The following is a 57,671-nucleotide window of genomic DNA, read 5'->3' as shown; positions in this document are numbered from 1 at the left end:
TAATTCCCTTCTTAACCAGACTCCCAATCAGACTTCCAGCCAGAATCGTTCCTGTATTTACAATCGTTCCAATCATAACAAATTTATCCTCCTCATACAGACTCAAATATAAACCCTCCAGTAGATAGAGGGTCAAGTAATTTTGTATGGAATCTGCAATTCAGTTACAAATCTGGAGGAATCATTTGTCATCCCCGCATCAATCAGGGTTATTTCAACGGAATCTCCATCCGGTTCATACCCCTGCTGCTCCATATAAGACAGTAATTCAAGATAATATCTCTCCGCTGCCTGATGGGTTCCCTGAAAACGGATAGACAGATAATCCGCTTCTTTTAAAAACACGGTGTCGCCCCGGTATTCATCCTCTTGTTCCAGCAACACAAAAATCCCGGAAAACTTATCAAATCTGCGTTTCAGCAAATCTTCCCGGGATACAGAAACTCCTACCTTTCCAAGAAACATTACCGCATTTAATTTATTGTTACGCTCCAGTTCACGGATTGGATATTCCAGATCCTCACCTACCGGGATCTCTTTTCTGAGATATGCTGCTTTTCTTAACGGTATTCGCTTTTCCATTATCCGGTCATACACTGTTTCCACTGCATCCTGAATCTGAGTCAGCCTTCTCTTCAGCTTTTTCTCCACCAGATCCAATTCGCGTTTTCTGGATGCAATTTCATCCTGCTGCACTTTTAAGATATAAACCATCTGGTCAATATCCTTATTTCCAAAAAAATCTGCGATTTTCCCGATCGGCATATTGAGTGCCCTGAGATACTTTATGGTATTCAGCCGTTCAAACTGTCTGGTAGAATAGTACCGATATCCGGTAGCTGAATCTGTCAGCTCCGGTTTTAAAAGTCCAATCCCATCGTAATACCGCAAGGTACGTATATTAACATCAAATAATTTTGCAACTTCTCCAATTGTAAATAATTCTTTCATAAATGTTGTCTCTGCCTGTATAATTCTTTTAGGTCTTCTATTGCCATTCCCATATCCAATATATGAAAACCAAAATAAATTTCATTCATTATCTGTGCATCCGCCTGCTCAAAGATATCACGGCTCTTCTCTCCGGTCATAAAATGCCAGCACCGGTACAGATAACCGCTCCAATACATCACTTCATTGGTATATTTATTGCCAGCCCCTTTCAGTCCCCGGGCTTCCTGTGCCAGCAGTTCCAACAGGTAAGCTTCTCCCGCCCACTGCAGTCTGTCGTAATCCTCATCTAATCCTGCCGCTGCACTGCTATTCATAAAAACTTTTATAAAATCAGGGCTGTCATATCCCATTTTTAAAGAAAGTTCAAATAATCGCCCTTGTACATTACAGATCTGGTGTTCCATCAAACTTAACTTTCTCCTCATATACGGCTGCCCCCATTCAGTATTTCATCAAAATAGCGGCCTTCCCTGCGATATTTTCTGCAGATTTCCTCCGCCCTGGTGATTTCGCCGGCACGGTTTGCTTCGCACATTTTCCTGGAATAAGCTCTTTCCTTTTCACCAATAGGAAGATTTTCAATGATCCGAATCTGCTTACAGGCGCGTTCGCTGACGGCTGCATACTGCTTATCTGCCTTAAGCGCACTCAGACTGTTCATCAATGCCACATCTGTAATCTCGCAGGAGAAAAAACGTTCCAGAACAACAAACATTCTGTCACTCACAACGTATCCGCTTATCATATCACAATCTTTTGCAATATTTTTAAACTTTTCATAATAAGGAGTTCCCTTCATGTCCTCCATTCTTCCTCTGTTTAAAGCAATCAGCATGGCCCAGTCAATACTTACCTCTAAATTCAATATCTTTAACCCCGTAAGATCTACTTTTACGGTATACATCCTTGCCTCCGGAAAATTGCAGATGAGTGACATTGGCTGACTCTGATTTGTCCCCATATAAAAACCTTTGCCGAAATCACAAAACTCACTGCTGATTGGGCGTACGGCTCCCTGAATCCCTCTTTTTGAACCATGATATAACATCAGGCTTTTTTCCGAAGTAATCACCACTGCATCCTTTTGCAGTTCATCAAAATCAATAAGATTATCCCGGCAAATCATACGAAGGCTGTTAATCGCCACTGCTGTCGGCTCACAATGTCCATTTTCCCAGCGATTCACCGTGGCAAAGCTGACGCCCAGTACTTTTGCAAGCTGAGTCTGGCTAAGCCCGGCACGCTTACGAATTTCCTTTACCATCTCAGAACTTTTCATATCCGCCCTCCACCTTGGAACATGTCCTAAAATGATTATACCCGTCTAACCACTCCGCTGCGTATGCTGCAATCGTGCAATTTCAGGAATGCAGCACCGCTACGCTCCTGAAATTACACGGTTACATCCCACACACCGTTACAATCAGACAGGCACAAGCATTTTTTCACACACTCTGATAAATTTCATATTGATATCATACCATGGTCGATTTTTGATTACAAGTCGATGTATTCTTAACTTAGCAAAATTTTACAAAAAATATGTACATTTCAGGGATATTTTTTCTCAGAATGCAAAAACTAAATAGAAAACAAAGAAACAGGTTGAAAAATATAATAAGAAGGGAACTGCCAAAGCTACTCAACCTGTGAATCGGCAGAATCATTTTATGATATGGTGAACTAACATGATTAACAATGAAGAACTTCCTATCGGATTTACTATGGAAATGGCCATGCATTCCGAAGTTTTAAATCGTTTTGCAGGACTCCCCAAACAAGAACAGGAAAAGATTATTAACGGTGCAAGAAACATTAACAGCCATGATGCGATGCGCAGCTATGTAGAAAATATTTTTAATAATGGTATGCAGTAAAACAATAAAAAGTTCCGGTTAATAGCACCTCTGCTATTACCGGAACCAGTAGTTCATAAAGCTTCTGTTTCAATAATAATTCTAAAATCCAGTACTCCATCCAGCCAGAAACCCTACTGACAGTGCTGATTATTTTGTCAGTCTGCAAGGCGGAGGATGGAAGCGGAGTGGTTCCTCCGCTGACTGACGACAACGCGGCAGATGGCAAAATAGAGTGCTGTCAGTAGGGTTTCTAGCCGGATGGAGTACTAGCTTACACTTTCTTTCGGTTTTCCATCCGGATAAATCGTTTTCATTTTTTTCATTGTCATAAAATACGCTATTCCCAGTGGTATTGCAGCTCCTATCCAGGCAAGCGGATTTGACCAGCACGCTCCGGCAAACCCCATAATTCCTGACAAACAAATTGCAGCAAAACAGCGCATAACCAATTCCATTACACCTGCAAGTGTCGGCATAAAGCTTTTTCCAAGCCCCTGTAACGTAAACCGGAAAACAAACAGCAGTGCTAATACAAAATACAGGCTTCCGTTTATGCCCAGATATACCTGTGCCAGGTTAAGTACCTCCGGTTGTCCGGGGCCTACAAATATTCCCGCAAGCTGATAACCGGCAAAGATATTTACAAGTCCCATCACGATACTAAATCCTACAGAAATCAAAGCACATTGGAATACCCCCTTACGGATACGGTCTATTCTTCCTGCACCCATATTCTGCGCTGCATATGTACCCATGGTAGTTCCAAAGGAATTCATCGGCTGTGTGGCAATACTGTCAATCTTCTGTGCCGCCGTATATGCCGCAACAGACACAGCTCCCAGTCCATTCAGAGCATATTGCAGTATTACTGCACCAATTGCTATAATGGACATCTGAAATGCCATAGGAAGGGCTAATTTCAGATGCAGGGTAACCTCCCAGGATGTCACCTTCCAGTCATCTTTTTTGGGAATCAGGAAAGTAAGCCGCTTCTTCATATACCACAGACATAATAATCCGGATACCAGCTGTGCCAGAATCGTTGCCCATGCAGCTCCTGCCACACCCATCTTAAATACCAGAATCAAAACAAAGTCCAGAATAATATTCAGTATACATGCAATGATCAAAAACAGCAGAGGCGTCTTACTGTCGCCAACCGCCCTGATAATATTCGATAACATATTAAACAGCATACATGCCGCAGTTCCTGTAAATATAATTACCAGATAACTCCAGGCATCATCAATAATCTCTGCCGGTGTCTGCATCCACTCCAGGATTGGTCTGGTCAGAGGAACCGCAATCACGGTCAGCAATATTGTAACTGCCAGGCTGATTAATGCCCCAACTGCAATACTGCGGCGAACTCCATTCTCATCAGAAGCTCCAAACCGCTGCGCCGTTACGATAGACAACCCGGCGGTAAGCCCCATTGCAAATCCCAGTATCAAAAAGGTAATACTTCCCGTACACCCCACTGCTGCAAGCGCATGGACTCCAATTGTCCTGCCTACAATTAAGGTATCCGCCATGCTGTAGAACTGCTGAAATATATTTCCAATCAGCAGCGGAATTGTAAAAAACAGGATTAATTTCGCCGGTTGTCCGGATGTCATATTTTTTGTCATAGTTGCTTTCCCCCTTCATTATTTTAATGAAACACGGTCTATTATAGTATTTCGTCAAAAAAATAGAATGTAATTTCTTGTACAGTTCATGTAGTATTTTGCATTCTGCCTTGCATCCCATCCAAAACCGTGTATAATAAAATTATAAAAGACCCGGAGTGATGATACATGTGCAATCAAAACTATGATATTACATACGAAGATTTAAATCCTACATTTTTATACTTCTGTACTCTGAAGCGAAATGAGGAAGAGACCAATTACCACTGCCACGACTTTATCGAGTTCTCCATCATTCTGAAAGGAGAAGGTGCACACGTGATTGATGGCGAGATTTATCCTGTAAAAGAAGGGGATTTCGTCATTTACAATCCCGGTACCTATCACCGAAGCCTGGTTACCTCTTCGGATAACCAGGCCCTGGAGTGTTTCCTGTCCTTTTCCGATGTACATTTTCAGAATCTTCCAAAAGGACAAATGCCCTTGATCAACGGAGAAAACATTATTGCCATGGATGCAATTATTAAGCAGGAAATCTTCAAAATCTGTTCTGCAATGGAAAAAGAATACCAGACCTGGAAACCGGGACGATACTTTATGTTAAAATCTTATCTGATACAGATTATTCTTTTAATCATACGGGAACAGCAGGATTCTCAAAAGATTCCGGATGGCTGTATCTTTGAATCTACGAACCGTAAATATGTCGTCAAAAAAATTATTCAATATTTTAGCCAGCACTATTCCGATAAAATATCCCTGGATCAGATCGCCCAGAATATGTATCTGAGCACTTTCTATATTTCCCGTATTTTTAAAAGTGAAACCGGAGAATCTCCGATTAACTATCTCATTAACCTGAGGATGGAAAAAGCCCGGGAATTAATTGAAACAGATGAAGCGATCAGCGTGCAGAATGTTGCCGCCTGTGTTGGATATGATGATGTATACCACTTTAGTAAATTATTTAAAAAGCATTATGGGGTGGCGCCTTCCAAATATCGTGTCGGGAAAAGATTTGAGTAGATATTGGAATGAGGTGAATGAATGGCATATACGGAACTGATTAAAAATTTTGAGCGCATACGGGATTATATGAGAGAATTCTACGTCTATGGTTTTAAGTGCAGAGAGGAGTTCGAAAAGAAAAGCAGCCGCTCATACGATAATGAACGCCGCAGAATCGAAAGCTATCTTGGTGATTACATGGGCTTTCGCCAGACTCCCGGCGGAAAGAATGTCTTTCTTTCCATTGACAGCAGAACATGTGTGCACAATCCTCTCTATAAGGCATTAAAAGCAAAGAGCTTTACAAACGGCGATATCACTCTGCATTTTATATTATTCGATATCTTGTATAATCCGGGTATTTCTTATACTTTAAAAGAAATAACAGATAAAATTGATGCATCGTACCTTTCTTTTTTCCAATCCCCTATGCTTTTTGATGAATCTACTGTTCGGAAAAAACTAAAAGAGTACATCGAATCAGGCTTAGTAAAAGGTAAAAAACAAGGAAGACAGATTGTGTACAGCAGAACCGGCGCTGAAGACCTGTCATCCTGGTCCGATGCATTAAATTTCTTTTCTGAAGCAGGGCTTTGCGGGATAATTGGCAGCTTTTTACTGGATCAGACCGGTTACGAATCTGAATTTTATTCTTTCAAGCATCACTACATAGCACATGCTCTTGAAAGCGAAGTACTTTGCCAGCTTCTGTATGGGATTTCCCAAAAGCGTTTCGTAACTATCACGAACTATACAAACAGATCAGAAAATACAAACACATGGGACCTGATCCCTCTCAGGATATTCGTAAGTGTCCAAAATGGAAGACGCTATCTGATGGGCTATAGCACCAAATATCACAGGATCAATTCCTACCGTCTTGATTATATTACCGGTGTAAAACCTGGGGATATCTCAGAAAATTTTGATCAGCTGCGGGACAAACTGGCAAATATGCAAAAATACATGTGGGGCATTTCATGTAACCGGCGGAACGCATTGGAACATGTAGAATTTACCATATATATTGGTAACGGTGAAGAACACATTTTTCATCGGCTGGAACGTGAAAAACGATGTGGGACAATACAGCGGATTGATGCTAATACCTGCCGCTTTATTGCTGATGTATATGATACCGGCGAGATGATTCCCTGGATATGTACCTTTATATGCCGGATTACTTCCATGAGCTTTTCTAACAGAACAATCGAAAACCAGTTCAAACAGGATATCAGGGATATGTATGATTTATATCAATTAGAAGAATCAGGAGGGGATACGTAGTGCTTTTTCATGAAATCTACAGTTGTTACTATCATGCAGTAGCAAATATTTTATCAGCATCAGTAAAAGGAAACCTGACTAATACGGAAATGGAAAAGATCATAAATGAAACAGCCTTTGGTGAAAGTCATTTAACCATTATACCTGCATTGAAAAATGAAGAATGGCAATTAATGGATGACTCATTACATACACCGCTGACCCACGAACCTTCCATAGGGCTTACAACCCTGCAAAAACGCTGGTTAAAGGCAATCACCCTTGATCCCAGAATCAAACTATTTGAGATTGATTTTACGTTTTTAAAGGATGTGGAACCACTGTTTACACCCGCAGATTATGTTGTGTTCGACAAATATAATGACGGAGATGAATATGAAGACGAAAATTATATTAAGATTTTTCATAAACTCCGCAGCGCCATGCATGCCCGTAAAAAGGTAATCATCCGGTATAACAGTCAGAAAAACAACTACAGGGCCATCATCTGTACACCTTATCAGTTCGAATATTCAGAAAAGGATGATAAATTCCGTATTCGTATTTTAGGGTGCCGGTACGCCGATATGCTCAATGTGGGCCGCATCAAAGAATGTGAAATAACAGAGGCAGAAGGGACAGCCGGCAAGAAAATCAGGAACGTCACTTCAGAATTTCTGATAATGGAACTTTTAGACGAAAGAAATGCCTTGGAGCGTATTATGCTTCATTTTGCTCACTTTAAAAAAGAAGCCGAACGCCTTTCCGAACATAAATACAGAATAAAAATATATTATGAGCGGGAAGATGAGACAGAATTGCTGATCCGGGTTTTATCATTTGGACCTTTCGTCAAAGTAACGGAACCGGAACACTTTGTAGGATTGATAAAAAAAAGACTGTTAATGCAGAAAAGTTGTGACCTCAAATAAGAGTTCGCAACTTTTTTTCCGTGATAAATACATAATTTTCCATTAGAATATAGTTGCAGGGTTGCTTCAGTGTGTGTGTTCTGATCTCACCACGGTGCGCCAGGTCTGCCAAAGCGTATGCCAGAGCAATGCTGCCGACAATCGCAGGTTCGAATCCTGCCCGGGAATATTCACCGGCCAAGTGGTTTTGGTGTGCTTAAAAGGCACAATCTGCTGTGCTCATTACACAGAATTTAACATTACAACATACAGACATTCCCGCAGGTAAATGCTGGATCTGCACCGTTACGTGCAAAGGTCCCTTTGCCTGCAGTGTATCAAATGCCTTGCCTGAAAAGGATACCGTTTTGCTTAATCATCGGCCAGAGCTAATGCTTACGCCCGTGACAATGTTAAACTTAATTACTCAGCCGCATTTTTTACATTGGATGTCTGTCAATCAAAGAATAATCGGGAGGTATACATATGCGCATTATTATTCAGGAAAATCAAAGAGGCCTGCTCTTTAAAAACGGAAAGTTTGTGAAATTACTGGAAGCCGGAAGATATTTCATCTTTGGCACTCAAAACATGGAAATCGTCCAGCTGGATCAGCCGCTTACATCTGAGACCTGCTCACCGGAAGTTCTGCTTCGTAATGAAAAGGTTGCAAGACAGACAGCCACTGTAGATGTAGCGGATGAAGAACTGGCACTTCATTTTATAAACGGTAAATTTGAGGAAATACTAAGGCGCGGCAAATACGCATATTGGTCTGTTATTCATAAACATGAATTTACCAAAGTGTCTATTAAGGCACCGGAGGTACCAACCGATATACCGCAGTATATTTTTAGTAAAATCCCATCATATCTATATTCTAAAATTGAAGTGAAAGAATATCAGAAAGCACTGTTATACTATGACCAGAAGCTGGTAAAACTGCTTGATGCAGGAACCTACTACTACTGGAAATGCAGTACAAAGGTTGACTACAGCATTGTAGATACCCGTCTCACCCAGATGGATATAAACGGGCAGGAAATACTCTCTCAGGATAAAGTCGCACTACGAATCAATTTCGTATGTACTTATAGGATCACAGACTACGTCAAAATATTTACAGAAATAGATAATTATGAGGAACAAATGCATGTTGCGGCCCAATTTGCACTTCGGGATTATATCAGTAAATACCGCATTGATGAGATTCTTGAAAATAAAGAGCAGATTTCTGCCTATGTCTTCGAAAAGCTAAAAGAAAAATCAAGTGAACTCTACGTAGAAATTACTGATGCAGGCGTAAAAGACATCATACTCCCCGGCGAAATCCGGGATATTATGAATACCGTACTAATTGCCGAAAAACGCGCCCAGGCAAACGTGATTACCCGCCGGGAAGAAGTCGCTTCTACACGGTCACTGCTTAATACCGCCCGGCTTATGGATGAAAATACTACACTATATAAACTCAAAGAACTTGAGTATCTGGAAAAAATCTGCGAGAACGTGGGCAATATTTCTGTTAATGGCAGCAGTGGCCTGCTTACACAGCTGACTGCTATTCTGCATGGCGGATCAGCCTCCTGACACGCTCTAGTACTAATATGCCTGATTCAATAAACGCATCCCCTATGCATGAAAATTCCGGCAAATTATGTCACAAAGCCCTGGACAGCACAGCTTAGCCGGAAAACAAAAAATAAAAGCGTGTCTGAAAGATATCCTTCCCTTTTTTCAAACACGCTTTCACTAATTAGAGCTTTTATAATGATCCTCTAAATCATCTCATAAATCATGCGATTCAATTTGCACTTCATTAACCAAATCACGGATTTAATTCTGCTATCCTGGTAACACCCACATAAATCTCCTGAATCTTATACCAGGTTCTATAATCTACTATCCCCGTCTCCGGCAGCCCAAACACATCCTGGAATACCCGGACTGCATTCTGCGTACCCTCTCCATAAATCCCATCCACTGCAATTTTAGGTATCAGCGGATATGCATTGGAAATTGCATTTAACTGTTCCTGAATCTGTCTGACTTTATCCCCGCTGGAACCAATATCCAGACTGTAACCCGGCCAGGATGAAGGAATGCCCGCAATTTCCTCTGCACTATTAATATACATACTCTGACCATAATAATTACGCAGAATCTCAATCGGTGTGTACCCCTGATCCCCCAGTGTCTTTGATCCCCACTGCGTCATCCAGTTTGGACACTGGACTCTCTGTCCATCACAATACTGTGTCAGAATAGGCTGTTTAACATTCGGCCTGGACAGATAATTACTGAACAAATCATCTACTACTTCCGAAATGCTTTCAAATATATTGCGGCCATAGATCCATTTATGGTCAAATGCTGTAGATGAGGTGATCGTAAAATCAAATCCTTTATTCCGGTACCATTCCGTATAAACCCTGTTCAAAGTAAATGACATAATAGCCAGTACATTCGCTTCAATTGTAGCTCTTGGCCAGGTCGCATAGATCTCGCTTGACGCTACATTTTTGATATAATCCTTGTAACGAATGTAGTAGTCTGTCGCTGTTGTGTCCCTTGGAGAACCATCGTGTACCACGATAAATTCAGGGATAACGACACGGCTCAGAACAATTTCCCCGATCTGATTAACAGGCTTAATTTCCGCTTCCGCGATCTTCGGCGGATAAACCCCATAGAGCGTATGTGCCGGAATTACGATTACATCAATCCCTTCATTATCAACAAGGGGGCGCAGCCGCACTTCCTGCAAAGCTGTCTGATCCGCCAGAATCTCTGTACCACTAATCGTGATTGTCTCAAATCCTTCAGCAGTAATCCGAAGTGTATACTCCGAATAAGGCTGTGTCTCTGATGGAGCAAGACTGTATTCCAGAGGCGGCGTTGCCAATTCTATAGCTGCCGTCTGTCCTGTGCTGTCTGTTTTGATTTCTTCTACTGTACTTTCCGGGTCCCCTGAATAGGAGATATCTATCGTCGCGTCTGCAACCGGCATAGCACGCTGGTTCGACAGTACACGTATCTGTAAACGCCCCCGATCCGGGGTGTCCTGCTGCATGGCTTTGATTGTATTATTTGACATGCCTGACCTCGCAAATATCCTGTCATCTATAGTATATGCAGAAATTTAACATGTGTATACGATATTCGTTATCTGTCTGCAATGAGAGCATTTCCTGACAAAAAACCGCGTTTTTGAACTGTCTCTTAAAAATTCTTCTAAAATAGTTCCTTCACTTCTTTAATAAAAAAAGCTGCGAAATAAAGTTAATCTTCCTTTATTTCGCAGCTCTGACTTTTACACTTCTAAAATAAACAAAATACTCTGCTATAATGATCCTATATTTTTATAAACGGTGTACCAGCCTGATCACATTTACAGAATCTTCATAACATCATTAAACATAACGACTACCATCAGAACCATAAGTGCCATTAGCCCAACAAAATGTACCATTCCTTCTTTTTCCGGACTGATCCTCTTACCCCGTATAGCTTCCAGAATTAAAAATACCAGCCTGCCGCCATCTAAAGCCGGAAGCGGGAGCAGATTCATAACCCCAAGATTGGCAGTTAATAATATGGAAATGTTCAGCATATTCAGCCAAACCAGGAAACCGCCTCCCTCTCTGGCACTCTCTTCGTATGCATCTCCAATAATCGTTACAACACCAACCGGACCCGACATATCATTGATACCCACCTGACCTCTGACAAGCATCTTCAGGCTTCCAATCGTGGTATCGATCCAATATTTCACCTCATAGGCGCTATACTTAAGAGTACTTATAGGATTGCCTTTCACTCTGGTACCAGCAGGAGCAATGCCGAATACATATCTGCCGCTGTCCGTCTTCTCAGGTGTCATCTGAATAGTATGGCTTTCCCCATCCCGTTCAAAATCAAGCGTAACCGGTTTCCCCTGATTAAATGTAACATAATTATTGATTTCTCTGGAAACACGTATCTTCTTATTATTCATCTTCGTAATAACATCGCCTTCTTTTAGACCTGCTTCTGCCGCAGGATAACCTTTGGTAACGGCTCCTACTACAGGTGAATCATGGCCAATGCTACCAATAATAAACAATGCCAGAACAAATGCTAAAATAAAGTTAAATATCGGACCTGCGGCAATAACAGAAATTCTTGCCCAAACGGATTTACTGCCAAAGGAACCATCGTCACCGGCTGCTTCATCTTCACCAAGCATCATACAGGAACCGCCGAACGGAAGCAGTTTCAACGAATACCTGGTCTCACCTTTTGTAGTGCTTACCAGTCTTGGACCCATACCCACTGAAAACTCTGTAACGGTAATTCCATTTAATTTCGCCAGGATAAAATGTCCCAGCTCATGAATAATAATGATAATACTAAATATTAATATAGCAATAACGATTTTCAATCTACCACCTGCTTTCAATCAATTCATAAGTTGCCTGTTCCGTAGCCAGTATCTCTTCCACAGTTGGATTCTGGATGGTCTTATGTTCCTCCATACAGTACATAATGATATCATAAATATCCAGGAAACGGATTTCCTTATGTAAAAATTTACTGACTGCACGCTCATTGGCTGCATTGAATACCGTCGGCATAGATCCGCCTGCCTTCGATGCCTGAAATGCCAGCGGCAGTCCGAGGAAAGTATCCATATCCGGTTTTTCAAAGGTAATCTGTGACAATTTCCAAAAATCCAGCCGTTCTCCGCCCAGGTACTTACGATCCGGATAATAAAGCGCATATTGTATCGGCAGCTTCATATCCGGTGTTCCCAGTTCTGCCATAATCGCTCCATCTACATATTCCACCATAGAATGGATAATACTTTGCGGCTGTATCACTACTTGTATTTTATCCAAATCTACTCCAAACAACCACTTGGCTTCCATAACTTCCAAACCTTTATTTACCAATGTTGCCGAGTCTATGGTAATTTTCTGTCCCATTGCCCAGTTTGGATGCTTCAAAGCATCTTCCAACCTGACTTTTTCCAAAAATGATTTGGTTTTTCCTCTGAATGGACCGCCTGATGCCGTCAAAAGTATTTTACCAATTCTTTTTGGATTCTCTCCGTTTAAGGACTGGAAAATCGCGCTGTGTTCACTGTCCACAGGCAAAATACGGACACCGCATTCTTTAGCTAATGGCATAATAATATGTCCTGCCGTAACCAGTGTTTCCTTATTTGCCAGCGCAATATCCTTTTTCGCCTTGATTGCTTCAATTGTAGGCAGAATTCCAATCATCCCCACAATAGCAGTGACCAGAATCTCCACCTCCGGCAGCGTGGAGATCTCAATTAATCCCTCCATGCCGCTTACAACTTTTACATCCAGATCTTTAACGGATTCTTTTAATTCCGAAGCAGATTTCTCATCCCAGACCGCAACTGCCTTTGGCGCAAATTCCCGAATTTGTTTTTCCAAAAGCACGATATTACTGCCTGCCGCCAATGCCGCTACCTGTAAGTCATTATTTTCCCTTACTACTTCTAATGTCTGGGTTCCGATAGAACCTGTTGATCCTAACACTGCTATCGTCTTCATAAAAAATCCTCTCTTGTTCTTTCTTGGAGTGTACTTAAAATATCATTGCAGCAATCTGCCCGCACCATTAGCCAGGCACTTTTTCAAACACACTCTGATTCTTAATTAAAAAGTGTTGCTAAAAAGTAAATAACCGGAGCTGTAAATATAACACTGTCAAAACGGTCCAGTATCCCGCCATGCCCCGGTATCAGCTTGCCGTAATCCTTAATTTCGTGATTTCTCTTAATTGCAGAAGCTGCCAGGTCGCCTACCATGGAAATCAATGCACCAATTCCGCAAATAACCGCATAGACTGCAATCTGATTCTGTGCCTCCAGATATTTTCCAATTACAGCAGCATAAATTGCTCCCAGAAGTGCAGCGCCGACCACTCCGCCAACTGCCCCTTCTATGGATTTTTTCGGACTTAACTTCGGAGACATTTTATGTTTCCCAATTAATACACCCACACAGTACGCACAGGTATCGCATCCCCAGGAACACAGGAAAATCAGCCACACGATAAATGCACCGTCCTGTAGATTTCTCGTCTGGAAAATATAGGACAGCATCACAGATACATAGGCAACGCCAAAAAATCCTGCCATCACCTGTTCTGCCCGATACTTCGGGAATGTAAACACATAGACAAACATAAATGCTACCAGCAGAAAAATCAGCCCTATCATACTATATGCTTCAAATCCAAAAAGTAACATGAAATAGTAACCAACAGTTCCAATATAACCTACTATTGCCAGTCCATGGTTCTGCTCGGATTCTACTTTCATTGCTCTGTAAAGTTCGTTCAAGCCGATCAACGATATCAGAAGCAAGGTAGCAAATAATACATAGCCCCCTGAAATAATCGTCAACAGCGCAATCAGTACCAACACAATACCACTTATGAGCCTCGTCACAAACATGGTTAATCCTCCTTCACGCCCCCGAAACGCCGATCTCTGCCATTGAATTTATCAATCGCTTTCATCAGTTCATTCTTATTAAATGCCGGCCACGGCACATCTGTGAAATAAAATTCCGTATATGCCAGCTGCCACATCAAATAATTGGAAAGCCGAAGTTCCCCGCTGGTTCGAATCAGAAGATCCGGATCCGGTATCCCTTTCGTATCCAGATAATCGGAAAAAACATCCTCCGTAATATCCGATACCATTACTTTTCCATCCTTACAGTCCTGTGCCAGATTGCGGATAGCACGCACGATTTCATCACGGCTTCCATAATTAATGGCAATCTGAAAATTCAGTCCCGTATTATTCTTCGATGTCTCCTGCAAAGACCGCATACTAGCCTGTAAATCCGGATCCAATGCCGAGGGATCTCCCAACATACGCACCTTCATATTATTCTTCTGAGCCGTCTTAATACAGGTCTTCGTATAGCTACGAAACAGCTTCATAAGTGATGCCACCTCTTCGCTTGGACGGTTCCAGTTCTCTGTTGAGAACAAGTACACCGTCAAATATTTGATTCCCATATTATAAGCATCTTCACAAATAATCTCCAGATTTTTTGCTCCTCTGACATGCCCGTAATTTCTGGGCATTCCTTTACTCTTCGCCCATCTTCCATTTCCATCCAGTATAATTGCCACATGCTGTGGTATTGCCATCTTTATTCTCCCTCCTGCGCCTATCTCACAGGACAGCCAAAACACTGCCATTTCATAGACCTTTTTCCATCATATCACAAAAAAGGGGACTGTCAAGAAGCCCCCTTCTATTATTTATAAAATTATAATAATTTCTTAAACCGTTAAGATTTCTTTGGACTTTTCTTCTACTGCCTTGTCCACTTCCTTGATGTATTTGTCCGTCATTTTCTGAGTCTTATCTTCTAATTCTTTGATCTCATCCTCAGATACATCTTCTTTTGCCATTTTCTTAAAAGCATCGTTTGCATCACGACGAATGTTACGGATTGCAACCTTAGCAGCCTCGCCTTTTTTCTTCACATCTTTAACCAGTTCTTTTCTGCGTTCCTCTGTTAATTCCGGAAATACAAGGCGAATAATCTTACCATCGTTATTCGGGTTAATTCCAAGATCAGAAGTCATGATTGCTTTTTCAATCGCCTTAACGAGAGTTGCATCCCAAGGCTGAATCTGAATCATTCTGGCTTCCGGAACGGTAATATTACCAACCTGCTGAAGGGGTGTCGGGGTTCCGTAATAATCTACCTTAATCTTATCCAATACATGTGGATTCGCACGTCCGGCTCTGATCGCTCCAAACTCTGATAACAGGTTATCATAAGATTTTGTCATTTTTGTGTCGTATAACTTAATTCTTTCATCCATTTTTCATTCCTCCTGATTTTTATAGTTGAAATTATACGGTTACTTTTGTACCGTTAATCTTACCTTTTGCGGCATTGACAATGCTGTCCTTTTCGTTTAAGCCAAATACCAGCATCGGCATTTTATTCTCCATACAGAGTATGGATGCCGTCATGTCCACAACAGCCAGTTTCTGATCAATTACTTCCTGGATAGAAATCTCGTCGTATTTCTTAGCATCCGGGTTGTCCTTTGGATCGCTGTCATAAACCCCGTCAACAGCCTTTGCAAGCAGAATCATATCTGCTTCAATTTCAACGGCACGGAGTACAGTAGAAGTATCGGTTGAGAAATAAGGATGTCCGGTTCCTCCCGCAAAGAAAGAAACAACTCCTTTTTCAAAATATTTATTCACACGGTCCTTCGAGAACAGTTTTGTGAAAGAGCCACATGCAAATGGCGTTAAAATCTGTGTCATTATTCCAACGGAACGGAAAATTTCTGAAACATAAATACAATTCATAACAGTTGCCAGCATTCCAATCTGGTCTGCCTTCGTGCGGTCAATCGTCTCACTGGAACGTCCCCTCCAGAAATTACCACCGCCAATTACGATTCCAACTTCAATACCATCATCTACTAATTGCTTTACCTGATTCGCCACTTCCGTTACGGTAGGCTCATCAAACCCTGTCTTCTTACTTCCGGCTAACGCTTCGCCGCTGAGTTTCAGTAATACTCTCTTCATCTTTGCACCTCTGCTATATTTTTTCTTTCCAGCAGGTCATTGACCCGAGTAGAATCTTCGATGATAGTATAGCATACTTTGGGGGATATGTAACGTTGTTTTTTGGGAATTTTTTTGATGAAAATTCTAGTTATTTTAGCAAAGTCCTATATTAGTTATAGCCACTGCATTCCTGATGATCCATAATTGTAAAAACTTATTTCATGTCTTAGATGAGTTTGCCATAATAATCTTCAGCCAAATAACATTTAATGTTGTAACTTTTTTACAGCAAATACAGGGCTTTCATTAGAAGTGGTATGTACGAAAACATTAAATCAGGTTATATGAACTTAAAAAAAACACCATTACTTGTCAAAAATAAAGTCAATTTCTACACAAAATTAGAGCGAAACTCCATATATGATTACTCATATACTTTGCAACGCTCCACTAAACACTAATTAAATTTCTTATAATTATGATTCTGTTTTACCATTATTATAAGATATTGTAAAACTAACACTTCCTGTATACTCTCCAGCTACAGTTGCTGCTGTATCACTACCCTTAACTTTTACCGTTGTGGAATCTTTCTTGGTATTTGTAAAAGAAGCAATTTCACTTTGATCAACACTATCTGTTCCATTATCCTTTTTTAAACTAACTGTATACTTGACAGCATTATTATCTGTTAATAATAAATCCACCTCTGTTTTATCACTTTTTATTGTAACTTTCCCTTGATCATTTAAAATTAATACACTTGGGCTAAATATTAAATCATTATCCTCTGCTGTGCTATTAAATTTTAATGTTGTTGGTATTGAAACTGTATATGAAACAGGTACCTCATAATTTACATTTAATTCTTTACTTTGATTATCTTTTTCAGTCACATTAGTATTTTCCGCAAACACATTCATACTCATCCCCATCAACATAACCCCAGCTAACCCAAATGCCACTAATCTTTTTTTCATCATGATAAATTCCTCCTATATTTTACAATTATTTATTCATAGACTACATTAAATCTCAAACCACCACTATACTTCCCAGCCGGCACGATCTCTTTATCATCCATTGATACAATCCTAGCCTTCTGGCTATCCTTTGTCTGATCCAATTCTATGCGATTATCTCCCTTACGTATCAACTTTCCTTCTATATATAATTGATATTTACAGGATGTATCTTCATCGCCGTCCCGCATCAGAACAAAACAATCTGTTCCATCATCTGCCCAGTCCCCATCTATCTCAAGATATGCTTTTTTATCTCCCACATCTTTTATAAAAGAAGTCCCAATCTTAAAGTCCGTGCTTTCATTGATCATCACTTCCGAAGGAATTTTAATAGCATAGTATGGCGATAGAATATCATACGAGCCATCGCCCTTTTCCTTTTCTGTTTCGCTATCTGATTCCTGCGTTATGACTTTGTCTGTTTTGGGCTTTAAAGCTTTTGCTTCATTCCGTACTTCTGTCTCCTGTTGGGTGCTGTCTTTTTCAGGCACTTTACTTTTTTCTTTTGTACTACCAGCTTCCTGCACGTCACTTTCCGTACATTTTTCGGTCTCTAAACACTTTTCAGCTTCTGTTTCCTCTTCTGAATCCGTATTGGAATTCCCGTTGGTCTCTTCTATGGTTTTCCTCTCATCCTCAGTCACCTCTTCCACATCATTAAGAACCTGCTCTGTCGAAAGTTCCGACATATTTTCTGTATCTTCTTCTGTCATTTCTTCCGGCTGGATTACTGTTTCTTCCATATAAAACCCACAATATTCATCATGTACATGCATACATGGTTTTCCTTCAACTGCAGGCATATAAGAACATCCCTGGCAATGTTTAATCATGCCATCACCATCTGTATCTTTGCAATCCATATCACAGGGAACCTCAGATAACGCTTCTGCATACCCGCAAGTTCCATCGTGTTGATGGCTGCATACCGAATTTTCTGTCCCGACATTCATGAGACAGCAGGTGCATCCTTCTCCACACCGGACACAACCTTGATTTAATTCCGCTTCATTACAAGCACATATTTCATTACCCTCTGTAAGATCGTCACTTATTATTTCTTCTTTTTCCTCATTATCGCAGCTGCACTGTTCACAGGAACAGATACAACTGCCTGCCTCTTCGGCTCTAACCACTTTCATGGGAAACGTTTGTGTTATCAGGGCTGCGATCAGAATTAGAGGAAAACCTTTCTTCCAGGATCTGTGTCTAAATACCACCCTCCTATACGCCTCCTTACTTCACTTCCAGCGTTGTCTCCACATTTGCACCATTCATACCGGACTGGGTTACGATATGGAATGTGGATATTTTTAATACTGCCGGATATTCTCCCGCATCCAGCGCACGGTTTAAAGTAATATGAGTAATTGCCTCACCCGGCGGAACCTGTTTTGAAGTATACAGTACTTCATCCGTATCTTTTAATACAAGTTCAAAGGTAAAATAACAGGGGTTTCCTTCCGGATTTGAAAATGCCACATCTACTTCAGTCTTACCAGCCGGTAAATAGATCTGAGGATATCCCGGGATCGCTATGGAATCTGCATTTGGATCACCTTTAGGTGCCTGGGGTACTGTCCCGTCCCACTCTCCTGCATTTGGATCAACATCTGCAGATGCCGGCTGCTGCTTTTCTGTAGATACATCTGCTATCGACTCTGTCATCTGAGAGGAAGCTGGTTTGTTACCAAACCATCCCATATTATAACCAATTGCTGCTCCTGCACCGCCCAGAGCAATTACGCCTGCCAGGCTTCCGATAATAATCTTTTGCCTGATAAGTGCTTTCGCCAGTTCTTCTGCTGTCTTTCCGGCTGCTTTTCCCGCCGACTTTGCAGCTGTCTCGCCCGCCGCTCTCTTGGCCGCTTCGGTTGATAATTGTTCCTCTTCGTTAGGTAATTTCTTCTCTTCCGCCATATTTGCCACTCCTATGTCTTTATTTAATGCTGCTATGGCTCTCTGACTTGGATATTTCTTACTATCTGCCTAGATTATACCGCCATATCCAAAATCATGCCAATACTTAATCCGGATAACCTTGTGATGCTTTTTAGGTATCGCGGGTATCTGATTTATCCCCATAGTATTCCCGGAATAGTTGCAGGAATTTTCGACCATTCCCTGAGATCACTTCTTTTTTTCGTTTTATCCAGATAAGCAGCATCTCACCGGTAACATCTTCTATTTCCCTGCTGACAATTCTGCCTTTTGCAAGTTCTTCCATCTGCCATTTGTTCCCGAAAATAAAGGCGTCTGCGTGCTTTAACATTCGTATGATCGCATGATAATTATTCATGGTTATCGTTTTCCTAAAATCTGAAAAACGGACACCTCCCATATCTAATCCAAAATTTATATTAGCATAATAATCATATGGAAGGTGAATGTAACTATAATCCAGCAAATCCCTTGCATATATTTTTTCCTGTTTTAACAGTGGACTTTCTTCGCTCACCTGTATATAGATTGGACCCCTGTCCAGAACTTCGTATTCCATTTCTTTTAATTCCAGCGATCTGCGAAAGATAGGAAACTGGAAGGTATTGATTGCAACAATGCCTATTTCTGACTGTATTGTAGCCACACTGTTAATCACCTCTTCTACTGTGGTTTCAAATAAATTAATCGTTGTATGGTTTGACTTTACCGTCTCGTAGAAGCGCAGCATTAAATCATCCGCAAAAATAATCCTGGCAACGGCAACATTTAATTTACTCTGCACCGTTTCCTGACTCAGCATCTTTAAACCTGATACAGCATCTAACTGGGTTAGGATAGACTTGGCATAATAATATAAACTTTCACCTATAGGTGTCAATTCTACCCCCTGATTAGATCTTATCAGCAATTCCGCCCCTACTTCTTCTTCCAGGCTGTGCATTGCCCTGGTCAGATTAGGCTGAGAGTTAAACAAGACCTCAGCCGCTTTATGCAAACTCTTCTGTTCTGCAATAACGATAAAATATTCCAGATATTTTAGTTTCATTCTCTATTCCTTTGCTTCGTAGTTTCATTTTTATAACGGAAGATCCACAGCATCCGCTGGAAGCGATTCTACGGCTTCCAGATATTCCGTCATATTTTCATCATCCTGCATTGGATACAAAAAGCCCAATTGTGCTCCAACACTTTTTGCCAGTTCCCGAAAAAGGCTGCAGGCTGCCCATATTCCCAGCCAAATATTTTCATAAACTGCATCCGTATAGGTCTGCCTGTAGAGTCTCCAGTATTCTTCGGTAAGATAGCGTTTAAAATATTTCCCCATCTTCCCGGATGATACCTCAAAATTATTTTGACATCCGATCCACCAGCCGACCATGAGATCCAACTTCGGCCGGATTACTGTCTCCAGCATGTTTTTTGCATAGGGTAATTCATCTCTCCAGATTCCCTTTGCAGCATTTGCCATACACCACCAGAAATCGTTGCAGCATGCAGTATAATCCCCTTCCTGGGGGCATTTTACCAGATAGCTGTACCTTTTGATATCATTGATTTTACTTAAACAGCCATCCTTCTCCCAGAGAATCACTGTAGAATCCTTAAAATACTCTTCCGTTTCAACGGCTTCCAGAATCTGTATATGCAAATCGATGCGGTTTCCATCCTGAAACAGCATAAGATATCCATATGAGCTGGTAAAATCCACCTGCCTCCCCAGCATTTTATCCAGCTTATCCGGTTCCTGTACCATACGGAGTTCTCCGAATACCTTAATCCACTCCCTGTCTTCTAAAAAAGATGCGGTTTCTGTTACCACATACACAATGTCATAATCCTGAAATAAGTCCCTTGGCGCATCAGATTTCGCTCTGGACCCATTTAAATAAACCCCCAGAATTCTGTCATCATTTTTCGCAACTCCTACTATCAGTTCGTACATCTCCTGCTCACTTCTCATATAAAACTCCCTTTCTGATCTCATTAACCCTAATCTTGATTGCTGTCACTTCGATTGCTGTTACTTCTGTCGCCGTTACTTTGGTTGCTGCCATTTCGATCACCGTTACTTTGGTTTCTGCCATTTCGATCGCCGTTACTTCGATTTCCGTTACTTCGATCGCCGTTACTTCGATCGCCGTTACTTCGGTCACCGTTACTTCGATTGCCGCCATTTCGATCGCCGTTACTTCGATCGCCGTCACTCTAATTGCCGTCGCTTCGGTCACCGCCACTTCGATTACCTCCACGTCATATATTTAGACAAAACCTGCTCTTTACGGATAACTTCATGAAATTCTATAACCGCTTTCCATTCACTTTCAACCACCGCTGCCACACTTTATAATCCGGCATGATCTCTGCTACCACCGCATAAAACCGTGCTGAATGATTCATCTCTCTCCGGTGGGCAAGTTCGTGTATCACCACATAATCCACTACTTCTTCCGGCGCCAGCAAAAGTTTCCAGTTAAAATTCAGATTCCCTGCTGAGCTGCAGCTTCCCCATCTGGTCTTCTGTTCCCGAATAGTAATTCTTCCATATGAAACACCCATTATTCTGGCAAAGTACGCCGTCTTTGCACCAAACACTTCTTTTGCCAGATTGATCATCTTAAGCCTCTGGGCATCCGTTAACTGTCTGCTTTTCCTATTTTCAGAAGCTTCCCGGATTTCCTGCTGTTTTGTCAGTATCCAGTCTTCTTTTTCTTTCAGAAACTTCTCTATTGCATGCTTTCCGGCTCTTTTAGGTGCCCGCACCACTACATTGCCATCCTCCATAAGCTGAATGGCAAGGGTTTTTCTGGTACTGTAAATCAGTTCATATTCCATCCTGTTCACCACCGCATTTTATCTGAGAAAGATAGCAGTTCACTTCCTTCGTTGATTTCTTCTGCTTCTTCCGTCAGATAGACGCTGAAAAATGCTACCCGGTTATCCTTGCACCAGTATTCCAAACCGCAGTTCTCTGCCATTTTCTGTGCATTGATACAGTAAGCCGACAAACAGGATGCAATCTTCCTGGGGAACCTGCAGGGCATACCTTCCTGAATCCCACAATTTGCGCAAAGAGAACAGGGTCCCGCCATAATAATAAGTCCCTGCTTTCTGTCCTCTTCCATTCTGGCAACAAATTCCCGTGTCTTCTGGTTGTGGCGCTTTTTAACAGCTTTTGTCTCCTGGCTGTCCATAATATCCTCAACCTGGGTTATCGTCTGCAAAACCAGTGCCTTTTTATATTTTCTTACTCTTTCTTCCATGTCAACCGCAGTCCCGCAATCCGGTGGACAGGCATAGTTCTTTCCATAATTTCCACAGAGATTCTCTTCACAGTATTTACGAAGGGCAGCATCGAAAATCAATTCTTTGCTGTCTATCCATACCGCGTGGTGAAAACCGCTGTTTACCGCTATCTTAACTGCTTGTTCCATTTCTTCTTCTTGGTTTCTATCGATGTCTTCTGCCATATCATCGTCTCCTTTTCACAGATATTACCTGATCCAAACTTTTCTATGTAATAACAGGTCATTTTCCATCCAGTTCACTGCATCCTGCCAATCCTCAAACTGATATCCCTTCATTCTGCGTTTTATCTGGGAGAAGAAAGTGCTGATCACAGCGTTTCCGCCCCGTTCTCCGGGAGATGTCATGGACGGTGTAAGCGCCCGGGCTTCTATCTCCTGATGATAATCTTTTGTTCGATAAATGGGGTTTTGACTGCTATGAAGAATAGGTGCATTTGATTTTTTCGATTCCAGAATCATATCCATTGCCGCTCCGGCAAGCTCTGCAGAACGATAGCCGCCCAGCATGACACCGGCGGCACTTTTATCATACATATCTATAATGCCTGCAAGGTATATGGTCCCATCCATTTTCGTAGTGTATACGCCAATGCCAATACTATACTTTTCGCCCCGGGTCAAGGGGCGGAAGTCTCTGTGTATGAGATTTTCATAAATACCCCCATTGCCTTTTCGTTTTTCTGCTGTCTGCTCTTTACCCTTGTCCTGCATGTTCCCATGCAGCAGCTGAGAATTCTGTTCCCGGAAATTTACCCGCTCCCAGGTTAGGTATCGATCCGTCTGAATCCCCAGTATCCTGCAGACTGCATGTGGCTCTTCACCGGAACAGATATCTTCATCATCTTTTCTTTCCAATAATGGATTTGTAATTTCACGGTATTCATACAGATAACGGTATTTTTTAGCCGTGCAGAACCGGATCCATTGAAACAGTGTTTCTTCATCCGGACTAAGTTCTCCGCTTCCTATTTTTAAGGCAGTCTCATACAGGCTTTGCCGCAGATAGGGATTTCGAATTTCACTTGTCAAAAATTCCTACCCCTCCTGCAATTCCTGGTTTAGCTCTATTTTTTCAACCATATATCTGCCGTCATGGATTTCCATAACCGCCATGGTAATCTGCTGATCAAACCGGCGTTTGCCACAGCTGCCGGGATTGAGCCACAGGACTCCATCTTTTTCTTCACAAAAATACTTATGGGAATGTCCAATTATTACAGCGCCCACATGCGTAAGATTTTCCGGAATGGATTTTTTATTATGAACCATATAGAATTTCATATCTGAGATTTCAAAATATAGTTCCTCCGGCAATTCTTCCGCCCACTGCGCTTTGTCATTATTTCCGCGGACTGCGTATACCGGAGCAATCCGTTTTAACTCCTCTAATACTTCAGCCTTATTAATATCGCCTGCATGTATGATATAATCACACATTTCCAGAACTTCTAAAACTTCCGGTCTCAATAATCCATGGGTATCTGCAATAATTCCAATTCTGCATTTCTTCATAATCATTCCTCCTCTGTGAATCCAAAACACCTACACTGCGCCATTTTTCCAATTCAGATCCTTTCATCCCGCACTTTTCAGTGTGGGATAATCCTGCCATCTGACATGTAAGGTCATTATAACACACTTCGCGGTTTACGACACAGAATGTCTGTTTTTTTATAACAATTTTAGAATTATTCCAGTTAATTCCTTTTCGTCATTCCCATGTATAAAAGGCGTTCTTTTCCACATAAAAAACTGCACATTATTCTGTGCAGTTTCCTTCATCAAACGGTATATGTACGGTAACCTTTGACCCATCTCCTTTTTTAGAAAAAATATGGATTCCGTATTTCTCACCATAAGTGAGCTGTATGATATGATGGGCATTATTTAGTCCCACATGATTGTGTCCTTTTTCTTTCACTTCTTTGTTAATTGGAAGGCTTACCTGCCCTTCCTGATCAAATCCCACACCGTCATCACTTATTTCAATATAGATACTGCGGTCCTTTTCAAACATGACGATTTCTACAAAACCCGGTTCCAGTTTAGGCTCAATCCCATGTACTACCGCATTTTCTACAATCAGCTGAAGACACAGCTTAGGAATAAACATATCCAATACTTCTTCATCTTCCACAATAATATTATAATTAAGTCTGTCTCCATAACGGTAGCTCTGCAGATACAGGTAATATTCCACATACTCCAGTTCCTGCCGTATCTGTACCTTCTCCGTATCTTTTCGATATATTTTCGCCTGTATCAGCTGGGAAAATGAGGTTATCATCTTATAGGTCTCATCGTTATGATCCATCCTTGCCTGCAGTGCAATCGTATTTAATACGTTAAACATAAAATGGGGATTAACCTGGGTTTGTAAAAATTTCAATTCCATTTCTTTAATCGATAGCTGTTTCTCATAAACCTGTTTAATCAGATAATTTACATATTCGGTCATTTCATTGAATACCAGGCTGATCTCATGGAATTCTTCTGTACTGTAATCCGGAAGTTTTGTTTCAAAATCCCCTTCTTTTACAGACTGCAGTTTTTCTGTAAATTCTTTCAGTGGTTTTGTCAGATGATAGACAATCGTTACAAATGCGGCAAATACTCCAACACAGATTACAGCCAGTATAAAAATATAAATTTTAACGGAATCATAAAGTAAGTAGGTAGTTTGTCCCTCCGGAATTCCTATGGTAGCCCTCAGATACATGCTCATATCTTCTGTATACAGGCGAAACCCCGTGTTATCAATTACGTCCTCATATGGTACCGTCTGAAATGACTGATTGATCTCACCTAACTTCTCACCAGCCATATTATAATTCTCACCACTGATTATATTGCCCCTCCGGTCATATAACATCCAGAAAGCTCCCTTATAATTCTCCACCTGGTTCATAATACCTTCCAAAACATCCAGGCGGATCTCAAAGATAACACTGCCCTGATCCTTCATATTCCGGTCATACAGGGTAAATGCAAGGTACTCCCTGCCTTCCTGACCCGGATAATAACAGTAATCTGCGCTGCCTCCCGGTTTTTCCTGTTGTTTCCTGAAATTATTATATACCCCGATTGCTTCTTCCCTGCTTTTTTGTACTTCTGACTCCACCATCGCATAGTAACCGGTAAATAAAAAGTCATCCTGACTGTCAAATAAATACACTTTTTCCACAATCGGTTCATTACCATTGCCCAGGTTTTTCTGACTGCTGATATTTACCGTACGGGTATAAATATTTTGCAGCCTCTCCTGTTCCTTATCGTCCAGATCCGCCCTGCCTGCTTTATCCAGATATGCCATAAGTTCTTCGGAACCCCGGATTTCATAAATAATATTTTCCAGATATTCTGTTTTCGTATTGAGATTATTATTTGTTTCGGTCAGGAAAAAATCCAGATCATGTTCTATATACTTTCCCACGATCAGCCAAACCGAACAGATGAATACCACCCCGCAGAAAATAAGGGACAGCAGCGTAACGCTGAGATTTAATGCCATCATTTTCTCTCTTAGGGAATGACGTTTCGTTTTTCTATCCTTCATCGTTTCCTCCGCCTATATTCTCTGTTATTGATTTAGATAATTGACCACTGTCTCCGGTCCTATTTTGCCTTGTGCTTCCTCATATAAACGCTGGGACAGATCATCTACCGCATCATTTCCCCAGGACAGGCTGATTGCCTTAATGTGTATGTCTGCATCATTAGCAAGTTCCAACGCTTCTCCCAAAAGTGGATAGCCTTCTTTGATTTCATTTCCGCTTACATTAGGATTAGACGGTGCCTGTCCGGTTTCCATTGCCATTTTTTTCTGAACTTCTTCACTCAGCATATATTTAAGGAATCGGATACAGGCCTCCTGCTTTTTCGGATCCTCATTTTTATAAATCACGTAACCGGAAGAAGGTGAGATATAAGCAACACTTCTGCCATCTTTCGTAGGGTAATTGGCATATGCCACATCTTCCTTTATGGAACTGCTTCCAAGCAGCTCACTATCCCAAACTCCGTTAAAGTATACCGCACTCTTTCCATCCAGAAAATACTGCCTTGCATTGTCAATGCTGGACACAAAGTTAGACTCCTTACCCAGCTTACGGATATCCTTTAGAGATTGAAAAATTATCTTACTGCTGAAATTCTCCGGCAGTTTAGACGCCAGCTCTACGCCCTCTTCTCCTTCACCCGCAACTCTTGCCAGAAAAATATCTTCCGACAGCTGTACACTGTCTAGTGCTGCCGCGGCAAAATCAGGATTCTGCTGTTTTCCCCACGCATTTAAAATTTTACAGTCAGCCAGGAATTCCTCCCAGGTGTCCGGCGTTTTCGCTGCTCCATACTCATCCACAATTCCCGCTTCCACAAAAAATTTCTTATTATACCAGTACCCTGCTATTTCCAGCGCATCCGGAATAGAATACAGCGCCCCGTCTTCCGTGGTCCAGCCAGCCAGAACTGCGGGATGAATACTCTCTTTCAGCTCCGGGTCTTCTTCTATAAATGGCATTAAATCAAGCGCCATCCCCCTTTTTACCGCATTAAAAACATAATATGACAAACCATTCGTACTGACAATATCCGGCATCTTTCCGACAGCCAGCATATCATTTGCTTTTTCCACCGCAATACTGCTGTCTGATGATGGGTAGGTGGTCAGGTTAATATCCGGATTTAGTTCGGAGAATTCCTGATAGATTTCCTGCATTGTGGCATGGGTGGGAAGTGTTCCGCCCCATCCGTGCATAAGAATGATATCCGTAACCTGAACATCCTCTTTTTCTGAACACCCGCCCAGGAGGCATGCTGCCGCTACAAACAACAAAAGCATTGTTTTTTTCTTCAACATCCGATCCTCCCCGCTATTTAAAGTCTTTTGGTGAAACCCCAGTATATTTTTTAAAGAAATATGAAAAATAAGTGGTATTTTCAAAGCCCAGTGCATCTGCAATCTCATATATTTTCATGTCTGTATTTTTCAGATAATCCTTGGCTTTCTCTATCCGCATCTGATTTAACCGGTTCAGAATTTTTTCCCCTGTTGCTTCTTTATAAATTCGGCTCAGGTAACTGATACTGGTACCAACGTGTTCGGCAATATCCGTTACCGTTATTCCTTTATGGAAATTTTCTTCTATGTAACGCTCACATTCATTAACAATAGTATTCTTATGACTGGATGCGTTTGAGACATAAGAGGAGGTACCCTGCAGAATTTCCAGCATGACTTTTTCATACTCATCTGCATAAAAACACCGGTGAATCTTCTCCGTAATGCTTCCGCGATAGCCGGTGATCTGATAAATATCTGTACCAAAGGAATCTAAGATTTTTCTGCATCTCTGCTGTATAATAATTCCGGAATTTTTAATTGTATTTGCTGCGCACAACTCCAATTTCTGCGTTTTTAAGATTTCTTTGAATTTTAGCTGAACCTCTTCCGTATTGCCCTGGCTTACCTGAAAGCAGAGCTGTTCAATCAATTCATCCACCTTTGCACTATATTTTTCCGGATTCACTCCGTCCCTTTCATAAAAGCTAATCTTACTGTCTCCGCTGATAAAGCTGTTTCCAAGAACGCTCTCCGCCTGATCATAGGCTTTTTTCATATAAATAACTTCCTGCTGCCTGGAACTGACTCCGATATTGACATACAGCCCCATAAAGTTATCCATCATATCTGTAATCTGCTGTCCCTTCATTAATATGGTATCCATATAATTTTCCGGCACATTTTGTACTACGATGGCATACATATCCCGCTGAACCGGAATCCCTCTTAACATCTGTTCCCCAAACACCATGGAAAAGAAGTTTAAAAGGCTCTTATACGTCCTGCTTTTCTTCTCCGTAGTCATGTCTTCATTGAGGCGGAAATGCAGGAGCAGTACCAGATAATTTTCCGGTTTCATGCCTAGTTCTGACATCTTTGATCGTATCTCTTCTTCATCATAAATTGACCCGTCAAATACCGATTTCAGGAAATATTCCAACACCGTTTCTTTATCTTCCCTGGATATGCTGGTCTGCTCTTTTTTAATCAGATCTTTAGCCTTATTGATCGCCATGATCAGACCATCAAAAGCACCTGTTTTCGTCACATAGTCCACTACATTATATTTAACTGCCGACTGGGCATAGGAAAAATCAGCATACGCGGTCAGTAAAATAATTTTTATAGGCAATTTTTCTTCCCAGATATATTTGGCGATTTCAATCCCGTCTTTTCCAGGCATTTTAATATCTGTAATTAAAATATCCGGCTTGATCTCCTTAAGATTTTCCATTACCTGTTGTCCATTTTCAGCAGTATATACTACCTCGCATCCTAACTCATGCCAATTTGTCAAAGAAACCATGGCCTTTCTCATTAAAGGTTCATCATCAGCTACCATTACACGATACATTTCGTCTTCTTCCTCCCGTCCCGCAGACAGTTCCCTAATCTGCATACCCAATACTTTCCTTCACGATTAACATCATATCATAATCATTTTCTAAAAGAAATCTCTTTTTCCGCCCGTTATACGCAGTCCTTTCATGTTAATTATAATTTACCATTCTGAAAGTGGATTTTGAATAAACAGAATCTTCATAAAGAATCGTTTTTTTGACCTGGGTTTTGACTCTAAAATAAAAAATACGTTTTTTTGACTGTCATCCGCTGTTTACGCCGAATCCAGTTAAAAAAACGTATTTTTATATACTGCTGTCCTGAAGCTGAATAATTCCTCATATCAAACTCTATAAAACTTTAGAATACGTGACTTTTCTCACATTTATCTTCCATTAATTTCTCCACCGTACCAAACTTAATACAAAACCCTATCCCCGCTGCAACAAGAGAAGCACCTAAGCCGGTATAAAACATCCGTATACAATGTCCCGGCCAAACATCTGCACGCCGCAGCAGAATGCCAAACGTCATCATAAATGCCATAATACAATAAGATTTTAAATCAAAAAATCGAAGGATATGCATCCGTTCCCCTTCGTAACGAAGGATGCGCGCCGTATGCTTTCCAATTAACCGTCGAAAAATAAAACCATAAAACACGCCAAATACCAGTAAAGCAGAAAATACCGCCCAAATGCTCCAGGGCCTGCCGGAAGCCAGTATTCCAATTCTTATAATATTGAATCCTGCTGCAAACCAGACAATTCCAGCTGCCAGCAGCAGATACTTCTTCGGTATATGAAAAAATTTATTTTTCATTTTTAGCCGCACACTCCTTTAAACATAAAAATAGTAAAACGATACCCACGCCTGTCAGGATATGTCCAATTCCGGCAATACCCGAAATCGATGCATCCAGTGCTGCTGACCCTTTGATCCCAAGCACCTGTATCACACCTCTTATCAGAAGCATCAATGCTGTTAAAGGTACGCCGATATTATAAATCACCATAAATGCTTTCCATTTTCTGGACCTGCATAAATCCTCTAATTTTCCCACAAACAATGCGGTCACCAGGAACATTACCATTCCAAGTAAAAATAAATGGGTATGTACGAATGCCAGGGATGTGCGACCCTCAAAACCGTTAAACTTCGTAAATTCCCGATAGAAGACGCCTCCTGCCATTGCTGCAATCGCATAACCAAAGGCAATATTTATCATTTTCTTCATGTACATTTCTCCTCTCGTGTAAAAATTTTGAACACGTCTTTACTGAACGATGTTCATTTTTCTTTTAAGAAAATCCACTCTTTCAAGTGTCAAAAAGTGGATCAGATAATATATAAAATCCTGTTTAAGACTTCTTTAAAATAACTGCAGTCTCTTTCTTCATCCGTAAGCATAGAGAACATATTGGTAAAAAGAAATGCTACGAATTTCTCTTTTGTAAATGTATCTGTCCATACAGCATCCGATATTTTTTTATCCTGCCCAAGAGCAATCAAAAACCCGTTTTGTACGTGTTCCAGATACTTCTGTTCCACCATCCTGCCTTTTTCTTTTTCCGAACTCTTCATTGCTTCAAACTGGCTCATGAAAATCGAACGGAAATCTTGGAGATTGGCACAAAGCCTGAGATAAACAGTTTCAAAAAATTCTACAAACGAAATATCACCCTGCATTTTACATACATCCTGATGAAATACCGTTTTCCAGAATTCTTCCACTACTGCAAATATCAGTTCTGACTTAGATGGAAAATAATTATAAACGGAACCCGTGGCTATGCCGCATTTTTTAGCCAGATACCTTATATTTAATTTATCGGCACCTTCTTCAAAAACAATTGCCTTCGCAGCTTTTATCAGCTCTTCTCTCGAAGTTACAACACGGTTCACACGCTCACCTCCATCTTGAACAACGTTCATTATATCAGTATTCCAGACTTATGTCAATCTCCTTTTTTCAAAGTTTCTTGATACTGCTCTACTGCAGGATCCCTGAAATCATAGATTCTGTGATATTCCTTTGTCTCCAGATTCTTTTCCGTAAGACTCCTGTTCTGATAGAGAAACCTTGTCAGCTGATAACAGTCAACCCATATTTCTCCGTTTCCTTCTTTTTGGGATTCATCAAATATCAGCTGCAGTCCCCAGTGAAGATGGGAGGTATCAATATTATTCACATTTTCATTAGCACTGTACCCTGTACGTCCAAGATAACCGATTACATCTCCTGCCTGCACTACACTTCCCACCTCCAACTGCTTGTTATAAGGGAAATTCTTTCTCAGATGTGCATAATAGTAATATCTCTTTTTATCAAAACTTCGGATTCCCAGACGCCATCCGCCATACTGGTTCCACCCGATTGCTTCTACGCAGCCCGACTCTACCGCAATAATCGGTGTACCCACCTGCCCCATCATGTCATGCCCCAGATGAGGACGGCTGTATCCATAGGATCTCGAAGTTCCAAAATCATCATAATCGGAATATTCATACCCTTTCGCTATAGGCAGGTATGCTTTCAATCCGTATTTCTTTTCCCATACCACTGCATTGTCTTTTTCTACCTGAATCTCATATTCTCCAACCCAGCCATCCAGAACAGCTCCATATGCTTCCCGGTAATAAGGATAATATTTTAGATCTTTTGTCAAATCCTCCATAGTCTGTCCCTGAGTGGTCAGCTTTTCTTTTAACTCCTGCAGATCTTTCTCTTTATATCGTGTGAAATCACCACCATATCTTGTTCCCAGATAAGCCAGCAGGTCTACCCAGTCCAGATGTATCTCCTGTCCGTAACTCTCTGTATCAAGCTGGTAAGCTGCCCGCATAGCCTCATTTGTCACATGAAAATCAACCCATTTTATGAATTTCTTTTCTGTTTCCGTTTCTGCTGCGGAAGATTCCTCTTTCTCACTAACCCGGGTCGTTTGCCCTGTTTCCTGCTCGCCCGTATCTTCAGTACTCTTTAAATTTTCCGCTGCAGCGTGGTTCGACAATGAACTATGTACCCCTCTGTAAACGGCAAAAATTGTTAGCAGTATCAATATAATAAGTTCTATTTGTATAATACGTTTTTCACGTTTCTTGTCCATGGCAGACTCCGGATATTAAGTCACTTTCATTTTATTCCGAAGATCCGATAATATGCAGATAAATTCTCTGTTAATCATAAAGCCCGGTATTTACCGTTTTACGATAAAGTGCGATTGTCAGGATTCCTGTTATAATCGTTGCGGCAATTAAAACAATTTCTATATATTGGTTAAAAATTACTGCTGCTATGATGGGCACAAATGCAGACAACGCTCCCACACCCATGGTAATTCCCATTGACATAGACTGTTTTACAACTTCAACTTCATTATTCCAATCGTATTTTGGATATCTTAAATTAATAGCAAGCCCTAATACCGAAATGTAAAAAGCATACACTGCAGGAACTGTGAAAATCAAGATCCCATTCAGTAACCCCGGTTTAAAGGCTATGGTAAATAAAATTCCCGTTACAATGATTGCCGGTAGCAGCACAGTAAGGTTTAACGCAATTTTACTATTGTAAATTAAACTGTTTTTAACCGGCATTGTACAGTTGATCCACCTGCTTTTTCCTTCCAGCGATATGGTTGAAGATGTGGTACAGCACAGTGAGGAAATTAATATCATAACAAAAGGTGCATACTTTTGTAAGTTTGAAAATAACCCCGGCATTTCCATCATTTTATCTATCTGATCCGGTTTGATAAATAACAGGGTTATTCCCATTACAACCATCAGTATTGCTGTAATAGAAGTATTCATGATATAAATACTGCATGATGTATACTTTGTAAGTTCTCTTTTATATGCTGCCATAAATGGAGAACGCACACTCAGAGCACCTATTTTATAATTACTTTTTGTATGATGATTTAATATGGCTGTATTTATTTTCTTATAAAACTTAGCAAGCAGGGCTACAAATAAAGCAGCCGGAATTACCGATAGCGCTAAAAACAGAACAAAATCCATCCAGCTTCCCTGGACCAGTGCGTTAGAAAACATGCGGGCTGGCGGATAAAAACGGTTTATCGCATCGGATAACATTGTCCCGATCTCCACCAACTGGACGGTTCCTCCCTGCAGGCTGAATGAACTGGCAATAACAGCTATCGTAGCAGCTATACTCAGGATAATCACTACCATATTCTTGTATTTGAACCGGGATGCAATGGCTGTAATCAGTGCTCCCACTGCCAAAGCAAGTGTCATTGGAAGTAACGGTGCAAAAAATATACCGATTAGCATCATTAGCCAGACATCAACACTGCTGTGCATTGTCACACCAAATACTATAATAGAAGGCAGAAGCGCAATACAGCCTACCAGAAGATTCAATATGTATACCCCAAGCAGCCTGCTTAATATAATAGATGCACTGCTTACCGGCAGTGACATCACCATGTCATAGTCCTTCATGCCAAATAATACGCCTGTACTTCCGGTAAAGGTAAGCACAATTGTCACCATTGCACCTGCCATCAGCATCATCCCCGGCAGCATCTCAGTCAGCCCCAGTACCCGGTATCCGATTGCCAGCCCCGTACTGTATCCAAACATCAGTAAAATCAGAATAACTGCCACAATCACAACTTTGACAGCTCTGCTTTTTTCCTTTTTATCTCTGGCATGCAGAAGCTTATTCACTCCAAACGTTCCTAATATCTGCACTCTCAATAGCCCCATAAATTTAGTCATGTGCTGCCACCTCCAAAAATACTTCTTCTAAGCTGCTGTTGCCCCGGACATCTTCTGTCCTACCGCTGGCAATTAGTTTACCTGCTTTAATAATTGCAATTTTATTACAGAGTTTTTCTGCCACCTCCAGAACATGGGTAGAAAAGAAAATCGCACCTCCGTTATCGCATAATTCATGCATCATTTTCTTCAGGTTAAAAGCTGCTTCAGGATCCAGACCCACAAAAGGCTCATCCAGCACCAACAATCGTGGCTGATGTATAAAAGCCGATATGATTGCCAGCTTCTGTTTCATACCATGAGAATAAGAAGAAATCAAATCTCCCAGATTCTTCGTAATTCCTAACAGATCTCCATATTTTCTGATTCTCTTCTCACGATCCCCTCCCTGCACCTGAAACATGTCACCGATATAATTCAGATATTGTATCCCTGTCAGGTATTCATACAGATCCGGATTATCAGGAATATAAGCTGTCATCTCTTTACACCGTATAGGCTCCTCTTTCACAGAATGCCCACCTATCCATATTTCTCCGCTGTTAAACTCCATCACTCCCACAACAGAACGGATGGTAGTGGTTTTTCCAGCTCCATTGTGGCCGATAAATCCATAAATATCCCCCGCCTCTACTTCCAGATTCAAGTGGTCAACTGCTTTCTTTGTATCACCGTACATCTTCGTTAAATCCTGTATTTTTAAAACCGCTGCTGCCTGATTATTCTTTACCATAATTTTCCCTTACCTTTCTTAACCTAAAGCGTTTCATTTGTTATCCGTATTGTATATGTTTCAACAACAATTAGCAAGCGAAGCGCCGTTAACTTTATGTGGCAAAGTAAACCAACACGATACTTTTTCTACAATTATTTTCCAGAATTCTTCTCTAGATGAATTTATTTTTATTTTTTTCATAATTTTTCTTAAAAGTGGTATATTTCATAAATATTTTACATATACTTTACGGAGGTATCATGCTGTGTTGACAGAATCTTAGTAAGATAATGAAAAGAACACAGCTGACAGACACAAAAACACTCACATTTTAGAAAGGAAGGGCGCTATGGTTAACTACACCATTAAACTGAAATCTTTTGAAGACATCTACGAATTTGTAAAAAAATGCAACCAACTGGACTGTGATGCAGACTTAATCTGCGGACGGGCAACGGTTGATGCAAAATCTTTGTTGGGGGTATTCAGCCTGGATATCAACCGGTCTCTCAAGCTCGCTATTAATACAAACAATCCTTTTTTAGCAGAACGGATCATGGAGCCTTATATCGCAGCATAATTTACATACAAATCCATCCGTTCACAAATCATTTTGTGCAAAACAAAATGGACCGGGAAAGATTTCAATTCTTTTTCTCCTGGTCCATTTTATTTGTTGTATTATATTTTTCTGATCCTCTTATGCAACAAGATCCGTTTCTTTTTCCGTATCCGGATCCGCTTCTTTTTCAACTGCTGAATTTATTACTTCATCCGGTACTGTTATTTTTTCAACTTCTCCAAAAGATCCAAACTTTAAATCAAACGTACATTTATCACATTTAAATTCTACATCCACTTCGCCGGTATCCGACCCTTTCATAGACTCAAGCATCATGGATTTCATATCCAGACTCATTTTAACCGGTTTTTTCTCTTTTTTGGAAATATAGATTTCAACCGGAAGTTCCATTTTCGTCCAATCAGCTTCTCCCATTAACTTCGTGGAATCATCCATGATACTAAGAGCTGCTTTAATCATTGTTTCTAATGCTTCTCCGTCTAAGGTTCCTTTTAATGCATAACATTCTACTCCGTCAACGTCTTGTGTATTCTCTTCCAGTTCCAGATCTCCCGCTAATTTCTGAACTTCTCCGAAATCATAAGATTTGATCATTTCATCAATATCTCCACTGATTTCTTTCTGCCATTCACCTTCATCTAATTTCGAGTAGGAAACGGTATTATCCCCATCTTTGGCAGTATACATTTGCATATTCATTTCCTGATTCATCCCCAGCATATCTAACGTTATAGCCCCTTCACCATAAATCACCTGGGGATTGGTATTTACTTTCATGCCCATATCCATATTCATTTTAATATCCAGGGTGATTCCCTGAACACTGCCGCCCGCCTGCAGATCCATTATCATATCCAGCTTATAATTTTCTTCTTTAGACATATTCTCTGACATGGATTTTAAAAGCGTCTCTGAAGTTACCTTGCCGCATCCTGCCATACTAAAAGCCAGAATTCCTCCTCCCAGTACAACACATCCCCGTTTCCACAATTTCTTCTTCATACTTTTGCCTCCTTTTCAACAACGATTTTGACTTGCTCCCTCATTTATCCATATATACTCAATGATTAACGTATATAGATTATATTAATGGAATAACGAAAAAATCGCAATACTTTTTTATAAATCAACATAAAACGCAAAAAAACCGCTGCTCCGGCATGTACTAATCTGCCAAAGCAACGGTAAATTTATTATCTTAGTGATGGAAGAAACGAATACCTGTCATTGCCATCGCAATGCCATATTTATCACAGGTGTCAATTACATTGTCATCTCTTACAGAACCACCGGCCTGCGCTACAAACTTAACACCGCTCTTATGTGCTCTCTCAATATTATCACCAAATGGGAAAAATGCATCAGACCCCAGTGCTACATTGTCCATTGTCTTCAGCCATTCCACTTTTTCTTCTTTTGTCAAAGGTTCCGGTTTCACAGAAAATACTGCTTCCCACATGCCATCACGCAATACATCATCGTAATCGTCTGATACATAAACATCAATAGCGTTGTCTCTGTCAGCTCTTCTTACACCTTCTTTAAATGGAAGGTTCAGTACTTTTGCGTGCTGTCTTAAATACCATACATCTGCTTTATTGCCTGCTAGTCTGGTACAGTGTACTCTGGACTGCTGTCCGGCACCTACGCCAATTGCCTGTCCGTCTTTTACATAGCAAACAGAATTGGACTGTGTATATTTTAAAGTAATCAGTGATATCAATAAATCTCTTTTTGCTGCTGCCGGCATATCTTTTACCTGAGTCGGAATGTTCTGAAGCATTTCTTCATTCAACGCAATATTATTTCTTCCCTGCTCAAATGTGATTCCAAAAATATCTTTTGTTTCCTGTACAGCCGGTACGTAGTTAGGATCCATCTGGATAACCACATAATTTCCGCCCTTTTTCGCTTTCAGGATTTCTAAAGCTTTTTCAGAGTAAGAAGGTGCAATAATACCATCGGATACTTCTCGTTTAATATATAATGCGGTTGCTTCATCACATTCATCTGACAGTGCTGCAAAATCTCCATAAGAAGACATTCTGTCTGCGCCTCTTGCACGGATATATGCAGTAGAAGCTTCTGTTAACGGACAGCCTTCCACAAAATAGATTTTTTTCATCGTTTCATCAAGGGGTTCTGCAACGGCTGCTCCTGCCGGGCTGACATGCTTGAAAGAAGCTGCTGCTACCATTCCTGTTGCAGCTTTTAATTCCTTTACTAACTGCCAGCTGTTAAAAGCATCCATAAGATTTATGTACCCTGGTCTGCCGTTTAAAATCTTGATCGGGAGTTCTCCCTCTTTCATAAAAATCTTAGCTGGTTTCTGATTTGGGTTACAACCGTACTTTAATTCGAATTCTTTCATCACTGTTACACTCCTTTTCATGCTAGAGCGTGCTTATAAATTGCTCTATGGTTAATATTTGATAAAAAAGAGCCTACTACCCGGGCTCTCTGCCCAGACGGTCGGCTCATTATCATTATACTTCATGTGGTTAATTCCACTTCCGTCAGTCGTATAACTAAAATCAACATAACATTTTTTACTGTAGATGTCAAGAGCTTTTTCGGTATTTTCAGGTTCTTTCCCACTGTTGCAGATCTATGAATATTATTTCCCCTGGATTAATGCCTCTAGCTGTTCATCAGACAGACCCGTCTCTTTCAGAATATATTCTCTTGGTTTTTGTTCCAGCAACATTCGCATGGCTTTTAAATCCTTGTTTTTTTGTTCGGTAATTTTGTCTATTTCCAACTCTTTCTCTTTAATTTCCGTTTCCAGTTCTTTCCTTAAACTCTCCATCTTTTTTTCATGTTCATATTCAATAATATCAATATCTAATACCAGTGCCTCTTCTACCATCTCTGACACACCCCTTTCCTCCAGTTCTTCATATCGGTCGTAGATATGATGGTATAACTGCAGTGTAAGACGTTTTAATCGTCTTGCATCATCTTTGGTTATATTACCCAACTTTTCATTCTCTATGATACTTTCGATTATATCAGTTTTTATTAACTTTTTCAACGCTTCAATATTTTCATCACTACGCTCTTTTTTTAATGCTTTTCGAAGTCTCAGCAGTTGAAAGGGGATTAAGATTATCATTTTATTGCGATTGATCTCTTCTATTTGTTCCGATAAATATTTAATAGTGGGAACCTTGTACGAAAAGCTCCCCTGGCCTTTAAATTCTATATTCAGAAGATAATAGTCCGGAATTTTATCATAATTATCCGCCAGGTATATTATTACGGGCTCTGGAAATATAATCGTATCCTGAAATTGCCTGGTCTTCATGGAATGGTGGTAACCATATTCAAACATTCGCAGGACAATCTGTTCATCCTGATACATTTGGGCTTCCAGATGATAACTGTCTGTATGATTAATAGTAATAATTGTATCTGCGATCGTTTTTCTTAAGTCTTTGTCCACATGTTCCGTCCAATTATATTCTACTTCACTGTCTTGAGGATAACTCTGTTGAAATAAACCATTAATCAAATGAATGACTGCTTTCTTGGACAAGGTTAATATTCTTTTAAATATCTTATCATAAATATGATACGTATTGTTTTCTCCCCGGATTTTTTCAGCTTCAGAATTAGAATCTGAAAATGTATTTTCTCCATTTATCATCGTTTTCTTTATTTACCTTTCTTCAATTTTATATTTGTTTTGGGAATTTTTTTATATTAGATCGAAAAGAATTGTTTTTATAGAGATCCTATTTGATTATATATAGTATCATATTAATTATTAAGTTTCAATTATTTTTTATCAAATATCTTATTATATTTTATGTATAATAAAATTGTTTATTATTCTTATTTTACACAAAAAAAACCTTGAATCCAACACGCACTAATACGTATCTATCGATTCAAGGTCTTTCTCAATCTGTACCTCATTAATTATATTAATTCTAAGATCCCACGGATATCCTTAATCACACAGTCTGCACCGGCTTCTTTATAGATTTTACTCACTCTGTCCAGTTCTGCCTGTTTTTCTTCTTTGGAAAGAGCCTCATATTCCTCCTGGGTAAGTGCCATCTCGGAACTGCCTTCCAGTATGCCAACGGTATATACACCGGCATTTTTTCCTTCTTTTATATCAGATACGGTATCTCCCACCTTTATGACGCTTTGTACGGAAGATATTTTAAGGGTCTCCATGTTCTTGAAAATCATGAAAGGATATGGGCGTCCCATGCTGCCCACAGCATCCGGACTAAACCATGCATCCGGCTCATATCCGGCTTCTTTTGCCTTCTGCGTTACGATATCCATCATAATATCTGTATAACCGGTTGTTGACCCGATTTTTATGCCTTTTTCTCTCAACTGTTCAACTGTTTCCAGCACATAAGGCTTTGGCTGTGCAAATTCGTCCAGTATACTCAGTAATTTGCTTTCGAATAACTCATAGAGCTTTTCCACATCGCTTTCCTGCGATGGACCCTGATATTTTTCAACCCATAATTTCTGTATGCGGGGCATTGCAAGCATGGTACGGATATGATCTCTTTTCAGCATACCCATTGGTTTTCTGACTTCTTCCATAGTGGGCTCGATTCCAAAGTGTTTAAACACTTCGACAAATGCCTGTACCGGCGCAAAACATCCGTAGTCTACGGCGGTTCCTGCCCAATCTAAAATAATTGCTTCTATATTATTCATGTTCTGTCTCCTTATCTTTTCACGTTTGCTCATTACGTATGACGAAATATATACATTTGAATTTTCTACTAAACGTACCGTTTTAGAAACTTTCAGAAAGTAACTTTAAAACAGGTTCTAATGCTGGCGAAAAAACGCTTCCATGATTTCACATAACTTTTCAATATCTTCTCTATAGATCTCACCGATATTGCCGATACGGAAGGTGTCAGCCTCTGTAACTTTTCCAGGATAGATTGCATAACCTCTCTCCTTGATGTAACGGTACATTTCATCGAAGGAAAAGTGATGGTTATCCGGATAGAAAAAGGTTGTAATAATCGGTCCCTGCAGAACACCTCCTATATATGGACGAACTCCCATTTTTTCTAACTTCTCTATTAATAGCCTGTTATTGTCATAATAGCGTTTGCTTCTGGCTTCTATACCGCCTTCTGTTTGAAGTTCGTCTAATGCTTTTGAAAATGCCAGAACTACATGGGTGGGGGATGTAAATCTCCATTTTCCATCCTTGTTCATGGTTTCCCACTGGTCATATAAATCTAATGACAGGCTTCTTGCTTTCCCTTTGCTTTCCATCAGTTTCTCTTTATTAGCTATGATAAAGGAGAATCCCGGAACTCCCTGGATGCATTTATTGGCACTGCTCACGATGAAATCAATTCCCCATTCCCCAACTGGAATTTCTACACCGCCAAAGCTGCTCATTGCATCTACGATAAAGGTGCGTCCTCTTTCTTTTACAACCTTTGCAACAGCCTGAATATCGTTTAAGATCCCGGAAGTAGTTTCGCTGTGTACCATAGACACATGGGTGATCTGAGGATCTGCATCCAAAAGTTCCGCTATTTTTTCGGCATCCGGAACCTTGTCATAATCCTGCTGGTATAAAGTATAAGGAATTTTCCCATGCTTTGCAATATCTCCCATACGTTCCCCATATGCTCCATTCGATGCAATTAATAGCTTTTCTCCATCACCGATTACACTGGTAATGACAGATTCAACCCCAAAGGTTCCGCTTCCCTGCATCAGAACTACCGTGTAGTCTTCTTCGGCAACATGTGCCAGCTCAAGAAGCTGTTTTCTGATCTTCATCGTAATCTGTTTGTAATCGTCATCCCATGTACAATGATCAAACATCATCTCCTTTTTAACAGTATCTGTCGTAGTTAATGGTCCAGGGGTTAATAATTTATAGTTATTCATTTGTGTATATCTCCTTAATTTGATTATTTTTATTTTATATTTTAATTAATTGAATTTATCTGTTTTTATACTTTTTGTATTATTTTGCTTTACTGCCTTCTGATAATTCCTGATGTCTCTTTAAAACATCCACCGTCAAAGCTTCTTCAAATATTTTTGGATTTGCAGACATATTTTCGCTGTCAGCTGTTTCACCTTCATAAATTGGAATTGGATAAGTCTTAATTAATTCTGCTCTGCCCTTATTGATAATACAGTCTGCCATCTCCATTGCCATTTCATTTGTTTTATCACCCTTATCAATTACTGCAGCTGATTCGGTGAGTGAAAAATTACCTTCTTCAGGATCTACGAAGTCGATGGGCAGACCGCTCTTCTTATCTGCCGCTGCCTGATGCCTTAATCCGAATCCAATAGCAACTTCACCTGCACGCACTTTTTTGATTGGTCCTGAGCCGGAGTCCTCAATATGCGGTCCTGCATTTTCATAAATCTTAGTCAGCACATCTTTTGCTCCATCTTCCCCATAAGCCGATACAAGTGCCTGAATCAGAAGCCATGCTGTAGAGGATGACATGATATCCGTTACGGAAACCATATCTTTGTATTGTGGATCCGCAAGGTCTTTTAATGATTTTGGCATGGGAAGGTTCTTTTCTTTCATAAGTTCGGTATTTACAATAATTGCGCCTTCCTGAGCGGTAATCGGTGTATAATAGGATGGGTACTCCGTTAAAGTTTTATGGTCAAATGTTAAATCTTTGAACATACTGTTTTGCTGCTGCGCACTATCAATATAGAAGGAACTCATCGTTACTAAATCAGCCTCTATATTCGTCCCTTCTGCCAGGAGCTTCCCGCCAAGTTCGGATGTTCCAAATGACTGCAGTATGTATTTGTCCTTAAATCCATTATTGTCCAGCGCATTTTTCATGGCTGTCATAGCCTCGTCATCCGCATTGGAATAAATAATTACCTGATCATTTTTTTTACCGCAGCCTGCCATTAAAGTTCCCGATGCCAGAATCACTCCTGCCATAAGCGCTGCTGTTGCTCTTTTCCATCTTTTCATAATATTACTCTCCTTTTGAATTTCTCTGTTTGCGATTAGCCAGCCATTGGAATATAATTTTCCCAAGGATATTGGTAAATAAAATTAACAGCGATAACACAAATATCTCATTAAATTTTGCATAGTGCTGTAATTCTTTGATTTTGGTGGTGATAACCATCGTTCTGGCTCCTGCAATGAAGATTACCGCACTGATTGTCACCATAGCATTAATAAAATAGTAACTGAAGACTTCCAGTATTGTGGAAACTGCATTGGGCGTTACAATCCGAATGACTGTTTTAATCCAATTATCACCCATCAGTTTCGCCGTTGTTTCCCAGGATGCATTCATTTTTGTCAGAGAATTTTTCATCATTAAATAGGGTGTAGAGAAGAAATGAACGATGTTGCAGATAATAATGATAAAAAATGTGTTCTGCAGGCTGCTTCCTGAAAATGCAAACAGGAATGCAAGACCTAAAACCATCCCGGGAATGGTATTTGTAATAAGAGCAATGCTCTCGATTACGCTTTTTAACTTGCTGTTAATGGTACTTCTGGCTGTAACCAGTGCAGCTCCGTAGGCGGTCAGCGTTCCGCAGACTGCTGTAATCACAGCTACAAATAATGAATTCGTATATACATTGGACAGATTGGGATCTGACAGAACATTCTGAATGTTTTTCAGCGTAAAACGAATATTGTATGGCCATTCTTCCACAAATGGAACAATGAAGATCACCAAGAATATGGATACGATACAGAGCATAAATATTCCGCTGATAATCGCACATGATGTATCCCGTTTTTTGTTTTTCTTAATTTCAATTGCCGATATTTTATTGTACCGGACATTATATTTTTCCAGATAATGCAGTACCAGGATGCTTACAATGGAAGGTACCAGCATTACGACTGCCACGACTGCCCCTTTGTTGAAATCCGGAATGCTTCCAAGCATCTGATTATACAGCACACTTGCAATTACATCGAATTCCCCTCCTACCGATGCCGGGATACCGAAATCCGTAAAACAGAGGAAAAACGACTGGATAAAAGATGCCGCCAAAGTTCCCAGAAGGGGCCTCACAACCGTAATCCAAAAAGTTGAAAATCCATTGTCTCCCATGATCCTGGATACGATCATATATTTTTTATCAATAAACCGCATGGTGTTGTCAATCAGCATGAAGGAAATGGGAAGGGTATAAATCACATAACCTAGCAGCAGTCCATTAAATCCATATATTTCAAACAGCTGTGTTCCAAATAATTTTGTGAGAAGCCCCTGTTTTCCAAATGAATAGATAATTGCAAATCCATATGTAATTGTAGGCAGCAGCATGGGAAGAACTGCAATGGCTCTTATGATTTTTTTATAAAACTGTGCAATGTTAGTATAATGAATCGTATATGCCATAAAAAATGCCAGCAGAGTCGTTACAAATGCACTGACTCCCGCTATCAAAAAGCTGTTTCCTACGGCTTTCCCAAACCCTCTGCCGGTAAATACTGATTTATAGTATTCCAGGCTGATGCCAGAACCGCCCACAATAGACTTTAATAAAAGCTGTACTACCGGCACTGCCAGAAATATGAGAAAGAGCAGTGCCAGCAAAATAAATACAACTTTGACCTCTTTATTTTTCTTCATAACCCTATACCGCCTGTGAAACGAAATTGGTTTTTCCCGGCATTTGGAATAAAGTAAAAATATTGTTTCTCTTAATTTCTAATTGGTTTAATATGAAGTTCTTCACAAAATCATTTTCCGGCTTCTGTATAATATCTTCCGGTTTCCCATACTGGGAAATGCCGCCCTCATTTACGATCAATACCCGGTCAGACAATGTCAGCGCTTCTTCGGGATCATGTGTTACAATAATTGTTGTGAGATGATATTCTTTTGCAATAGTTTTGATCCGCTCCTTGATCGACTCTTTAATAACCCCGTCTAAGGCACTCAGCGGCTCATCCAGCAAAAGGATCTTAGGTTTCATTACCATAGTCCTTGCCAGCGCTACCCGCTGCTTCTGACCTCCTGAGAGCTGGTCAATCTTCTTTGACAGATGTTCCCTCAGCCCCAGCAGATCAATTAATTCTTCTACTTCATTTTTAGAAGCGATCAGCGGTTTATTCTTTAATCCGTATGTAATGTTCTTATATACATTCAGGTTTGGGAACAAGGCATAATCCTGAAATACAATATTGAATCCACGCTCTTCCATAGGTACATAAGTAATATCTACATCATTAAAAATAATTCTTCCATTATCTACATCGGTAATTCCCAGAATCAAATTCAAAAGCGTCGTTTTTCCGCATCCGGAAGGTCCCAGGATCGAAACAATCTGACCATCCTCTATTTCTAAACTAATATCATTTAAAATACTGACTCCATCATAGGACTTATTCACCTGATCTAATTTTAACATCACAATACTCCTTTACTTTTCAACACTGTTTTCCTTTGAACACCGCCATTATAGCAATGCCCTCTCCAAATAACAATAAAATCCAGTTCAATTCTTTGTAAAGTTATTGTAAAATAGGCACAAAAAAGGAACTGTATCTTTGTAGTTTTTCTACAAAAATTACAGTTCCTTCTTCGATTCCTTTTAGAAAGTATTTTGCTGTCTGCTATTATCGCACTTATGCATCATATGCTTTGTCTCTTATAATGCGTCCGCTCTTATCTAAACGCCTGGCATATTTATCGTAATCACTTAAAATAATCCCCAGGTAAATCATATCCACCAGGGCAAGCTGGGATGCCCTGGAAAAGATAGCATCACCATAAAGCAGCTGTTCATGAGTGGTGCACAGGGTAATATCCGCATATTTGCTGATCAGTGCATTTTCAAAATTTGTAATTACGATGGTTTTTGCCCCGCTTTTTTTGGCTATCCGCATTACATCTACCGTATCCTTAGAACAACCCGAATAAGAGATACCGATTGCCACGTCTTTTTCTGTTAAGTTGCTGGCACAGATTCTCTGCAGGTAATAGTCATTAAAGCTACGGCATTTCAGCCCCAGATAGAGCAGCTTCGTATACAGGTCACTGACCGTAGTGCCTGAATTTTCCACACCATAGACATCAATTAAATCGGCATTGGCTATGAGTTCTACCACCTGGCTGTACTTAGTGGCAGATATGCATTTCAGTGTATTTTCCATCACCTTGATTGTGGTAGCAATTGTTTTGGCGGGCACCTTATCTACAGAATCAGAAGCATTCAGCCGGTATCCGTACATCGCAGAGATCCCATCCGGCTGTGTTTTCACATCCTGTGCCATCTCTTCCACAACAGCATATTTAAATTCCCGGAATCCCTTAAATCCCAAAGCCTTTACAAAACGCAGAATCGTAGGCTGGCTTACCCCTGCCTTTTTTGACAAATCCGTAAGTGACATTTTCCCAACCTGTGCTAAAGACCCTAACACATAATCCGCTGTCCGCTTTTCTGATGTCCGCAAAGATGCATAAACTTCTTCGATACGAAAACTAATTGTTTCTTCTAAACGCATACTGATTCCTTCTTCCTGGAAAATGAAATCACCATTCTTGTAGAAAAACTACAATATTCCATGGTGTCACAAGCTTACATATATTTTCCTGCCTGTTTTTATTTTACATGAATCCGTGAAAATGTAGTGTAAAATCTTTGTAAAATCTGCCGCACGTCTTACTTTTCCTCTACAAATCAAGATGTTTTATTCTTATGTATCCGGATTTTCCACTCAAAGTCACCTGAATTTTTATCAAATGCTTTTTTTCTTCATATAATAGAAAAAACGAATGAGTTGGAAAAATGGTTACTGTGGAAGATTTTTTACTGGAAGATACCCTGTATTTCGAAAATACCCCTGTTCTTTCTTATACGATTAATTACCCGCAGCTCAAAGACGGCTGTGACGAAGACGCTTTGGAAAAAGTTAATAAATTTTATGTAACAAGAGCTAAAGTCTACGAAAATGAATGCCGGACCAACCTGTTTCATGATGCTTCTATGCAGCTGCAGTATACTAAGACACACGGATATCCTTTTCTCCCGGACGAGGTAGATATCCGGTATAAAGTAACTTTCAATGAAAGCTGTATTCTAAGTCTGTATTTTGACCACTATTTATTTACCGGCGGAGCTCATGGTTCTACTCTCCGCTATTCAAACACCTGGAACTTAAATAATGGCCACATGATCCGCCTCAAGGATTTCTTTGAACCCGGCAGCGACTATAAAAGCTATATTCGTAACAAGATCAATGAAATGATAAGCAAGCAATTGGAAAGTTCTGTTTCCCATCCGGATTATTTTAAAAATCCTGAGCAAAATGTCTCTGTATCCTTTTCCCCGGATAACTTTTATTTAACACCGGAAGGAATTGTAATCTATTTCCAGCAATATGATATTGCACCCTATTCCAATGGTATTATTGAATTTACGATACCTTATGAAGAAGGGATGAAGTTTTGGGAAAAATGATAAAAACTGCCGTATCATGATGAATACGGCAGTTAATAACTCAACACTTTTTCAACATCCCCCATGAATAGCGCAAGAAGCTTGTGCTATTCCTAAATCAACCGTGAGAAAACAAACTAAGAAATGGTTATGGACTGATTTAAATTAAAATACTCATCCTGGCACATAATATATAGATTGTATGTATCACTTGCAAATTCTGTTAACGGGATGGGTATAGCATAAACAAAGGAATACTCAATTCTTACCTTTATATCTGAAATATCATATATATATGTGTTATCTTGACCTGAAAAAATAACTTGTGTGAAGCAATGATTTTTAGCTGTAAATAGCAATATATCTTTTAACATAGCCATACTGATCTGTGCTTTTGAATCAGCCTTTAAATTTCTAATAGGTTTATTTACTTTCGCATCTACTTTAACCGGAAATCGTATCTGGCCCTTTAAGTATGTATCCTCAACATTCACTTTTTGCAAACAACTGCTAAAATCCAACTCTATATTATATGCCCGATAATAATTATGATTAATTTTATATTGATTTAATACTTCTTCAGTATCAAAATCATACTCTGTAACAGTGCCATAAAGTCCGGTCTTTTTACTTCCTGAATATGCAGATGCTGCAAACACCCTTTTATTTTCATAATCTAACAGGTAATTTGAAGTAACCGGTGAATATTCACATTCGTAAATATGATCTTGTCTTACTGTCATTTTTTCAGGATCAATAGTGTATAATTTTACATATGAATAGCCTGTATTTTCAAAGCCTTCCACTTTACGGTTCTTATCATTGTGATTATCAAACAGCATTACATGTATCGTATTCGGATCATTGTCCAAATCTTCCTCCAGCTGATACACTGTATGCGGCTGATAATGCCAGTAAATATCTCCTTCAGGCTGCAGAACCTTCTCTTCTAATCCCGTACCTTCCCAGAATTTCGGATCACCCAGTATCCATTCTATTTCCTCTGTACTCCAGTTAATTTTAACTGCAGAGTGCAGATTTCTTGGATTTACTATAATTGAATCTGTTGCTTTATCATAGGAAAGAGTATTTGTATGTGCCCAGTCTGCTTTGTTAACGTAGCCGGTTTTTTCGAATAATGGACGCAAGTTTAATTCCTTCACAATTTCCCCTGTCTCACGATCATATTCTTGCAAAAGATCTTTTAAGTATCCATTTCCTGAATCGGATAAGACAAGCAGATTACCATCTGGTTCTTTTTCCTTTATTTCATGGTGTGCCCCTGAAGTAAAGAAGTAATCCTGATATACTCTTCCTAAATAGTCTACCTCGTGATATTGGGCAGATCTGGGTTCTCCGGCATTTGCCATCAATGTATTTTCTGATTCAATAAGAAAATGTCCATTTGTTAATGGATATCCTCCAAAGTTAGCTCCCTTGGTATACAAGAGTGCCCATCTAATGTCACCGCTGGAATCAAATCCATATACGTAGGGATTTGAACCTCCTGTAATTACCATCAGTTTAACAGACGATTCGGTGGTCTTCTTTTCCATTTTCACTGCATCTATGAATACATCCGGTAAAGAATCTGTAAGAATCTTCAGAGTAGTGGAGCGAGTCGTTTTCCCATCCTTATCCAGTTCCTCCAGTACAACATTGTTTTCCGTCTCAGCATATAAACCAATTATTGGTATAATATGCTGTCTTGTAGCACCTATGGTATCCGTGATATCATTTTCTTGTGTTCTTCCCTTCACAGTTACCTTAATCTGACTCTCTTCTTTTGTAGAAAAAACTGCAACTGCTGTAAGTGGAGAATTTTGATACGGATTTAGTATTACCAATGGTTCTTCAAAGCTATATTCTCCCTTATCTAATTCAGCCTGAATCATCTCATCAATTTCAACTGTTTGTTCTTCTAATGACTGTGTCAGCTTAATCCCCTCAGATGCAGATATATTCTTGCCAGATTCATCATTACTCTCAATGATTTTTGTTTCACTGCCATCCACTTTTATTTTCACGTATTGTGGGCCCTTGTCCTTCTTGCTTATTCTGGTATCAATAAAACGAAAATCAGGCTGAGTTATATAATAGATTGCAGCACCGGCTAATAATAACAGGAGCACGGCTGCAATACTACCTATCACTATATACTTTTTTTTCTTACTCATTATTTCTCCCCTCAAAATCACTGAACTGTTATACTTAATTTTTCTCCTTCAAATGGATATTCCATCATTGATTTTCTCCTCCAACTTTATTCTAAAACATTTTAGTTAGAATTTTAGCATAAAAATACGAAAAAAATATGATAAACTCAGTTTCAATTGTAAAAATACTCCATTTTATAATTTCGGCTCCGATTGGTACTGACAGCAAAAAAGCCAATAACCCCATGTATAGGGGTCACCGGCTTTTTAGGAGCACTCAGTTATGGAATTTTAATTTTTGTATCGTTCGTTTATTTTATGGTAAAGGATTGATCTATTGATACATACCGATCCTGCCACATTACATAAATCTCATATTCATCAGGTGAAAGCTTACCCAGCGGAATCGGAACGGAGTACACAAATTTTGTCTCTGACTTAGTTTTCAAATCGGAAATATCGTAAACGTATGTATGATCTTTTCCTGCCAGAATAACCTGGGTAAATGCATGATTCTGAGCTCTGAACAGCAAAATATCTTTATAAAGGGATACGCTCATCTCTTTCATTTCATCAGATGAAAGGGTGTCCGTGGGTGCTTCTGCCTTCTCGTTCACTTCTACCGGAATTCGAAGGGTTCCTTTCAAATAAGAATCCGATACATTTACGTCATCTATACAGCTGTTTAAATCAACCTTGATAGAATAGCCACGATAGAAATTATGGTCAATGTAGTACTGATTTAGTTTTTCACCACTTTCGTAATCATATTCAATCACTCTTCCATATAAGCCACTGTCCGAGTCACCTGCATAGGCACATACGGCAAACACACGGCTCATCGCTCCGTCAAACAGGAAATTAGAGGTTACCTGTGAGCGGTCACATTCATATACGTGATCCTGAACTACTGTCATTTTTTGAGGATCAATTGTATAGGATTTTACATAAGAATAACCGGTATCATCAAAATAGTCCACTTTTCGGTTAGCCGCATAATGATTATCAAACATCATAACGTGAATTGTATCCGGATTTCCATCCAGATCTTCATCCAACTGGTAAACGGTATGAGGCTGATAGTGCCACTGAACCTCCCCTTCCGGCTGCAGTACTTTATCTTCCAGCCCGGTTCCCTCCCAGAATTGGGGGTTTCCAAGGATCCATTCTATTTCATTTGTACTCCAATTAATCTTTACTGCAGAATGCAGATTCCTGGGATTTACCAGCACGGATTCTGTTTTAGCATCGTATGAAAACGTATTGGTATGGGCCCAGTCAGATTTACTGACATATCCACTGTCTTTAAAAAGTTCTTTTAAATCCAGTTCTTTTACGATTTCTCCGGTTTTTCTGTCGTATTCCTGTAATAAATCCTGCACATAGCCTGATCCGGAATCTGATAATACAAGAAGATTGCCATTCGGTTCTTTTTCTTTAATCTCATGATGTGATCCCGAATTAAAGAAGTAATCCTGATATACTCTTCCCATCAAATCTATTTCATGGAACTGTGCCGCTCTTGGCTTACCGCAAGTAGGCATTAAAGTATCTTCTGCTTCGATCAGAAAATGTCCGTTGGTTAGGGGATAGCCTCCAAAAGAGGCCCCGGGTTTGTTCAGAAGATACCACCTGATATCCCCGTTGGAATCAAAACCATAGAGGTAAGGTGCTCCTCCTCCGGTTACTATCATTAATCCCATGGCAGATACCGTTGTCTTTTCTTCTAATTTTACGACATCTTTAAGCTCATCCGGTAGAGATTCTGTTTCTATGTTTATTGTGCTTGACTTTATTACCTTGCCGTCAGCATCAAGTTCTTCCAGCAGTACCTCATTATCCGTATCTGCGTATAAGCCGACAATGGGCACTTTATGCTGAGTAGCTGCGTCTAAAGTATCAACAATATTATGTTCTTCGTCTTTTCCTTTCACCGTAACCCTTACCGAGGCCTCCTGGTCTCCGGTGTAAACTACAAAAGCAGTGAGCGGCGCATTCTGATAAGGATTTTGGATAACGAAAGGTTCTTCAAATGTATAGTTACCGGACTCCAGCTCATCCTGAATCATTTGATCAACCTGATATGTATTTTCTTCCAGACTCTCAACCTGCGGAATATCTGTTGTTATGTTTTCCCCTGTTTTATCGTTCCCCTGAATAAGCGTGGTTTCCTGTTTATCAATCTTATACTTTACCAGCTGGGGGCCTTTTTCTTTTTTATTGGTTCTCGTGTCAATGAACTGCTCTTTTTGCTCATCTGTATATTCCGCTTCCGTGGAAGCAGTCTGGCTGTTTTTCTGCTGTTGTGCCTTATCTGATGCTTTACTGTCCGTTTTAGCAGTGGAGCAGCCGGAAATGCCTAGTGCAGCCGCTACGGTAATGACACACAGCATACTTCTGATAAATTTATGCTTCATCGTTTTCCCTCCATATAAATAACAAAGAGTATATTACCTAAAGTAGGCATATACTCTTTGTCTGCTTCATACTAAAATTTCACCTGATATCCAGTATCGTATACATTGCCATCCGTCTGAATATAGACATGATACGTCTTGCCTTCCAGTCCTTTCCCGGAAACTGTTGCAGACATATTCAAAAGCGTAGAACCATCATCCTGCTTTACAGGCATCTGTCCTAAAGTATATACCTTCTGATTTCCTTCTTCGTCTTTCAATACCACGAAACCAGGTTGAACTTCTTCATTTTTACTGGTTAGAATACCGCTGAACATCATACCAAATGGTTTCTGCACAATGCTCCAGGATGCATCACCTGCCACTGCATTTTCGCAGTTTACTTCCTGCTCTGCAGTCTGGGTAACTCCAAGATCTCCAAGCCACTGTCCCTTAGCAGTCAGATCCAGGTATGGGTTGCTTTCCTGGTACATGGAAACTCTGATACTACGGTAAACAAGACCTGGGATCACCATTTCGAATACCAGCTTGTCATCCTTTACCTCATTGATGTATGCCTGCTTTGTTACATTCCCGGAGAGCTGATTCATAGGAGATACATCATAAGTATTATTTTCTGTATCAAACATATTTCCGCCGGATGTTATCCAGTAATCGTTCTCTCCGATATAGTCAGCACCGCTGATAAAGGAAGAAAACCATTCGGCACCTCTTTCTTTTCCATATTCCCATACCTGTTCAATGGTCATATCTGCCGTATTCAATTGATACACAACAGCTCTGGAATATACCTGGTCACCGGTTACAGCAGCATCCGGATTCGTTGCTTTGGCTCTGGAAGCACCATTGTCAAATACCATTACATTTCCGTTAGGTAGCATGGTGACATTATGCTGTGCATACTGCCATTCAAAGTTTTCCCCAACTGGTGTAAAGAAGTATTTGGAGTCAACCGTGGTCCACCCATCAGGATTACCCATAATCCAGCTTAAGGATTTATCGGTTTTATTTACTCCGATTACCGCATCTACATGACGTCCGGAAAGTAAAATGGTATCGGTTGCCTCGTCATACCACAGCGCATTATTATGGAACCAGTCTTCATCTGTCCTGTTTAAAGAACCGCCGTCTTCCGGATTCAGAATATCTTCCAGCTGAAGTTCCCATACTACTTCTCCAGTGGTTCTGTCTAACTCTACAATCCGGTCTTCCACTTTGGAAAAATCCGTACTGCAGCTTCCAACCAGCAGATTGCCGTTTGGCATTTCAAACATTGCATGATGGGATCCACCCGGGATACTATATTCATTATAGATTTTTCCTGACAAATCAAATTCTGTGAGTCCGGACATATAGTATAAGGGATGAATCAGGGTGTCCGTCAGAGCCATAAAATGTCCATTAGACAACTGCTTAAACGGCATACCTGCAATCTTACAATACCATCTGATGTCTCCATTACTGTCATAAGCTGCTATTTCATTCTCTCCGCCGCAGGATACAAATGTAAGCTTAGAAAAATCATATGCAGTATCATCAAGGGTTTTTACTTCTGCTTTATTTCCGATAGATGTTTCTAAAGCTTCCGTTGTAACGGTCACTGTCTTCTCTGTTCCGTCATCCAGCGTAAACGTAACTTCATTGTCCCTTCCCGCATACAGACCATAGATTGGAATAATATGAGTTGTCTCTTTCGCAAATGTTCCTTCTATATTATCCTGCTCCTGATCTCCTTTAACCAGAAGATTTACTCCGGTAGCATCTTCCGTATTAAAGATTGCCACAGCTGTTAACGGGGAGTTTCCATAAGGATTTACCACGACAAAGGGATTCTCAATGGTGTAGCCGTTCTGTGCTTCTGCCATAAGCTGCTCATCTACTTTTGCCTGTTCAGCCAGGTTGTCCGATACCGTAACTGTCTTTACAGCTACTGGCTCTTTCGCCTCAGACTCCTCTTCACCTGGCTTTTCACTGTCTGATTCCATTGCTGCTTTCGTTTCTTTTTGAGCTGTTTCCGTCTGTGCTGCTTCTGTCGCTTTTGACTCCTGTGTTTCCAGGGCCGCCTGTGTATCCTGCGTAGGCGTGCTTTTGCCGCTGCAGGCAGTTGTAAGGCATAAAACCCCTGTTAAAATCCCCAACATTACTAATTTTCTTTTCATTTTCTCCTCCTGCTAAGAAATAGTGATCGTTTGATTCAGATTGAAATAATCATCCTGACACATTGCGTAAATCTGGTATGTATCCGCTGTCATCTCACTTAATGGGATCGGTACTGCATAAACAAAGGAAACCTTTGACCTCATTTTAATATCAGATATATCATATACATAGGTGTGCTTTTCACCAGAAAAAATCACCTGGGTATAAGTATGGTTCTGTGCTGTGAATAAAAGAATATCCTTTAATAATGACATGCTTATCTGCGCTTTGGAATCTTCTTTTAAGTTTCGGATCGGCTTATTCACTTTTTTATCTACTTGTACCGGTACGCGCAATTCACCTTTTAAGTAGGTATCACTAATATTTACTTCTTTCAGGCAGCTGTTTAGATCCACCTGTACGGAATAGCTCCTGTAAAAATTGTGATTAATATAATATTGATTTAATTTCTCTTCCGAATCAAAATCAAATTCTATAATTTTTCCGTATAGACCGGTCTCTGATTCACCAGAATATGCGCTGACAGCGAATACTCTCTTTTTTGCATAGTCCAGCAGATAGTTCGATGTAACAGATGAATATTCACACGGATACACATGATCCTGTGTCACGGTCATCTTTGCAGGATCTATGGTATACAGTTTTACATAAGAACTGCCGGTAGCTTTAAAATAATCTACCTTTCTGTCAGAATCATTATGGTTATCAAAAACCATGACATGGATTGTCTCAGGATTATTGTCTATATCCTCTGCCAGCTGATAGAGAGTATGAGGTTGATAATGCCATTGTATATCCCCCTCCGGTTTCAATACTTTGTCTTCTAATCCGGTTCCTTCCCAGAATCTGGGATCTCCAAGTATCCACTCTATTTCATTCGTTTTCCAGTTGATTTTAACACCGGAATGCAGATTTCTTGGATTTACAATAATAGAGTCCGTATCAGGATCGTAAGAAAAGGTATTTGTATGTGCCCAGTCAGATTTGCTGACGTAACCACTGTCCTTAAAGACCTCTTTTAAATCCAGTTCTTTTACCAGTGCTCCTGTTGAACGGTCATATTCCTGAAGGAGATCCTGTACATAACCTTCTCCGGAATCTGAGAGCACAAGAAGATTCCCATCTGCTTCCTTTTCCTTTACTTCATGGTGTGTGCCGGAAGCAAAGAAAAAGTCCTGATAAACTCTGCCTGTTAAATCAATTTCGTGAAACTGTGCTGATCTGGGTTTTCCGGCTGTAGGCATCAGTGTATTTTCCGATTCAATCAGAAAATGCCCATTTGCCAGCGGATAACCGCCAAAAGTAGCACCTGGTTTATTTAACAGATACCATCGGATATCACCGTTTGAATCAAATCCATAGAGATAAGGTGTACCTCCGCCGGTAACAATCATTAGCCCCATTGCAGATTCTGCCGTCTTTTCTTCTACCTTTACTGCCTCTCTCAATGCATCCGGCAGATCTTCCGTCTGAATCTTCAATGTGTTAGATTTTACCACTTTACCATCAGCGTCCAGTTCCTCCAACAGTACTTCATTTTCGGTATTTGGATAAAGACCGACAATTGGAATAAGGTGATCGCTTGCCGCATCTATTGTGTCTACAATATCATTTTCTTCTTTTCTGCCTTTTACCGTAACTCTGACAGATGTACTGTCTTCCCCGGAGTATACGGCAACTGCAGTTAACGGTGAATTTTGGTATGGATCCTGTATAACCAGCGGCTCTTCAAAGGTATAATCTCCATTTTGAAGTTCCTGGTTTATCATCTGATCAACCTGATATGTAGTCTCCTCAAGGCTTTCTGCCTTTGGAATGTCTGTAGTTATATTTTTCCCTGACTCTTCATTTGCAGAAATTGGCATGGTCTTTTTGCCATCCACTTTCACCTTTACATATTGCGGCCCTTTATCTTTATCGCTCATTCGGGTATTTGTAAACCTTAAATTAGGCCTGGTCATATAAAAATATCCAAATCCTCCCAGACAAACAACTATAGCTATAGCTGCTGCACCTACTATTAATGATTTTTTCTTCATTCTAGTTAATCCCCTCTAAAGTACCTGAATACTCAGTGTACCTGCTTCAAAAGGATATTCTAATGTAAGCTGAGTGGCTGATTCATCCACTTCAAAGCAGATCCAGCCTTCATTTGTACCAAAATTAAGCTTTGTTCCCTGCAGTCGTTTCATTCCCAGATCACTGATGAATGTATCGTCCATACGGCTATATTCTTTTCCATTTTCATCAACTAACTTTAATTTCGTAAAATCAATTTCTTCTTTACTATCTACTTTTTCAAAAATTAACTTAATCATGCAGAATTTCATCCCATCGGAAGCCTGCTTATGATATTCGCTGGTGCTGACGTCTGTATATCCCAATTGTGTAGATACATTTTCCAGTTTTGTATCTGACATTACATCTTCATAGGTAATCTTCCAGCCGCCTTCCTCATATTCAGAGTTCTTTTCAGCTGCTCCGCTTCCTGCATCTGTCACTGCCTTTTCTGAACCTGCTTCTGTATCCTCTGCTTTGGCAGCCTCTGTTTTTGCTTCTGTTTTCGCCTCTGATACAGCTTCTGTCTGAACGCTGCCCGGCTGTGTCTCCTTTGCAGAATCATTTCCCTGACATCCGGTCAGTGCAAGAACCGCTAGTCCCATCGCAACAATATATGGTGCTCTTTTCTTCATTAAATTGCTCCTCCTATATGTATTATTATGATTTATAATAACCCACCAGTTTATTATATTAACAAAGAAATGTGAGTAAAATATGTATTTCATTTTATTTAATTATTCTTTACAATTCTATTGCAAAAAAAACTGGAGTGCTGTTAAAAAAGCCTTGCTGCTATCCAAAACAGCAAACTACAACACTCCAGATTACAGTTTCTAAACATAGAAAAATCAAACCTTGTTTCAACAAACTACAATAATTCCCCATACCGCCGCACATACATCTTCTTCATAAAAGTTGCCACCCCCATATAACAAACAATCACTGCTGCCAAAATGGCAAAATATACTGCCGGCAGAGCTGCAAGACCTATCGCACTGCCTAATCCCGTAAATGGAATTATGGTAGCTGTCAGGATTCCACCCAGTGTCAGTATTGTTACCGGGACTGCTGCATGACTCTGAATGAATGGAACTTTTGCTGTCCGGATCATATGAATAACTAACGTCTGGCTCCACATGGATTCTATAAACCAGCCTGCCTGAAATACAGCAACAAATGCATCCTGCATCTGAGGATCCGAAATTTGATGATACAGTAATCCGCCGCTCATCAACGGACAAATTACGAAATACATCACAAGATATGTTGCAATATCAAATATCGAACTGGTAGGCCCTATCCACAACATGAATTTACTGACAGAAGATGCATCCCACTTTTTGGGCACAGCCAGAAATTCTATATCTACATTGTCCCATGGTATCGCTGTACAGGATATATCATAAATCAGGTTCAGCAAGATTAAGTGGATTGCTGTCATCGGTAAAAACGGCAGAAATGCACTGGCGGCAAGCACTGAAAACATATTTCCAAAATTAGAGGACGCTGTCATTTTTATATACTTTATCATATTCGCATAGGTTTTTCGTCCTTCCAGAATTCCCTTTTCCAATACCATTAGATCTTTTTCCAGAAGAATTGTATCTGCCGATTCCTTTGCAATATCCACCGCCGTATCTACGGAGATTCCCACATCTGATGCTTTCATCGCTGCTGCGTCATTAATTCCATCTCCCATATATCCCACCACATGCCCGTTCTTTTGGAGGATCTTTACTACTCTTGCCTTTTGAACCGGAGAAAGCTTTGCAAATACGGTTGTCTTCTCAGCTTCTTTTGCCAGCTGGTCATCATCCATAGCATCCACCTGTGTTCCCAGAAGCAAATATTTCGTAGATAAGCCTACCTGTTTGCAAATACAGCAGGTAACCTTTTCATTATCTCCGGTCAGAACTTTTACATTTACTCCATAACCGTGCAGTGCTTTAATTGCGGCTGCTGCTGTTTCCTTCGGCGGATCCAGAAATGCCAGATAGCCAATCAAAACCATATCCGCCTCATCTGCAACAGAAAACGCTCCTTCCGGTGATGGATTTGTCTTTTGTGCCACTGCTATCACACGCATTCCGCTCTCGTTTAATTCTTCTACCTTTGTAAGGATTTTATTGCGCATCTGATCCGTCAGCGGTTCTACTTTTCCTTCGTATTCTGCGAATTCACAAACCCGCAGCATCTCCTCCACTGCACCTTTTGTTATCATCTGTGTCTTTCCATTTTTATCGGCTACTACTACACTCATCCTGCGTCTTTCGAAATCAAATGGTATTTCATCTACTTTTTCGTAGTTGGACTGTATACCCTGAAGCTGTACCTCCTGCTCCTGCAGTTCGTTCGTCCTGTCTATAATCGCAATATCCATTAGGTTTTTAAGCCCTGTCTGATAGTAGCTGTTTAAAAATCCATGACGCAATACTCTTGGATCTTCATTTCCTTCAATATCCAGATGATATTCCAATACTACCTTATCTCTTGTCAGGGTACCTGTCTTGTCGGTACAC

At 40.2% G+C, this 57,671-nt stretch carries 53 protein-coding genes and 1 riboswitch (1 of these 54 running past the window's edge); of the genes, 7 read left to right on the top strand and 46 right to left on the bottom strand.

Translation table 11 applies throughout. The features are described 5' to 3' along the window. The 4 genes in view from RHS_RS14660 to RHS_RS14645 are tightly spaced (at most 26 nt apart) and all read right to left on the bottom strand, a layout consistent with a single transcriptional unit that may run on beyond the window. Window positions 1-106 carry the start of a DUF554 domain-containing protein gene (locus RHS_RS14660; RefSeq protein ID WP_395022463.1) on the bottom strand. It extends 608 nt beyond the left edge of the window, so only the first 106 of its 714 coding nucleotides appear in the window; its start codon is at window positions 104-106; the stop codon falls past the left edge of the window. Window positions 107-132: 26 nt separating this feature from the next. Beyond that, window positions 133-951 carry a MerR family transcriptional regulator gene (locus RHS_RS14655; protein ID WP_044292988.1) on the bottom strand — a complete coding sequence of 273 codons (819 nt, stop codon included), beginning with the start codon at window positions 949-951 and terminating at the stop codon, window positions 133-135. Next, entirely contained in the window at window positions 948-1,379 is a 432-nt protein-coding gene (locus RHS_RS14650; protein ID WP_027293680.1) for a hypothetical protein, read from the bottom strand. The genes RHS_RS14655 and RHS_RS14650 overlap by 4 nt, the downstream gene beginning before the upstream one ends. Then, window positions 1,376-2,233 carry a DUF3990 domain-containing protein gene (locus RHS_RS14645; RefSeq protein WP_044289307.1) on the bottom strand — a complete coding sequence of 286 codons (858 nt, stop codon included), beginning with the start codon at window positions 2,231-2,233 and terminating at the stop codon, window positions 1,376-1,378. The genes RHS_RS14650 and RHS_RS14645 overlap by 4 nt, the downstream gene beginning before the upstream one ends. Before the next feature lie 409 nt (window positions 2,234-2,642). Here RHS_RS14645 and RHS_RS14640 point away from each other — a divergent pair, with 409 nt between their 5' ends. Next, window positions 2,643-2,831: a hypothetical protein gene (locus RHS_RS14640; RefSeq protein WP_027293679.1), complete on the top strand. Its 189-nt coding sequence runs from the start codon at window positions 2,643-2,645 to the stop codon at window positions 2,829-2,831. Window positions 2,832-3,079: 248 nt separating this feature from the next. Here RHS_RS14640 and RHS_RS14635 read toward each other — a convergent pair whose 3' ends face one another. Further along, window positions 3,080-4,444 carry an MATE family efflux transporter gene (locus RHS_RS14635; protein ID WP_027293678.1) on the bottom strand — a complete coding sequence of 455 codons (1,365 nt, stop codon included), beginning with the start codon at window positions 4,442-4,444 and terminating at the stop codon, window positions 3,080-3,082. Window positions 4,445-4,612: 168 nt separating this feature from the next. Here RHS_RS14635 and RHS_RS14630 point away from each other — a divergent pair, with 168 nt between their 5' ends. From RHS_RS14630 to RHS_RS14610, 4 genes are all read left to right on the top strand, one after another. Continuing rightward, window positions 4,613-5,470: an AraC family transcriptional regulator gene (locus RHS_RS14630; protein WP_027293677.1), complete on the top strand. Its 858-nt coding sequence runs from the start codon at window positions 4,613-4,615 to the stop codon at window positions 5,468-5,470. Between the two features lie 21 nt (window positions 5,471-5,491). Further along, a complete protein-coding gene (locus tag RHS_RS14625) occupies window positions 5,492-6,739 on the top strand; it encodes a WYL domain-containing transcriptional regulator (protein WP_047833589.1) in 1,248 nt (415 codons plus the stop codon). Then, window positions 6,739-7,650, top strand: a complete 912-nt coding sequence (locus tag RHS_RS14620; RefSeq protein ID WP_047833588.1) for a WYL domain-containing protein — start codon at window positions 6,739-6,741, stop codon at window positions 7,648-7,650. Before RHS_RS14625 ends, RHS_RS14620 begins: the two co-directional genes overlap by 1 nt. Window positions 7,651-8,115: 465 nt before the next feature. Further along, window positions 8,116-9,219 (top strand): slipin family protein, encoded by a 1,104-nt coding sequence (locus tag RHS_RS14610; RefSeq protein ID WP_047833587.1) that lies wholly within the window; start codon window positions 8,116-8,118, stop codon window positions 9,217-9,219. 238 nt (window positions 9,220-9,457) lie between these two features. On the opposite strand, the gene RHS_RS14605 is transcribed toward RHS_RS14610, so the two are convergent. The 26 genes from RHS_RS14605 to RHS_RS14480 form a co-directional block, all read right to left on the bottom strand. After that, window positions 9,458-10,726, bottom strand: coding sequence for a peptidoglycan-binding protein (locus RHS_RS14605; protein WP_047833586.1), 1,269 nt, complete (start codon window positions 10,724-10,726; stop codon window positions 9,458-9,460). Window positions 10,727-11,020: 294 nt separating this feature from the next. Then, window positions 11,021-12,052: an RIP metalloprotease RseP gene (gene rseP, locus RHS_RS14600; RefSeq protein ID WP_044292997.1), complete on the bottom strand. Its 1,032-nt coding sequence runs from the start codon at window positions 12,050-12,052 to the stop codon at window positions 11,021-11,023. A 1-nt stretch (window position 12,053) separates the two neighbouring features. Continuing rightward, window positions 12,054-13,196 (bottom strand): 1-deoxy-D-xylulose-5-phosphate reductoisomerase, encoded by a 1,143-nt coding sequence (gene dxr / locus RHS_RS14595; RefSeq protein ID WP_027293670.1) that lies wholly within the window; start codon window positions 13,194-13,196, stop codon window positions 12,054-12,056. Window positions 13,197-13,297: 101 nt separating this feature from the next. Further along, complete coding sequence (locus tag RHS_RS14590) at window positions 13,298-14,104, bottom strand: phosphatidate cytidylyltransferase (protein ID WP_047833585.1); 807 nt, start codon at window positions 14,102-14,104, stop codon at window positions 13,298-13,300. 2 nt (window positions 14,105-14,106) lie between these two features. Beyond that, entirely contained in the window at window positions 14,107-14,814 is a 708-nt protein-coding gene (locus RHS_RS14585) for an isoprenyl transferase (RefSeq protein WP_027293668.1), read from the bottom strand. Window positions 14,815-14,949: 135 nt separating this feature from the next. After that, window positions 14,950-15,501 (bottom strand): ribosome recycling factor, encoded by a 552-nt coding sequence (gene frr, locus RHS_RS14580; RefSeq protein WP_027293667.1) that lies wholly within the window; start codon window positions 15,499-15,501, stop codon window positions 14,950-14,952. A 31-nt stretch (window positions 15,502-15,532) separates the two neighbouring features. Then, window positions 15,533-16,228, bottom strand: coding sequence for a UMP kinase (pyrH, locus tag RHS_RS14575; protein ID WP_027293666.1), 696 nt, complete (start codon window positions 16,226-16,228; stop codon window positions 15,533-15,535). 458 nt (window positions 16,229-16,686) lie between these two features. After that, window positions 16,687-17,193 carry a hypothetical protein gene (locus tag RHS_RS14570; RefSeq protein WP_047833584.1) on the bottom strand — a complete coding sequence of 169 codons (507 nt, stop codon included), beginning with the start codon at window positions 17,191-17,193 and terminating at the stop codon, window positions 16,687-16,689. 29 nt (window positions 17,194-17,222) lie between these two features. Continuing rightward, window positions 17,223-18,455 (bottom strand): hypothetical protein, encoded by a 1,233-nt coding sequence (locus tag RHS_RS14565; protein ID WP_047833583.1) that lies wholly within the window; start codon window positions 18,453-18,455, stop codon window positions 17,223-17,225. Between the two features lie 16 nt (window positions 18,456-18,471). Then, a complete protein-coding gene (locus RHS_RS31070) occupies window positions 18,472-19,155 on the bottom strand; it encodes a hypothetical protein (protein ID WP_138002446.1) in 684 nt (227 codons plus the stop codon). Between the two features lie 133 nt (window positions 19,156-19,288). Next, complete coding sequence (locus RHS_RS14555; protein WP_044293005.1) at window positions 19,289-20,224, bottom strand: LysR family transcriptional regulator; 936 nt, start codon at window positions 20,222-20,224, stop codon at window positions 19,289-19,291. Window positions 20,225-20,254: 30 nt separating this feature from the next. After that, window positions 20,255-21,139: an aminoglycoside 6-adenylyltransferase gene (locus RHS_RS14550; protein WP_047833582.1), complete on the bottom strand. Its 885-nt coding sequence runs from the start codon at window positions 21,137-21,139 to the stop codon at window positions 20,255-20,257. Further along, window positions 21,129-21,383 (bottom strand): hypothetical protein, encoded by a 255-nt coding sequence (locus tag RHS_RS14545; protein WP_395022457.1) that lies wholly within the window; start codon window positions 21,381-21,383, stop codon window positions 21,129-21,131. Before RHS_RS14545 ends, RHS_RS14550 begins: the two co-directional genes overlap by 11 nt. A 94-nt stretch (window positions 21,384-21,477) precedes the next feature. Beyond that, on the bottom strand, window positions 21,478-22,011 hold the full coding sequence (locus RHS_RS14540; protein WP_044289306.1) for a M48 family metallopeptidase: 534 nt from the start codon (window positions 22,009-22,011) through the stop codon (window positions 21,478-21,480). Window positions 22,012-22,016: 5 nt separating this feature from the next. Continuing rightward, window positions 22,017-22,646, bottom strand: coding sequence for a DUF2284 domain-containing protein (locus RHS_RS14535; protein WP_395022455.1), 630 nt, complete (start codon window positions 22,644-22,646; stop codon window positions 22,017-22,019). 24 nt (window positions 22,647-22,670) lie between these two features. Further along, window positions 22,671-23,513, bottom strand: a complete 843-nt coding sequence (locus RHS_RS14530) for a hypothetical protein (RefSeq protein ID WP_027293659.1) — start codon at window positions 23,511-23,513, stop codon at window positions 22,671-22,673. A 6-nt stretch (window positions 23,514-23,519) separates the two neighbouring features. Further along, window positions 23,520-23,996, bottom strand: a complete 477-nt coding sequence (locus RHS_RS14525; RefSeq protein WP_044289305.1) for a metallophosphoesterase family protein — start codon at window positions 23,994-23,996, stop codon at window positions 23,520-23,522. Between the two features lie 247 nt (window positions 23,997-24,243). After that, window positions 24,244-26,040: a sensor histidine kinase gene (locus tag RHS_RS14520; RefSeq protein WP_027293657.1), complete on the bottom strand. Its 1,797-nt coding sequence runs from the start codon at window positions 26,038-26,040 to the stop codon at window positions 24,244-24,246. A gap of 24 nt (window positions 26,041-26,064) precedes the next feature. Then, entirely contained in the window at window positions 26,065-27,342 is a 1,278-nt protein-coding gene (locus tag RHS_RS14515; RefSeq protein ID WP_047833580.1) for an ABC transporter substrate-binding protein, read from the bottom strand. Between the two features lie 13 nt (window positions 27,343-27,355). Continuing rightward, entirely contained in the window at window positions 27,356-28,945 is a 1,590-nt protein-coding gene (locus RHS_RS14510) for a response regulator (protein WP_081998746.1), read from the bottom strand. Between the two features lie 302 nt (window positions 28,946-29,247). Next, window positions 29,248-29,709 carry a hypothetical protein gene (locus tag RHS_RS14505; protein WP_044289303.1) on the bottom strand — a complete coding sequence of 154 codons (462 nt, stop codon included), beginning with the start codon at window positions 29,707-29,709 and terminating at the stop codon, window positions 29,248-29,250. Then, window positions 29,699-30,124 carry a DUF2871 domain-containing protein gene (locus RHS_RS14500; RefSeq protein WP_027293655.1) on the bottom strand — a complete coding sequence of 142 codons (426 nt, stop codon included), beginning with the start codon at window positions 30,122-30,124 and terminating at the stop codon, window positions 29,699-29,701. Before RHS_RS14500 ends, RHS_RS14505 begins: the two co-directional genes overlap by 11 nt. A 101-nt stretch (window positions 30,125-30,225) precedes the next feature. After that, on the bottom strand, window positions 30,226-30,792 hold the full coding sequence (locus RHS_RS14495; protein ID WP_047833629.1) for a TetR/AcrR family transcriptional regulator: 567 nt from the start codon (window positions 30,790-30,792) through the stop codon (window positions 30,226-30,228). A gap of 53 nt (window positions 30,793-30,845) precedes the next feature. Continuing rightward, on the bottom strand, window positions 30,846-31,997 hold the full coding sequence (locus RHS_RS14490; protein WP_047833579.1) for a M23 family metallopeptidase: 1,152 nt from the start codon (window positions 31,995-31,997) through the stop codon (window positions 30,846-30,848). A 70-nt stretch (window positions 31,998-32,067) separates the two neighbouring features. Continuing rightward, window positions 32,068-33,639, bottom strand: coding sequence for a hypothetical protein (locus RHS_RS14485; RefSeq protein WP_047833578.1), 1,572 nt, complete (start codon window positions 33,637-33,639; stop codon window positions 32,068-32,070). Next, entirely contained in the window at window positions 33,632-34,372 is a 741-nt protein-coding gene (locus RHS_RS14480; RefSeq protein WP_047833577.1) for an ABC transporter ATP-binding protein, read from the bottom strand. The genes RHS_RS14485 and RHS_RS14480 overlap by 8 nt, the downstream gene beginning before the upstream one ends. 331 nt (window positions 34,373-34,703) lie before the next feature. Here RHS_RS14480 and RHS_RS14475 point away from each other — a divergent pair, with 331 nt between their 5' ends. Next, the gene (locus RHS_RS14475) at window positions 34,704-34,934 is read left to right on the top strand and encodes an HPr family phosphocarrier protein (protein ID WP_027293650.1); all 231 of its coding nucleotides are present in this window, start codon (window positions 34,704-34,706) and stop codon (window positions 34,932-34,934) included. 120 nt (window positions 34,935-35,054) lie between these two features. On the opposite strand, the gene RHS_RS14470 is transcribed toward RHS_RS14475, so the two are convergent. The 9 genes from RHS_RS14470 to RHS_RS14430 all read right to left on the bottom strand — a co-directional run bounded on the left by RHS_RS14470 (window position 35,055) and on the right by RHS_RS14430 (window position 45,423). Then, a complete protein-coding gene (locus RHS_RS14470; RefSeq protein WP_047833576.1) occupies window positions 35,055-35,939 on the bottom strand; it encodes a DUF6612 family protein in 885 nt (294 codons plus the stop codon). Between the two features lie 196 nt (window positions 35,940-36,135). After that, on the bottom strand, window positions 36,136-37,308 hold the full coding sequence (locus RHS_RS14465) for a phosphoribosylaminoimidazolecarboxamide formyltransferase (RefSeq protein ID WP_197041657.1): 1,173 nt from the start codon (window positions 37,306-37,308) through the stop codon (window positions 36,136-36,138). 84 nt (window positions 37,309-37,392) lie between these two features. Continuing rightward, window positions 37,393-37,471, bottom strand: a riboswitch (ZMP/ZTP riboswitch). Between the two features lie 83 nt (window positions 37,472-37,554). Beyond that, on the bottom strand, window positions 37,555-38,586 hold the full coding sequence (locus RHS_RS14460; RefSeq protein ID WP_242858431.1) for a hypothetical protein: 1,032 nt from the start codon (window positions 38,584-38,586) through the stop codon (window positions 37,555-37,557). Window positions 38,587-38,861: 275 nt separating this feature from the next. Further along, entirely contained in the window at window positions 38,862-39,629 is a 768-nt protein-coding gene (phnX, locus tag RHS_RS14455) for a phosphonoacetaldehyde hydrolase (RefSeq protein WP_027293645.1), read from the bottom strand. Window positions 39,630-39,746: 117 nt separating this feature from the next. Next, window positions 39,747-40,838, bottom strand: a complete 1,092-nt coding sequence (locus tag RHS_RS14450) for a 2-aminoethylphosphonate--pyruvate transaminase (RefSeq protein ID WP_027293644.1) — start codon at window positions 40,836-40,838, stop codon at window positions 39,747-39,749. A gap of 79 nt (window positions 40,839-40,917) precedes the next feature. Next, window positions 40,918-41,910 carry an extracellular solute-binding protein gene (locus RHS_RS14445; protein ID WP_027293643.1) on the bottom strand — a complete coding sequence of 331 codons (993 nt, stop codon included), beginning with the start codon at window positions 41,908-41,910 and terminating at the stop codon, window positions 40,918-40,920. Window positions 41,911-41,914: 4 nt separating this feature from the next. Then, window positions 41,915-43,546 (bottom strand): ABC transporter permease subunit, encoded by a 1,632-nt coding sequence (locus RHS_RS14440; RefSeq protein WP_044289300.1) that lies wholly within the window; start codon window positions 43,544-43,546, stop codon window positions 41,915-41,917. A gap of 4 nt (window positions 43,547-43,550) precedes the next feature. Next, window positions 43,551-44,327: an ABC transporter ATP-binding protein gene (locus tag RHS_RS14435; RefSeq protein WP_027293642.1), complete on the bottom strand. Its 777-nt coding sequence runs from the start codon at window positions 44,325-44,327 to the stop codon at window positions 43,551-43,553. A gap of 217 nt (window positions 44,328-44,544) precedes the next feature. Beyond that, the gene (locus RHS_RS14430) at window positions 44,545-45,423 is read right to left on the bottom strand and encodes a MurR/RpiR family transcriptional regulator (RefSeq protein WP_027293641.1); all 879 of its coding nucleotides are present in this window, start codon (window positions 45,421-45,423) and stop codon (window positions 44,545-44,547) included. A 284-nt stretch (window positions 45,424-45,707) separates the two neighbouring features. Here RHS_RS14430 and RHS_RS14425 point away from each other — a divergent pair, with 284 nt between their 5' ends. Beyond that, on the top strand, window positions 45,708-46,379 hold the full coding sequence (locus tag RHS_RS14425) for a DUF3298 and DUF4163 domain-containing protein (RefSeq protein WP_027293640.1): 672 nt from the start codon (window positions 45,708-45,710) through the stop codon (window positions 46,377-46,379). Between the two features lie 116 nt (window positions 46,380-46,495). Here the strand turns inward: RHS_RS14425 and RHS_RS14420 are convergent, their stop codons facing one another. The 6 genes from RHS_RS14420 to mgtA form a co-directional block, all read right to left on the bottom strand. Then, window positions 46,496-48,535: an aryl-sulfate sulfotransferase gene (locus RHS_RS14420; RefSeq protein ID WP_047833575.1), complete on the bottom strand. Its 2,040-nt coding sequence runs from the start codon at window positions 48,533-48,535 to the stop codon at window positions 46,496-46,498. A gap of 290 nt (window positions 48,536-48,825) precedes the next feature. Next, window positions 48,826-50,931 (bottom strand): aryl-sulfate sulfotransferase, encoded by a 2,106-nt coding sequence (locus RHS_RS14415; protein ID WP_044293027.1) that lies wholly within the window; start codon window positions 50,929-50,931, stop codon window positions 48,826-48,828. Between the two features lie 71 nt (window positions 50,932-51,002). Further along, window positions 51,003-53,090 (bottom strand): aryl-sulfate sulfotransferase, encoded by a 2,088-nt coding sequence (locus RHS_RS14410; protein WP_395022447.1) that lies wholly within the window; start codon window positions 53,088-53,090, stop codon window positions 51,003-51,005. Between the two features lie 12 nt (window positions 53,091-53,102). Further along, window positions 53,103-55,130: an aryl-sulfate sulfotransferase gene (locus RHS_RS14405; protein ID WP_047833574.1), complete on the bottom strand. Its 2,028-nt coding sequence runs from the start codon at window positions 55,128-55,130 to the stop codon at window positions 53,103-53,105. 15 nt (window positions 55,131-55,145) lie between these two features. Next, entirely contained in the window at window positions 55,146-55,784 is a 639-nt protein-coding gene (locus tag RHS_RS14400; protein ID WP_044293031.1) for a DUF4352 domain-containing protein, read from the bottom strand. Between the two features lie 236 nt (window positions 55,785-56,020). Further along, window positions 56,021-57,671 (bottom strand): magnesium-translocating P-type ATPase (gene mgtA, locus RHS_RS14395; RefSeq protein WP_047833573.1); only part of this gene is annotated, 1,651 nt, incomplete at its 5' end.

Origin of the sequence: Robinsoniella sp. RHS, from assembly GCF_001029355.1 — a bacterium.
GTDB lineage: Bacteria > Bacillota > Clostridia > Lachnospirales > Lachnospiraceae > Robinsoniella > Robinsoniella peoriensis.
This window is presented reverse-complemented; position numbering and strand designations above follow the sequence as displayed.

Excerpts from the sequence above, each read along its gene's own strand:
- RHS_RS14655 (WP_044292988.1), bottom strand. The coding sequence starts at position 951 with ATGAAAGAATTATTTACAATTGGAGAAGTTGCAAAATTATTTGATGTT.
- RHS_RS14650 (WP_027293680.1), bottom strand. The coding sequence starts at position 1,379 with ATGAGGAGAAAGTTAAGTTTGATGGAACACCAGATCTGTAATGTACAA.
- RHS_RS14645 (WP_044289307.1), bottom strand. The coding sequence starts at position 2,233 with ATGAAAAGTTCTGAGATGGTAAAGGAAATTCGTAAGCGTGCCGGGCTT.
- RHS_RS14640 (WP_027293679.1), top strand. The coding sequence starts at position 2,643 with ATGATTAACAATGAAGAACTTCCTATCGGATTTACTATGGAAATGGCC.
- RHS_RS14635 (WP_027293678.1), bottom strand. The coding sequence starts at position 4,444 with ATGACAAAAAATATGACATCCGGACAACCGGCGAAATTAATCCTGTTT.
- RHS_RS14630 (WP_027293677.1), top strand. The coding sequence starts at position 4,613 with ATGTGCAATCAAAACTATGATATTACATACGAAGATTTAAATCCTACA.
- RHS_RS14625 (WP_047833589.1), top strand. The coding sequence starts at position 5,492 with ATGGCATATACGGAACTGATTAAAAATTTTGAGCGCATACGGGATTAT.
- RHS_RS14610 (WP_047833587.1), top strand. The coding sequence starts at position 8,116 with ATGCGCATTATTATTCAGGAAAATCAAAGAGGCCTGCTCTTTAAAAAC.
- RHS_RS14605 (WP_047833586.1), bottom strand. The coding sequence starts at position 10,726 with ATGTCAAATAATACAATCAAAGCCATGCAGCAGGACACCCCGGATCGG.
- dxr (WP_027293670.1), bottom strand. The coding sequence starts at position 13,196 with ATGAAGACGATAGCAGTGTTAGGATCAACAGGTTCTATCGGAACCCAG.
- RHS_RS14590 (WP_047833585.1), bottom strand. The coding sequence starts at position 14,104 with ATGTTTGTGACGAGGCTCATAAGTGGTATTGTGTTGGTACTGATTGCG.
- RHS_RS14585 (WP_027293668.1), bottom strand. The coding sequence starts at position 14,814 with ATGGCAATACCACAGCATGTGGCAATTATACTGGATGGAAATGGAAGA.
- frr (WP_027293667.1), bottom strand. The coding sequence starts at position 15,501 with ATGGATGAAAGAATTAAGTTATACGACACAAAAATGACAAAATCTTAT.
- pyrH (WP_027293666.1), bottom strand. The coding sequence starts at position 16,228 with ATGAAGAGAGTATTACTGAAACTCAGCGGCGAAGCGTTAGCCGGAAGT.
- RHS_RS14570 (WP_047833584.1), bottom strand. The coding sequence starts at position 17,193 with ATGATGAAAAAAAGATTAGTGGCATTTGGGTTAGCTGGGGTTATGTTG.
- RHS_RS31070 (WP_138002446.1), bottom strand. The coding sequence starts at position 19,155 with ATGGCGGAAGAGAAGAAATTACCTAACGAAGAGGAACAATTATCAACC.
- RHS_RS14555 (WP_044293005.1), bottom strand. The coding sequence starts at position 20,224 with ATGAAACTAAAATATCTGGAATATTTTATCGTTATTGCAGAACAGAAG.
- RHS_RS14550 (WP_047833582.1), bottom strand. The coding sequence starts at position 21,139 with ATGAGAAGTGAGCAGGAGATGTACGAACTGATAGTAGGAGTTGCGAAA.
- RHS_RS14540 (WP_044289306.1), bottom strand. The coding sequence starts at position 22,011 with ATGGAATATGAACTGATTTACAGTACCAGAAAAACCCTTGCCATTCAG.
- RHS_RS14535 (WP_395022455.1), bottom strand. The coding sequence starts at position 22,646 with ATGGCAGAAGACATCGATAGAAACCAAGAAGAAGAAATGGAACAAGCA.
- RHS_RS14525 (WP_044289305.1), bottom strand. The coding sequence starts at position 23,996 with ATGAAGAAATGCAGAATTGGAATTATTGCAGATACCCATGGATTATTG.
- RHS_RS14520 (WP_027293657.1), bottom strand. The coding sequence starts at position 26,040 with ATGAAGGATAGAAAAACGAAACGTCATTCCCTAAGAGAGAAAATGATG.
- RHS_RS14515 (WP_047833580.1), bottom strand. The coding sequence starts at position 27,342 with ATGTTGAAGAAAAAAACAATGCTTTTGTTGTTTGTAGCGGCAGCATGC.
- RHS_RS14510 (WP_081998746.1), bottom strand. The coding sequence starts at position 28,945 with ATGCAGATTAGGGAACTGTCTGCGGGACGGGAGGAAGAAGACGAAATG.
- RHS_RS14505 (WP_044289303.1), bottom strand. The coding sequence starts at position 29,709 with ATGAAAAATAAATTTTTTCATATACCGAAGAAGTATCTGCTGCTGGCA.
- RHS_RS14500 (WP_027293655.1), bottom strand. The coding sequence starts at position 30,124 with ATGAAGAAAATGATAAATATTGCCTTTGGTTATGCGATTGCAGCAATG.
- RHS_RS14490 (WP_047833579.1), bottom strand. The coding sequence starts at position 31,997 with ATGGACAAGAAACGTGAAAAACGTATTATACAAATAGAACTTATTATA.
- RHS_RS14485 (WP_047833578.1), bottom strand. The coding sequence starts at position 33,639 with ATGACTAAATTTATGGGGCTATTGAGAGTGCAGATATTAGGAACGTTT.
- RHS_RS14480 (WP_047833577.1), bottom strand. The coding sequence starts at position 34,372 with ATGGTAAAGAATAATCAGGCAGCAGCGGTTTTAAAAATACAGGATTTA.
- RHS_RS14475 (WP_027293650.1), top strand. The coding sequence starts at position 34,704 with ATGGTTAACTACACCATTAAACTGAAATCTTTTGAAGACATCTACGAA.
- RHS_RS14470 (WP_047833576.1), bottom strand. The coding sequence starts at position 35,939 with ATGAAGAAGAAATTGTGGAAACGGGGATGTGTTGTACTGGGAGGAGGA.
- RHS_RS14465 (WP_197041657.1), bottom strand. The coding sequence starts at position 37,308 with ATGAAAGAATTCGAATTAAAGTACGGTTGTAACCCAAATCAGAAACCA.
- RHS_RS14460 (WP_242858431.1), bottom strand. The coding sequence starts at position 38,586 with ATGATAAATGGAGAAAATACATTTTCAGATTCTAATTCTGAAGCTGAA.
- phnX (WP_027293645.1), bottom strand. The coding sequence starts at position 39,629 with ATGAATAATATAGAAGCAATTATTTTAGATTGGGCAGGAACCGCCGTA.
- RHS_RS14450 (WP_027293644.1), bottom strand. The coding sequence starts at position 40,838 with ATGAATAACTATAAATTATTAACCCCTGGACCATTAACTACGACAGAT.
- RHS_RS14445 (WP_027293643.1), bottom strand. The coding sequence starts at position 41,910 with ATGAAAAGATGGAAAAGAGCAACAGCAGCGCTTATGGCAGGAGTGATT.
- RHS_RS14440 (WP_044289300.1), bottom strand. The coding sequence starts at position 43,546 with ATGAAGAAAAATAAAGAGGTCAAAGTTGTATTTATTTTGCTGGCACTG.
- RHS_RS14435 (WP_027293642.1), bottom strand. The coding sequence starts at position 44,327 with ATGTTAAAATTAGATCAGGTGAATAAGTCCTATGATGGAGTCAGTATT.
- RHS_RS14430 (WP_027293641.1), bottom strand. The coding sequence starts at position 45,423 with ATGCGTTTAGAAGAAACAATTAGTTTTCGTATCGAAGAAGTTTATGCA.
- RHS_RS14425 (WP_027293640.1), top strand. The coding sequence starts at position 45,708 with ATGGTTACTGTGGAAGATTTTTTACTGGAAGATACCCTGTATTTCGAA.
- RHS_RS14420 (WP_047833575.1), bottom strand. The coding sequence starts at position 48,535 with ATGAGTAAGAAAAAAAAGTATATAGTGATAGGTAGTATTGCAGCCGTG.
- RHS_RS14415 (WP_044293027.1), bottom strand. The coding sequence starts at position 50,931 with ATGAAGCATAAATTTATCAGAAGTATGCTGTGTGTCATTACCGTAGCG.
- RHS_RS14410 (WP_395022447.1), bottom strand. The coding sequence starts at position 53,090 with ATGAAAAGAAAATTAGTAATGTTGGGGATTTTAACAGGGGTTTTATGC.
- RHS_RS14405 (WP_047833574.1), bottom strand. The coding sequence starts at position 55,130 with ATGAAGAAAAAATCATTAATAGTAGGTGCAGCAGCTATAGCTATAGTT.
- RHS_RS14400 (WP_044293031.1), bottom strand. The coding sequence starts at position 55,784 with ATGAAGAAAAGAGCACCATATATTGTTGCGATGGGACTAGCGGTTCTT.